We start from the raw sequence: 57,671 nt of genomic DNA, 5'->3' as shown, positions 1-57,671 counted from the left end.
GCACCGGTGAACGCGTACGGGCGACCGGGTCGGCGGGGCCTCGGGCACCGCTCTCGGTCCCGCCGCGCCGCTGTCGGAGGAGGTCTCCTCGTCGACCGGGCTCCCGCCGTCGTGGTGTGTCTGCTCCAGCGGGAGGTTGAGGACGGCCATGGCCCCACGCAGCGAGCTGACATCGACGGTGCCGTTCCGCTCGGAGGCCGTCTTCCACACCTCCCGGAGGGTCGTCGGCCCGTAGAGGCGCAGGATCAGGGCGAGGACGGAGGACTGGTCGGGCCGTAGGGAGCCGGGTTCGAGGGAGAGCGCGTCCCTGACCGACTCCTCTCCCACCAGGGTGTGGGCGCTGTGTTCGAGGCGCCCCTTCACCTTTCGGGGCAGGGGCGACGATGCCCGTGCGTACGCGCTCGCGCGGTTCACGGTGCCGCGCCACGGCGTCGCGCCGTCTTCACGCGGGTTGTGCTTCGGCATGGCGGAGTTCTCTCGTAACTGACATTTATCGGTTGTCCGTGCCGTGGCCGCCGCGAGGGCGCGGGGACGTCGTGACGGCTGGATCCAGGAACCCGGGGACGTGGCGGGTACCTGGAGCCAGGCGTCTGTCGCTCTTTACGCTGGTGGCCCCTACCCGACGCCGAAGTTCAGCGCCTTCTCCTCGGGAACCGGCATGTCCATGCCCTTCTGCCACTCCTTCTCGCCGAGCCGTTCCCGCAGATGCCCGACCGTCTGCTCCACGGTCCGTCGGACGGAGGCGAGGTCGACGCCGAGCAGCCGGTGCTGGTGCTTCACCACCCTGCCGTCAACCAGGACGCTGTGGACGTCGGCCCGTTGGGACTGGAGCACGACGTGTCCGTGGGGGTTGAGAAGGGGGAAGGAGACCGGGGAGTTGTCGTTCTTGATGAGGACGAGGTCGGCCTTCTTGCCCGTCTCGATGGTGCCGAGGTCGTGCGAGCGGCCGAGGGCGTCCGCGCCGCCCCGGGTGGCCCAGGCCAGGACGTCGTGGGCCCGCAGGCTGGTGTGGGTGAGGGCCTCGCCCGCCCCGTGCGCCTTGGCGTGTTCGAGGGAGCGGTCCGAGGCGAGGGTGGCGCGCATCGCGGAGAAGAGATCGGCGCTCCACCAGACGCTCGTGTCCATGGACAGGGACACCGGGATGGAGTGGGCGCGGGCCGCGTGGGTGGGCGGGTACCCCTGTCCGGCGTGCTGCTCGCTCTCCGCCGATACGGAGATGGAGCCGCCGGTGTCGGCGATGCGCCGGTAGGAGTCCTCGGTCAGCGAGGCGGCGTGCACATAGATGGTTCCGGGAGTCATGAAACCGTGCTCGTACATGACCCGGATGCTGCTGTCGCGCGGGCCTCCCCACACACCCGCGTGAGTGGTGACGGCGGCGCCCAGGTCGCGGGCCACCTCGAAGGCGGGCCGCTCGGGGAACGCGGGGTCGCCCGTGACATCGATGGCGAGCTGGAGGTCGAGCATGCCGTCACGCGGGACGCGCCGGTCGAGGAAGGAGCGGAGGGCGGACTCGGTCGCCCACTGGGCGGGGGCCCGGTGGAGGTTGCCGTAGGCGAGGACGAAGCGGGCGGGTACGGCCTGGAGCGCGTCCACGGCGGCGTCGGCGTGGTCCACGGTGCGCAGACCGTGCGACCAGTCGACCGTCGTGGTCACTCCCGCGTCCATGGCCTCGGCCGCGGCGAGCAGATTGCCCGCGTAGATGTCCTCCGGTCTGAAGTGTCTGCCGTGGTCGAGGAAGTACCAGACGTAGTACTGCCCCAGCGTCCAGTCGGCTCCGTAGCCGCGCATGGCGGTCTGCCACATGTGGCGGTGGGTGTCGATCATGCCGGGTATCACGATGCCGTCCGAGGCATCGATGACGACCGTGTCGTGGGGGACGCTCAGATGCGGCCCGATCGCGGCGATGCGGTCGCCCTGGACCAGTACGTCGGTACGAGGCAGCACGGTGCGCGGATCGTCCATCGGCAGCACCGTGCCGCCTCGCAGGACAACCGGTCGCCCTGACCGGAAAACGGATTCGTCGAACATGAGGAACTCCTTACGGTCATACGCCCACACCGATGCGCGGGCACGCGCCGCCGCGATGGGTTCTGCAGTGCTGCCGATGCGTCGGCCCACCGGTCGGGGACGACCTCGCGTCCGCAAGCCAAGCGACCTTCTTCTCCTGCGGCCGCCGCCACTGGCGAAGCCAAGCGCCGTAAGCGCGAATGAAGTTGGCGACTCCGGCGTGGCCGGATCCGAAACGCCAGGCACGAACGGGCCCGCCGCCCGGGAACGGGCGGCGGGCCACGGCCGAGGTCCTGTCCGGTCATCATGGCCGCTCGCGGTGTGGCAGGCCGGTCCCCCATCCCGGGAGACCGGCCCTCAGCCGGTCGGCCGCCACACGAAACCGCGGCGGGGCGTGACCTGGTGCCGGCCGCGCCGACCGGACCGGTGCGGCCGGCGGGCGCGGTCGGACGGCGGACGCGGTCGAACGGGCGAAGGACTCCGCTCAGCGGCCCCCGTTGGAGCGTGCGGGGCGCTGACCGCTCTGCGGCGTGTTCCCCGCGCGCTGGAGGGGATACCCGGTTTCACCGGTGCCCCCGGTGTAGGCGCGCGGAGCGGCGGGGGTGCGAGGAGGGGCGGGGTGCCGCCCACTTGCGGCCGCCAGAGGGTTGTACGTTCCCGACGTCCCGGCCACGTTTCGACCCTCATGGCCGCGATCGCCGAAGGCGGTCCGCCGCGCGAGGTCTTCGACCGGAGTGTGGTGCCGCGCGGAGCCCGCGGCGTATTCGTCGGATCCGGGATACGCGGCCCACGCTGCGGAGTTCACGGTTGAGGAGCTGTTCTGTGCGGCCCAACCTCCTGAACCGGGGTACGCGGCCGACCTGTCCCGGTTCGTGACAGAGGAAAAGTGTTGGGTGGAACTCGTCGAGACGGCAGCGCCATTATCGCTGTACGGGGTGTGCGGCAGGGGGGCCGTGGTGTGGGCGGCACGCTGTATGGAGTCGGCGCGAGAATACGTGGAAGAGCTCTGGGGCGCGTCATACGAACGACGGGCATCCCCCATGTCGTGCAGAGGTAGCACCGGCTCCTGCTCCGCGGGCTTTCCGTGGTAGGCGCGGCTGGCATCCCAGAGGGTTCTTCCGCCGGCTATCCAGTCCGATGCGCCGGTGGACCTTTGATGCGACTTCTCCTCTCCCGTTGCTCCGTATGAACTCGTTGCCGCTCCGGCGAACCCCATGGCAGCGGATGCGAGATTCCCCCTGTCGACCGGCAGACCCTTGCGCCAGTTCTGCACCTCTTGTGAAAATTGATATGCGCCGCCCAAGAACTGAGCGCCTGCAGCGGCCTGACCGAGTACCTTACCCGGCTTTCCTTCCACCCAACTTGATATGCCCCCCACTACTGTGGGGAGTGCATCGATGATTGCGACAGTGACGATGTCATGATGCCTGCGCATCCACTTCCCCGCGCTCTTGCTGTACTGCTGGACCGGGCCCTCTTCGGGGACTGCCGCATAGTGCGTATCGGTGTTTACGTCATATACACCCACAGTTCCCGAAGGCAGTTTGGGACTGTCGGCAGGGACGGACGCGGATGACGTCGTGACGTGCACGGAGCTGTCGGAGGGGCTGATTCGTATCGAGCTGTAGGCCGAGTAGTAGGAGGTCTGGCTATCGTCGGAACTGCCTTCGGAACCTTCGCGCTTTGGCATCTTTCTGACCCTTTCCGAAAATCAATGGGGCATGGCGGCTTTCGACCGAGTGACCCGATGGCGCCTGCGGTTATCCGTCTCTACGTCGCTTATTCGGGAGGGGTTCACTTGATGTGCGGGGAAGTTGGGACACTCGGCTGTGCGGGTTGACGGGTCGCTCGGCCTCCCAGATCGCTTCACAAGGCTTCAAGTTCTCGCCGTACCCGCGCCGCTTCGCCCGTGTCGAACCCAGCCGGCGGAGGCGGTGGTGGCCCGCTGCCGCAAGGAGCAAGGACCGACTGGAGCCGCCGGCCCCAGGGCAGATCGCCCGGCTGGCGGGCGAGGCGGTCAGCACCTTCGAGGAAGGGTTCTGCGTGGCTACGGTGGGTCGGCTGTCCGCGGCGCCCCGGTCCTGGCTGGACGACCTGATCGCCGAGGACGCCGGCACGGACGCGGAGAGCGAGGGCGGCGAAGGAGTATCCCTCGGAGCTGCGGGCGGCGGCGGGACCGGTGCGGTACACGCTGCTGTCGATGCTGTGCCATGTGCGCGAGACGGAGATCACCGACTCGCCGGTGGAGTTGTTCATCCAGCTCGTGCAGAAGATCAACACGCGCGCGGAGACGAAGGTCGAGGGCGAGTTCAACAAGGAGCTCAAGCGGGTCCGGGGCAAGGGGGGCATCCTGCTGCGGCTGGCGGAGGCGCCGGTCGCGGAGCCGGGCGGCACGGTCCGCAAGGTGATCTGTCCGGTGGCCGGGGAGTCCATGCTGAAGGCTCTGGCTGCGGAGGCCGCGGCGAACGAAGCCCGCTACCGGGCCCGGTCCGTGCCGGCCTGGGGCAGACGCACACCCCGTGGATCCTCGGCTTCGACGCCGTCGGCGTCGTGGAACTCGTAGGGCCTGACGTCACCACGCTCGCACCCGAGCCACCAGCTCCGTCTCCGCGGGAATCTCGCTCAACCCGGACTCCCGCAACGACACCGACACCCTTCCCGCAAACGCAACAGCGGCCCTCACCACCCACAACCAGGCGATGAAGGCCGCTGTCACGCAAAATCGCTGAGCCTTTTACAGACAGTGTCCGTTATGAAGGCGGCCCCGGATTCCAGGTGCACGAGGCGGAAGCGGTGCTTTACCGCGCCCTGCCTGACTGCTGACCACTCCGAGGAGCGACCGGGCTGCTCACAGCAGGGGATGGCCTCTGACTGGTCTGAGAGGATTGTGCGGAGTTCTGCCCCGGATTCGGCTGCGCACTCGGAGTACTGCCGGCGGCAGCGCTCATCTGGTTGCTGCCCGGACCTTGTCCGCGATTCCTCCTCTGCTGGGTGACCCTTCCTGCCGCCTGAGACAGACTCGCGAGGTTACTCAACTGCGAATTGTTCAAGCTTTCACCCCGAGGGGGCGGGTACAGGGGCGGCAGTTCCTGAGGTGTTGCCGGATACGCTGGGGGCAAAGGCTCGAGGCTCGGAGGCGGCGACTCCGAATAGTGCCTACTTCCGTCATTTGCGAACCTGTTGTAAGGAGGCGGCGACTCGTCGAGCATCTACTTTTCACTTCCTTTGTGAGTAACGCGCCGTCCTCGCGGCGGCATTTGCTTGCTTGTACGTCTGGCCGGTGACGCCGGTTCACGCGCGGCGCCTGCGGCTGGTCAGGTACCGTCCATGTCCACCAAGGGGGGCAGCTTGGGGCGGTAGCAGCCGGGCGAGGGGGCGCGGGGTCTCGTAGAAAGGCCATGACGGGGCCCGGGAAGTTGCCGTACCGGATCCACCAGGGGACGGGACGTCTTCGCCACCCACTGCACCACCAGCCGGTCCTGCGCCGGCATCTCCCCCTGTCCCGGCCGGAGCGTGACGAACGCCCAGTGCCGCAGGGCACGGCGCGGCAGCTGCCCGTTCGGCCGGCAGGCTGCTCAAGCTGAGGTGCGGCGCCGTGGCGTCCGTTCAGATCCATACCCGCTTCCCTCTGATCGGCGGGAGCATGGCTGCCCGGCACATCCACTCCAAGATCCCCCTGCGAGAGGGCACTCGGGCAGCGTCTGGTTGACGAGCACGGATTGTCAGACGTTCGGCCCGGCTTCCGTCACCACTGGTGATACCTGGTCCCGGTGTGGCTAGTTGTGGTCCGTGGCGCGCTATGCGCACTTGCATGCGCCCCGACATCCCGAACTACCGTTCCCGGCCAGCCAGGGCACGGACACCGTGGGGGGACGCATGGCGAGAACCGCGCGACAGATCCTGAACACTCTCAGCCGCTCGACGAGCGTTCACATCCACTCGACGACAGAACTGGCCGCGCACGTGCATTCCGCGGCGGCAGTTATCGACAAGAGGCGTCGGCAGAAGGGCCAGGAAGTCGTTCGCAGGAAGCCTGAGCTGCGGCCGGTCGCGCTGACCGAGCACGGCCGGTCCATTGAGCTGACGCCGTGGCAGGTGCTGCACGCCCTGGCGCGCGGCTACGTGCTGGCCGCCCAGGGAATGGGACGCGGGCTCGCGGAACACTGGCTCAGCCTGAAGTTCTGCGAGGCACTGGACGGCAATCGCGCCGGCGCCATGGCCCTCACCGACAAGGGCCGCTCTTCCGAGAGCTGGTACAAGGGCATGCAGGCCCGGGAGCTGGCCGTCGGCTTCGGGCTCGCCGTGGCGGAACACCTCGTGCAGCAGCGCTACCCCGACCACATCGTGTCGGTTGTGGACACGAACACGGTGCTGCGAGCCGGCTGGCCCCTGAGCGTCTCGCAACGGAACAAGGGCTCACGGCCCCGGCCCGACTACATCATCGAGGCGTGGAAGCCCGGAGAGCTGTCGAAAGTCACGCTCGTGGCCTGCCGGGGAAACCACCAGAAGCCGAGCAAGCGGACCGGCCGAACCCGCAGCACCACCATCCAGCAACTGGTCAAGGGCGCGGAACTGACCGAGGGTATGCAGATCGGCCCGTGGAACACCACGCCGTGCCTGATGCTGTCCACCGAACTCATGGGCCAGGGCGGGGTCGTGGTCAACGTTCTGCAATCCCCCGGCGAAGCGCTGCTCCCCCTCCGCACACCTGGCGCTCCGGGAAACGCCGACGAGGAGATCGAGGACAGACCCGGAATCCCCTACCCCAACGCCATTCGCATACCGGCCCGAGATGGCAGACGGGCGCGGAAGGTCGACGGCTTCCAGGTGGGCGAGGACGACCTCGCCTGGTTCGGCCAGCTCCTGGCCCGTACCGCAGCCGCCGGCCTGACAGCTTTCGCGGGCGGAGGAAGACATGCGGTCCGGTATCTCACCGACCGCCAAGGACGAGCCCACTACGACGTGCCTGCCTTCGCTGCGACATCGAGCATCGACGACGCGGACTTGGAGGTCGCCGACACGAGGTTCGTGGGCACGGACAACGTATTCCGCATGGGGGCCGCGCGCATCGAGGCATTCTCCGGAATGGAATCAGGACTGTACAAGATGATCAAAGACGGCAGCGTCGAAGAGTACCGGCAAGCGGCCTACGAACTCCGCTCCAAACGACGCGACCCCCTTGAAGCCAGGAAATGGAACGACCCGATCTCGTTCCAGGGCGACGGCACCGTCATGGCCCTGAGCATCCTGCCCATCCGCAAACGACGCACGCTCTGAACCAACAGCTCACGAGATCACGGTTCTCCTGCACTCGCCGCTTCGGATCGCGCAACATAGCCCGGGATCGCCGGTTGGCCAAACCGGCGATCCCTCACATCATTGACAGTCCACCGCCACGACCTGCCCGCACGCCGAAAGGCCGTATCCCAAACTCAACCTCACAACTCCACATGACCGCCGCCTGTAATCACGAGCAGGCGGGCAGAATTGCCACGCCCACGTCCAAGACGCGATCGGCTCAGTCCGTGGTGCGCCTCCCAAGGCTTTCGCAGGAGGATCGCAGCCTCCACGCCGAGCACTTCCACGGGCGCCACCGGTGTCATTACCCTGGCATGCGCCTCGCCAGCCTTCACCCGTCCGTCCGCCGCCGTTGGCAACCCCGCCCGGCGTCCGACTCACCTGTTCGCTGTCGAGATTTGTGAGGTGCCGGCCTTCTGGCCAACACCGGTCAACGCGTGGGTCGGCGCGCGGTCGCCACTACCGCACCGCGTCAGCGATGGGCCTCCCACCCGGCCCGCCGGAACCCCAGCACGGACACATGCCCTCAGGGCGTCCGGACGAAAAGCGGCGGGACACGCCCGTCAGCCACCGTTCGCCCTGTAACCACGCGGGAGCACCCCCGCCGGCACCGGCACACAACCGGCTCGCTTGGCCTGTCCGCGCACTCCTGACAACCTCCCTGTTCGATTGAGGGGCGCGCCATAGACCCCTACGCTTGTCCGAGGAAGCCGCGATCTACGTCATGGCGCGTGGATCGGCCACGACAGGGAATGATCCGGGCAAGGTGGGCGAATTGGCCATTTCATTCTCGCGGGACATGCGCGGGGCGGCGGGCCTGACAAGCTGTCAGGTAAGCCGTTGACCTGCGAAAACACACGGGAATCGGACGCCTCCGGAGCCGTGTGCGCAGGTTTGAATCCTGCCGGGGGCACTCCGGAAAAAGCTCCTGACCTGTAGAAAAACAGGTCGGGAGTTTTTGCGTACCTGCCAAACGCACACGGTCTCTTGACCGTTGCCGTTGTTCGAGCAATCCAGCGCTTCCGGCGTTGGATCTCGCCCCTCTCCTTGGCACGTTCGTCCAGCGGGATGTCTGTGCCGGCCGGGATCTGGCCATTGAGGAACAGCCAGTCTTCCGACACTGGCCGGGGCGCGCTGCAGAAAGCGGAGAAGCGTGCCGCCACCCGTCCGTCGTCGATGTCGGCACCGCGGCCGGCTGCGTGGGCCACTCGGCTCAGCCCGCTTGGTTCACCTCACCTCGCGCGAGAGCACGCGCTGCCTACCACAATTGAGTTCGTCGGCGAGGTCGCTGCGGAAACCGCGAACTCACCGGGGTCGGTACGCTCCCGCGGCGCCCTGCGGTAGCCAACCGACGCTGTCACCTGGGCCTCCACCAGCATCTCGGGCATGGCCGCGGATACCGAGGTGGGTCGGTGGCAGCAGTGGGAGCTGGCGGCGCCATCGCAGCAGGCGACGAGGCGCAGTGTCCACAGCAAGCGCCTGAAGAAGAAACATCCATGAGGTGGACCCGACGGTGGCCATGTGGACGGAGATGGCCGTTGAGCACGTGACAGGCCTCCTTGCTCGGGATGGCAACCTGCTGGAGATGGAAAAGGTGCAACCAACTTCCCCAGAGCGGAGTGTTTGGGCGGTCGTAGGGGATGGATTCGGAAATTGAACCCTGCGCTGATCACCGTGACGCTGAGAGTTGCTGAGCTGGAGAACACTGCTGCGACTATAAGTCGGTGCCCGCCGGGGGGGATTTATCAAACAGCAGAACGGCGAGAAGACTGCGGAGCGTATGACCGAACTTCTCAACCCGGCAGCAGCCGGGTTAAACAAGGCTCAGCCCCTCCGCGAGGGGCGTTAAACTTGCCCGGGGCATATCATTCAGCAGCCCGGACAGCGTCAATGACGACAGAAGTCGGACGGTCTGAGGCTGTCGCACCGCGAAGCCTCCCTATGCCCTCGACGTGAGGTGTGACGTCTGCGAGGTGAGCCGCCAGCACTACCCTCTACGCTCCTCTCCATGGCCTATAGCGAAACAACACCTGCCGTGGCCCGAGCGCGTGCGCGATGGGGGACCGCCGTAGCGGTGGTCCTCGTCCTGTCACCGTTCGGCGCACGGCTGTTGACGCTGGCGGGTCTGCTTCCCGTGGGCGCGTCGGTGATCTGTGCCGTTGTCGGCGGACTCGCTGGTTTCCTCTTGCTTCCGGAGCTGTGTCAGGAAACCCGATTGGTCCGTTCTTCGATGTCTCGTGTCACCGCCCGGACGCTGACCGGAGAGCGTTCAGTGGATCTCACGCGTATAAGGGATGTTCGGCTGCTCACCACCTTCAGCTATGGCGGAGCCTCTCACGCTGTTGTGGTACGTGACCGGGATGGCGTGCGTGTCGGTCTTACCGCGGTCAGGAGCCAACGTGCGCTTGTGCGTGCGCTGACGCGTGTTCGTGACGCGAAGGGAGGGCCGAGTGTCAGTCCGGCGGCACGCGCTCACCTAGGTCTTGGAGTGCGCTGGCATCGGAAGCTGCACACCGTCATCATCTTCCTCATGCTGGTGATCTCCGTCTCCCTGTATATCGGGATCGTCCTCAAGCTCGCCGGCTTTTGAGCAGCAGATAGCGACCAGAGCCACCCGTACATGCTGCGGGACCTCAACTACCGCTAAGACGAAGCCGGAAACGTCTCCCGGGTCTCCGACACCACCAACCTCGGCGGGGCATCCGCGGGCGAAACCCGGTGCTTCCTCTGCGACGGACAGCGCCGCCTCACCGAAGCCTGGACCCCAAACTTCCCAGAACTGCTCCGACCCCCGCAGTGCCGCGAACCTCTCCGGACCCGCTCCCTACTGGACCAGCTACAGCTACAACCAGGCCGGCCAGCGCGCCACCGGGACCAAGCACGCCACCGGCGGCGACACCAACACCACCTACTGCTATACCGACGAGGCTCCCCACGCTCTGAGCGGCACCAGCGGCACCGCCAACCGCGGTAGTCCCGAGCGCACGTACGGCGTCGATGAGACCGGCAACACCACCAGACGACGCCGGTGGCGAACTCCTCATCCGCTCCACCGAGAACGGCGAACGTGTCCTCTACGCCGGCACCACCGAACTCCACCTCCGGCCCAACGGCACCACCTGGACCCAGCGGCAGTACGGCAGTGACGGTCTCACCGTCGTCCGCTCCAACCAGACCGGCAGCAACGAGCTCACCTACCTCGCCGGTGACCACCACGGCACCCAGACCCTGGCCGACGACGCCACCGACCAGACATATGTGAAGCGGTACTTCACTTCCTTCGGGGACCAGCGCGGCGAGACCACCGGCGGGGCCTGGCCGACCGGCAAGGGGTTCCTCGGCAAGACCACCGACACCACCACCGGTCTCACCGGCGGCGCTCCGTGCCCCCGCATCCACAACCCCCGGTGCGGCGAGTACTACGTCCACGGCCGAGGCGGCAGAGTCTCCCGGGGAGAGGCACAACGCCTGCAGAACCAGGCGTACCACCGTGCACAGGCTCAGAAAGCGATCCAAGCGGCGGAAGCCGCCGAGCGAGTCGCCAAGGAACGCTCCCGAGCGGACGCACAACGCACCCAGGCCGAGAAGGGATTCTGGGAGACCGCCAGGGACTGGACCACCGATACCTTCGGCACCCGGGACGGCCGACAGAACCGAGTTCTACCGGCTGTCGGGTTCGGTGCGTGCCTCGTCGTCTCCGCCGGCATGTGCGTGGTGGCTGGAGTCACTGCGGCGACTGTCGCGTACGGCGGTGACAGGCTCAGGACCGGCGAGTTCGATGGTGCGGGATATGCAAAGACGCTTGCCTGGACTGCCGGTGGGGGCCTTGTCGCCGGTGGCGCGGCACGCGCCATGGGGGCTGTCGGCTGGCGTGGTGCATTCTGGGGCAACGCGATAGCGAGAGCTAAGGTCAGAGTCCCTACTCACCGCACGAAACTGGGGTACGGCACTGGCCCAGGCGGAGGTCGTAAGGGGTTCGCGACACAACCTGGGTAGTAGTCGATCCAAGCAGGACTCTGCTCAATATGGGAGTTAACTCCCAGCTGTCGTGGGGTTTTTGCGGTGCTGGCGCTGCCAGTGCCCTGACGGGAAGGGGATGCTACTACTTTGATCAGCGCACGAAGGAAGGCGACGCAGGACGTATGTGTGGTTCTGCGTCGCCGGTCCTGGCCCGTATTGAGCTGGAGTGCGGTCCTTGTCTTCTGGGGTATTTACTTCCTCGGCTTGGCGAGGAATGCGACGCGCGGCGGATACCATGATCTGTGGCTGGTTCTGTCGGTAATGTGTGCCGCGACTTTCCTTGTCCGGAGAGTTGGCAGCTGTCGTGTGATGCTGTCGCAGAAGTATATGCTGATACATAACCCGCTGTTCATTCACAGCATCCCCTACTCCAAGGTGCGGGCCGTGCAGATCGGTTCCGCGGGTGGCGTGGAAATTGAATTGTGGACCGAAGGGCAAATTCACCCCTTCGCATATACCGGGTCACTTCTCGATCTCTTCTTCAAGACGAACGAGTGGGCTGTGGCAGAGATCCAGAAAAAAGTGAGCGCTGCTCCTGAAGAGCATGACGGGGAGCTGAGGAGAACGGTTCGAAGGTGCTGGTCGTCGGACATCCCACTCCTTCTGGCGATCCCGGCCGCAGCAATGGCATTTCTATTCTCTTAGCTGTGTTGTCCCTTCCTTGTGCGGTCGTCGCGGGGATCCTCGGGGCGTAGGGGGGATCTCAGGGGTAGAGGCCGGCCCGGAAGGTGAACGAGACGAGTTGCGCTCGATCACGTGCGCCGACCTTTGTCATGGCCCGCACGGCGTGTGTCTTCACGGTGAACGGTGAGACGTGCAGCTGGGCCGCGATCTCGTCGTTGCCGAGACCGCTTGCGACGAGAGCGATCACGTCCCGTTCCCGGGGGGTCAGAGCGTCGAAGCGTCGCAGTAGTTCCTTGTCGATCACCGGGGGCGGGCTGTCGGTCATGTGACCGATGAGCGCGGCCGTCGCGGCGGCGGACAGCGCACCGCCACCGCCGACGACCTCGGTGATTCCGGCGACGAGTTCAGCGGGGCTCACGGTCTTGCTCAGGAAACCGTTGGCGCCCGCGCGGAGGGCGGCGAGAACGATGTCGTCCTGGTCGAACGTGGTCAGCACGATCACCCGCAGCTTTTCGGGTGGGTGCTCCTTGCGGATCCGGCGGGTGGCTTCGACACCGTCGATGCCGGGCATCCGGATGTCCATCAGGACCAGATCGACGGGGTGGGCTCGGAGGAAGGGGACGGCCTGGAGTCCATCGGAGAGATCCCCCACGACAACGAGACCCGGGTCGAGCAGAAGCATCGCCCGGATGCCGGCCCTTATGTCGTCCTGGTCGTCGACGATCAGAATTCGCGTCATCGGACGACGGCTCCCAGGGGGCTGAACTCCGCATGGACCCGGAATCGCCCGCCGTCACTGTCGATCGTCAGCCGCCCGCTGGAGGACTCGACGCGTTCGCGCATTCCCACCAGTCCTAGTCCGCTGCCCGAGTCGGAGCCGCGCGTTGAATGACCGACGCCATTCTCCACGGTGACGCAGATCCTGCCGTCGCGCTCGCGTATATCCACCGTCGCTGTTCCCTCTCCGTGCCGGTAGGCATTCGTGAGTGCTTCTTGAACGACCCGGTAGACCGTCACGCCGACGCTGGGCTCCACGAAAACGGCGGGGATGTCGATGGAGGGGCGGACATCGAGGCCGATGCTCTCGAAAGAGGCGATAAGTCCTTCCAGGCCGCTCAGCGCCGGGATCGGCCGGAGCGCCTCGTCGTCGGAGATGTCGTCCTCGCGACGGAGGAGAGTAAGGATCCGTTGCGTCTCGACAACGACGGTGCGGGCGCTGGACCTGGCTGATACGAGGGCCTGCCGGGACGATTCGGAGTCTTCGGGAAGCCCGATCTCCGCGACACCGAGATGCAGGCTCAGCATCGCGACCTGGTGGCCGATGACATCGTGGAGGTCCCGGGCGATACGGAGCCGTTCCTCGGTCACTCGTCGGGTGGCTTCGATCTCACGGGTCGCGATGGCGCTTTCGGCCCGTTCCTCCAGAATCCACCAGTGGTCCCGATGGATGCGAAGCGCGCCCCCGGTCGCACCTCCGGCTATGGCCGAGAAGAGGGCGGCGGCGCCCACGACCGCTCCACCACGGAATCCCCCCAGCGTCATGTACGCGCCCAGGAAAAACGCCGCCACGATGACGGTTCCGATCAGCGGCTGCTTTCCCCTGAAGGTGATCGAGAACAGCACGAGCACCGCCATCATCCACACCGACAGGGGATCCTGGCCCACCGCTGTGACGGCGAAGGACGCCGCGCTCGTCACGACCAGTCCAGCCCACGGCCTCCACCATGAGAGGGCGACACCGCCACCGGCGAGCAGTACGGAGAGGACCGTCGGCCAATCCGATCCCCTCAGAATCACTGCCACGATCTGGCCGGTGAACACCAGCGCGGCCACCGCGTAAGCGACGCGGTGGAGCAGCTCGGGGCGGCGGATCCACAGGGGAGTCGCGGGCCCGCTCTGATCGTTCTGTGCCTTGACCATGACCTGATTCTCGTTCGCGCGTGCTGAGGCCGTGTACTTCGGACGATGTACACGTCGAACCTACTTCCACCGGGGAGCGGGAGAACTACTTCGTTCGAAGTACACGGCCCTGCCCGAGGACCCCGAGACTCCTCGGCGAGGCAACCGCCTCACACCATCACGCAGGGACACCCCATGACTCGGACCACCGCACCTTCGACGACTACGACGACCACGACGGCCCCTTCCCGGCGCCGATCCTTCCGGCGCACCGCCGTCATCGCGCTGTCGGCACTGACCCTCGCCGCGATCCCGATCGCCGCACACGCCGTGAATACCGGCCCAGCGGCGACAACCACAGGCACCCACGCGGCGGGCGCCACGACCCACGACCGCCCGAAGCCGACGGTCGTACTGGTGCACGGCGCGTTCGCGGACGCTTCCGGCTGGGACGGTGTCGTCACCCGGCTGACCCGCGACGGCTACCCTGTCCGCGCTCTGCCCAACCCGCTGCGGGGGCTGGCCTCCGACAGCGCTTACATCCACAGCTTCCTCGACACCATCCCGGGCCCCGTCGTGCTGGTCGGGCACTCGTACGGCGGTGCGGTCATCACCAACGCCGCGGCCGGCGAGAAGCAGGTGAAGGCTCTGGTGTACGTGGCCGCCTTCGCTCCGGACTCCGGCGAGGACCTCGCTGCCCTGAATGCCCGACCGGTCGCCCATCCGGCGCCGCCGCTGCCCGCGCAGCCGGTCCCGTACACCCTTCCGGGCGGCAGCTCCGGTCTGGACCTCTACCTCGACCCCGCGAAGTTCCGGGCGGCGTTCGCAGCGGACGTCCCGGCGAAGACCGCCGTTCGGATGGCCGCCGGGCAGCGGCCGATCGATGCCACCGCACTCGCCGGTGTCACCCCGGAAGCGGCCTGGCGCACGGTCCCGTCCTGGTATCTGGTGGCCAAGCAGGACCGCGCCATCTCTCCCGACCTCGAACGCTTCATGGCGGCCCGCGCCCGTGCGCACGTGACCGAGATCAACTCTTCGCACGCGGCGATGGTCAGCCATCCGGACGCCGTGACCAAGCTGATCGAGGCCGCCGCCCGCGCCACCGACTGACCTCACCCGGCCGCGACCCACCCGGCCGCGACCCTCCCGGCCGCGACCCACCCAGCCACCCACCCCACCCAGCCACGACTGCGCCCGGCCGGGCGCTCAGGCGCCCGGCCGCACCTCACGCGAGACACCAGCTCGGCCGCCGAGTCCCCGACGCGACGATTCGGGGCGACGATCACCAAGGGGAGACCCCATGACCCGGACCGCCATCACTTCGACCACGACCACGACCACGATCACGACGACGCCCTCCGGGCTCCGATCGCTCTACCTGCTCCGAGTCGTCTTCTCCCTGATCTGGGTGGCACTCGTCCTCACGACCTCCGCCTCACTCGTGTCGAGGGACGAACCCACGGTGATCGCGGCCGTGCTGCTCGTCGTCTACCCCCTCTGGGACGCCATCGCCACGCTCCTCGAACGTCGCATGGCAGGCACAGAAACAGACACAGGCACAGACTCAGACACCGGCACCGGCTCCACGAGCCGCGTCACCGCCGTCAACATCGCTCTCGGCCTCGCCACCACCATCGGGATGATCATCGCCGTCTTCTCCACCATCGGCACGGTCCTTCTCGTCTTCGGCGTCTGGGCCCTTCTGTCCGGGGCGATCCAGCTCGTCGTGGCGATCCGGCGCCGGCGCACCGTCGGCGCCCAGTGGCCCATGATCATCAGCGGCGGACAGTCCGTCCTCGCCGGCGCCGCCATCGCCGGCATGTCCGCCTCGGCGACGAGCGGCTTGTCCACCGTCGCCGGATACTCGGCCTTCGGCGCCTTCTGGTTCCTCGTGTCCGTCATCGCCCTGGGCAAGCGCGGCCGAAGCGGCCACTGACGACGCGGGCGCCTTCCACGCCGATGGCCCGACGGTCCGACGGCCCGATGGCCTGATGTCCTGAGGCCGAGCGCGCCTGTCACCAGCGCGCCTGTCACCAGGGAGGAAAACAGCGCCGGACAGCGTGACCGCGTCAGAGTCTGACGCGTGCGGCGATGGGCAGATGGTCGCTTCCTGTGGCGGGCAGTGACCAGACATGGGTGACGGACGCCGCTCGGGTCAGGATCTGGTCGATCCGCGCCAGGGGGAAAGACGCGGGCCAGCTGAGCGCGAATCCCGAAGCGGGCGGGTTCAGCCGTGAAGTGACCGGGGCCAGGCCGCGGTCGTCCACCGTGCTGTTGAGGTCCCCGAGCAGAATCACCTTCTCCAGTGGCTCGGCGGCCAGCGCCGCGCCGAGAAGAGCGGCGCTCTCGTCCCGCCATGCCGAACTGAATCCCGTGGTCAGGCCGAGGCGGACCGAGGGCAGGTGGGCGACATAGACGGCGATATCGCCCTGAGGCGTTCTGGCGGTCGCCCTCAGTCCCCGGTCCCAGCCGCTCCCGATCCCCTCCGGCTTGATGTCCACGCGCCGTATGCCGACGAGCGGATACCTCGACCACAGACCGACCGTTCCCATGGCCGTGTGGTGGGGATACTCCGGCGTCAGGACCGCTCCGAACGCCGGCCTGGCGGAGGGCGTCAATTCCTCCAGGGCGATGAGATCCGCCCGTGCCTCAAGCAGCTTCCTCGCGGTGCCCGACGGATCGGGATTCACATCGCTCACATTGTGCTGGAGCGCGGTGACGTCGTATTCCGGGTCGGACGGGGAGAGAAGCAGACCGCCGAAGAGGCCGAACCACGCCACCACGGGCAGCAACAGCACAGGCAGTACGGCGACGGCTGAACGGCGCACCAGCGCCAGCCCCATCAGTACGGGGACGGCCAGGCCGAGCCAGGGCAGAAAGGTCTCCAGGAGACTGCCCAGACGGCCGACCGTATTGGGTACGGCGGAATGGAAGATCAGCAGGCAAGCTGTCAGCAGGGAGGGGAGAACGAAAACGGGTCTCCAGATTCCGCCGCCGGGCGGGACCCCGCCGCCGGGTGACGGCCGACGAGACCTCGCCGCTCGCGCCCCCGGTGCCGTACGGTCCGCCCGCCGTCTCGTCCACTCCCGCACCCGCACCCGCACCCGCATCTGCACCCGCACCCCATCGATCCCGTTCGGCATCACTCGCGTCGCGGCCATCGGCACGATGGCGCACCTTGCGACGACGCGGAGGGCACAGATCCGGTTCCCGGCCCGCGCCGCCCCTTCCAGGTCGGGGGCGACGGTCCGGCGGCGGGTCCCCCGGGCCTTCAGCGGAAGTCGTTCAGCCAGTCGCCCGGGATCAGGTCGCGGATCTTGTCGAGGTCCGCTTCGGTACGGCCGCGGGCGAAAAGGCCCATTCCGTGGTCACACAGCAGTACGTCGGGCCCCAGGAACCACCGGGTGCCCGGGGTCTCGTCGGGCGGATAGACCGGGAACGGCAGCCGGGCGCAGTTCCGCTCCAGTACGTCCGTGCCGTGGTCGTCGAGGTCGGTCAGGAAGTCGCAGAGCTCGCCGTCGGCCTGCACGGACTCCGCGAGAACGATCTCGACGAAGGCCAGGGAGAGCCGCTCCAGCCAGCCCTCCCACTTCTCGGCATCCTTGTCGGCCAGGTCCGCCCTGATGAGCACGGCGGGGTCCTCGGCCGTCAATTCGCCGAGAAGGATCCCCCAGGAAGCGGCGCCCTGGTTCTCATGGCGGAAGACGAGTGCTTCCCCGGCGTCGTCCACATACAGCTCGGCCGGGCTGAGCAGGACATCGTGGTTGCTGGTGAGATCCGGGCGGCGGCCCAGCAGCAGATACGCCTCGCGGAGCGCGAGGGGCAGCCGGAGGCCGAGCCTCCCCTCGGCGGCCGTGAGATCCGACTCGGCCCAGCCGTCGTCCTCACCGAGCGGCCGCAGCCAGTCCGCGACGAATCCCCGGATGAACTCCCAGGCACCCGCGCGGCTTTCCACACCTGTGGCGAGTGACCGGACCATGTCGAACTCATGTGTCATGCCGCGACGATATCGGCCCGGCCCGGCGGGTGACGTACCCACCTCCGCTACCAGGTGGTGAGGTCCACCAGGCGGGAGCAGTGGGGGTCGTCGCCGGCCGCCGTCATACGTTCCTCCTCGGTGATCAAGGACGGCAGAGCCGCGAGCAGGGCGGTGATGGCGCCGGACGGGCGGACGTCGGCGGCGATCACGCCGGGGATGTCCTCGGTGTCGAGGTAGAGGCGCAGCAGGTCCTGCTGGAGGAAGAGGAAACCGCGCAGGCGCGGGTCCGGCTGCTCCTCGGTGAAGGGGCAGGCGACGCCGCGCAGGATGGTCAGGGCGTTGTCGTCAGAGGTGGCGGCGGTCTTGTCCACGGCCGCCGGATTCACGCGGACGAGGGTCATGCCCATCACGGTGCTGACGCTGTCGCCGGAATAGAGGCGGGTGCCGGTGTGCAGGGCGCGCAGCATGCCGGTGATGTCGCCCGCGGTGACGGGATCGTCGTCCGGGCGCAGGGGGAACTCGTACGCGGTCAGCCGGTCCGGGGTGTGGTCGGGGCCGGGGCCGGTGACGACCCGGACGGCCTCGGCGGGCGGCGGTACGGGAAGGACGCCCTGGATGTACAGGGTGCCGGTGAACGGCGCGTGGATGTGGTGGAGCAGCAGCCGGGTGATGTCCGCCTGCTGCTCCGCGGTCTCTTCATCCATGGATGTCACTCGTTGATCCAGTTGGGGCACTTGTTCGTGCCCTTGCAGTAGGCGGTGATGACGCCGATCTTCTGTCCGGCACCGGCGTCGTACCGTCCGTCGGATGTCCTGCGCGCGTACTGGGCGATGACGATGATCTTCACCTGGCGGCCGGAGCTGAGAGCGTAACCCCAGTATTCGAGCCGGGCGCCGTTCTTCTTGTCGACCTTGCCGGCGAGAGCCGCGTTGACGATCGCGCACTTTCTGATGTTGTGCTTGCCCGAGAAATGATTCCACCCGAGTTCATGATTGCCCACGCGGGTGGGGATGACCCTGCCCTCCGGGTCGGTCTGCTTGCACTTGCCGTTCTTGTTCCAGTACGGGGCCGCGTACGCGGGCGTGGCGGGGCCGGTGAGGAGAGCGGCCGCGGTGACGGTCGCCGCGGTGAGAGCCGTGATCATCTTCATGACCCCACAATGGCACCTGGCGCGACGGTGCGTAACGGTCTGTCACACCAAGTGATGAACGGGGAGGGTTCCGGCCCGCTGCCCCCGTCTCATGCGCGGCACGGGTCTCATGCGCGGCACGGAACGGGGCAGCGGGCCGGACCGTCCGTCACTCCTGGATGTGGATGGCGAGTGCGGGGCAGACGGCCGCGGCGTGGCGGGTGTCGGAGGCCTGTTCGGCCGGGGGGTTGGGGTTGAGGAGGACGGCGATGCCGTCCTCGTCGCGTTGGTCGAATACGTCCCCGGCGGCGACGACGCACTGTCCGGAGGCGACGCACTTGTCCTGGTCGAGGGTGACTTTCATGGGGTCTCCTTGGTGGTGCTGTTCCGCGTCGGGCTGTCGGTCTGTCGGTCTGTGGGGCATTCGGGGTGGTGCGGTGCCGGGGTGGTGCGGCGGGTCACCAGGTGACGGGGAGTTCGTAGACGCCGTAGACGGATCCGTCGTGTTTGAAGGGGATCTGGTCGAGGGTGGTGGCCAGTTGGAGGGTGGGGATGCGGCGGTAGAGGGTGCTGTAGACGATCTGGAGTTCGAGGCGGGCCAGGGGCTGGCCGAGACACTGGTGTACGCCGAAGCCGAAGGCGATGTGGTGGCGGGAGTCGCGTTCGATGTCGAGGCGGTCGGGTTCCGGGAAGGCGTCGGGGTCGCGGTTGGCGATGTCGTTGGCGATGATCAGGCCGTCGCCGGCGCGGATGCGCTCGCCGGCGATCTCGATGTCCTCAAGTGCCACCCGGCGTCGGCCGTTGTGGACGATGTTGAGGTAGCGCAGCAGCTCCTCGACCGCCGAGGTGACGAGCGCGGGGTCGTCGGTGTCGCGCAGGAGGGCGAGCTGGTCGGGGTGTTCGAGGAGGGCGAGTGTGCCGAGCGCGATCATGTTCGCGGTGGTCTCGTGTCCGGCGATCAGCAGCAGCACGCCCATCTGGGCCGCTTCCTGCCGGGTCAGCTGCCCCGCCCGCACCCGCTCGGCCAGACCGGACAGCAGATCGTCGGCGGGAGCGGCGAGCTTCTCGCCCATGAGTTCGTCGAGATAGGCGTTGAGCGCGCGCATGGCGGCGAGGCGTTGCTCGGGTTCGGCGTCGCGTTTGATGACGATCTTGCTGTTGTCCTGGAAGAAGTCGTGGTCGGTGTAGGGGACTCCGAGCAGTTCGCAGATCACCAGGGAGGGCACGGGCAGGGCGAACGCGTCGACCAGGTCGACCGGCTTCGGACCGGCCAGCATGCCGTCGATCAGCTCGTCGACGATCTTCTGGATGGCCGGCCCCATCGCCCGTACACGCTTGATCGCGAAGGGCGCCGTCACCATACGCCGCAGCCGCGCGTGCTCGGGATCGTCCTTCAGGATGAAGCTGAGGGACGTGCCGTCGGGGGAGACCGGTCCTTGGCTCGGGTAGCCGGGGCGGGTGATGTCGGAGCTGACCCTGGGGTCGGCGAGCAGTGCCCGCTGTTCGGCGTACCGGGTCACCAGCCACGGGGTGCTGCCGTCCCACAGACCGACCTTGGTGAGCGGGGCCTTCTTCTGCTGGGCCATCGCGGTCGGGGGCGGATCGAAGGGGCAGCCCGCCGCCCTGTTCATCGGGAACTCCGGCATCGCGGAGGGGCTTTCGCCGACGGGAAGATCGACCGTGTCGGTCATCGTGTGCTCCAAGGGGGTGTCCGCGACTTTCTCGCGGTCGGTGGGGGTTGGTTGTCATGGGCAACTGTGGGCCGTGTGGTCGCTCGGCCGTATGACAGTCGGCGCCCGTAGGTGTCTGTCAGCTCAGTGCGGGTGTGGACGCGGGTGCGGGTGCGGATGCTGACGGGGATGTGGGGTTGGGGTTGGGGTTGGTGAGTGTGTCGTTGAGGTGTTGGCGGTGCTGGCGGGTTTGTTTGGGCATGTTCCAGCCGAGCAGGCCGGTGGTGCGGCCGTTGTGGGTGTAGCGGGCGACGAAGCGTCCGGTGGTGGGGTCGCCGTCGATGACGGTCATGCGGGCGTGGGCGGGGAGTGTGCCGTGGACCTGGATCTTCGTGCCGAACTGGTCGGTCCAGAAGTAGGGCACCGGGGTGTAGGGCTGTGCGGCGCCGAGGATGTTCGCGGCGACGGCGGCGGCCTGTTCGGCCGCGTTCGTACGGTTCTCCAGCCGGACCAGTGTGCCGAGGCCCTGGTGGTGGAAGCGTGCGACGTCGCCGGCCCCGTACACGCCGTCGGCGGCGCGGCAGTACGCGTCGCAGACCAGTCCGTGCTCCAGTCGCAGGCCGCTGTCCTGAAGCCAGCCGGTCACGGGGTCGGCTCCGACGGCGACCACGACCAGGTCCGCCGGGATCCTCTCGCCGTTCTCCAGCACCACCCCGTCCACCCGGCCGCGGTCGCCGGTGAGCCCGCGCACGGCCTGGCCGGGCCGCAGCCGCACCCCCCGCTCCGTGTGGAGTGCCGACAGCAGCGCGGCGACGTCCTGGCCGAGCTGGGGTGTCATCAGGGCCTGTCCGGGTCCCACGAGCGTGATGTCCAGGCCCATGTCCCGGGCGGTGGCGGCGATCTCGGCGCCGAGGACCCCGTCGCCCACCACCACCGGGGACACCGATGCCAGCAGTCCGGCGCGCAGTGCCGCCGCGTCGTCGAGGGTGCGCAGCACATGGACGCCGGCCAGGCCCGTCTGTCCGGGGAGGGTGCGGGGGGCGGTTCCCGTCGCGACGACCACCGTCCCGGCCCGCAGGGTCCGGCCCGAGGCCGTGCGCACCGCCCGCCCCGGCACGTCCAGGGCGACCGCCGGATCACCCAGCACGAACTCCGCGTCCAGCGCCTCCAGCGCCTCCGCCGTCCGCAGCCGCGCCCGCTCCGGCTCCCAGGCACCCGACAGCACCTGCTTCGACAACGGCGGCCGGTCGTAGGGCGGATGAGACTCCGCACCCACCACCGTCACCACCCCCGCGAAACCGAACCGCCGCAACGCCTCCACCGTCGCCAGACCCGCCGCGGACGCCCCCACCACCAGCACACCACCCGGCACACTCACAGACCCTCACCCAGCCCGATCGCCCCGTCCACCGTTACCTTCATCGTCAGCACTCCTCCGCGCGGTTCGGCAAAGAACATGGGGGTCGCGCCCTCATCAGGGGTGTGAGGGACCTCAGTGGTGCCAGGGGTGTCAGTGGTGTCAGGTGTGTGAGACGGGTGCCAGCCACAGCCCCACCAGCGCGTCGATCAGACCCGTCGCCGCGCCGCGCCAGCTCGGCCTCGGGGTGGCGGCGCCCAGCGCGAGCGCGCGCTCCCGCTCCGCGCACATGTGCACCATCAGCTGACGCGCCATGTCACCGCGCTCGGCCCGTACCTCGCCCGGCAGATGCGGAAGGCACCGGTCGAGTTCCTCGATGACATGGAGCAGCGAGGACGCGCCGAGTGCCTCCTGGATCATGATCTCGCGCAGGGCGGGATCGGTCATCACCTGTGCGCCGAAACGCGCGTACCAGGTAGGGCTGCCCAGAGCGGCCAGATGCTCCGTCACCGGCCGCACCAGACACGCCACCCAGTCCCGCACATCCCTGGAACCGGCGACCTCGTTCACCATCCCCAGCCGCAACCGCTCTATCGGCTCCGAATGCCTCCGCGCGATCGCCCGCACGAGATCCGTCTTCGTACCGAAGTGATACCCCACCGCCGCGTTGTTCCCCTGCCCCGCGGCTTCACTCACTTGACGGTTGGAAACAGCGAACACCCCGTGCTCCGCGAACAGCCGCTCCGCCGTCACAAGGATCAGCTCACGCGTCGCATCGCCCCGCTCCGCCCGTACGGCCTTGCCCGTCACCGCCGTCACCGCCGTCACCGCCTGTGCCCCTCGCCCGAAGGAGGGAGCGGATGGCTGAGCACCTGATCACTCTCGTCGTGACCCATCGCGCATCCTCCTGGAGGTCGGCCTTGAGCACGTGATCAGTTAACTGTCCTTGCTGGAGTAAAGCAAGCGACTGACTTAATTCCGACGTATGCCAACCCGTTCGGATCCGCCCGCACCCACGTGCTCCCACGCGTGCCCGCCCCGACGCTCCGGCGGCTCGGCGATATGTACGGAAAACGGCGCATGCTTCTGGCCAGCAGAGGCCAGCAGAGGCCAGCAGAGGCCAGCAGAGGCCAGCAGGGGCCAGGGGGCCGGCGGCCCGGCGGGACCTTGTGGTCCGCCGGGCCGCCGGACGGCCGCCGGTGTCAGGGCGCGGTCGGGGGGTGGGTGACCGGTTCGGTGATGAAACGGACCGAGGCGTCCAGCGCGCGGACCAGTTTCTGGGCCTCGGCCGGGGTGTCGGCGCCCACGGCTATCAGGGCCACACGGTTCTCGACCGAGCGGTGGGGTTCGATGATGTCGCCGGGGGCGACGGCCAGTTCGGCGTGGAGCAGGGCGGGGTGGGCCAGGACCTCCTCCCAGCCCTCGATCGCCACCAGGCGCCCGGGTGGCGGTGTCGGGAAGCGGATGGCCGAGCCGCGCACCGGCTTGAGCGCCTCCTTGTCGATCGGGCGGCCGAGCACATCGTCGAAGACGAGGCCGAACCATTCGAGACCCGGGATGACATGGGCCAGCATCCGGTGGATCCAGCCGCCGGCGTTGCGCACATGGAACTCGCCCAGGACGACCCCGCGCTCCGTGAGCCACAGCTCCGCGTGGAACTGCCCGTACCGCAGCTCCAGTTCGGCGAAGGCCGCGACCACCTGCTTCTCGATGTCGAGACGGGCCGCCTCCGGCAGCAGCGCCGGGATCACATACTCCGTCTCGAAGAAGTTGGGCGGCGGGAGGAGTTCCTTGGAGGTGATGGCGAGGACATGCGGGACGCCGTCGATGAAGACCCCCTCCGCGCTGTACTCGGGTCCCTCGATGAACTCCTCGACGATGAAGGCGCCTTCGCCGGGCAGGAACGCCAGCGCGTCGTCCAGCTCGGCGCGGCTGTCGATCCTGGTGACGCCTTCACTGCCCATGGCGTCGCGCGGCTTGACCACCCAGGGGCCGGTCGAACCCGCCAGGAACTCCACGGCCGCCGCGGGGTCTTCGCACACCCGGAAGGCCGGCTGGAGGAAGCCCGCCGCGGCGAGCGCCGCACGCGCCTCGTCCTTGGTGCGCACCCGGTGCACCGCGTGCGGGGGATTGCCGGGGCGGCCGAGCGCGTCGGCGACCTCGGCCACGGCCTCCTGGGCCATCTCCCGTACACCGAAGACGATGTCGAACTTGGCTCCGGCCGCGGCCTGTTCGCGCGCCCACGCGGCGCTCTCCCCAGGGCGTTCGAAGTCGACCACCGACACCGCGTCGGCCAGCGCGCCGACCGTGGGGGTGGCGGCGAGCGTCGCCTCCTGGTTGGTCACATGGATACGCAGACCACGTGCGCGTGCCTGTCTCATCGCGGTCTCGACGACATCGACGGCGAGGGTCGCGTTCCCCGCGCCGCCGACGAAGAGCAGGCAGGGGTCGGTCGGGTCGGTCATGCGGGCTCCTTCAAGGTGAGGGACGGCCAAGGCCCTGTCCGGTCGATTCAGGACCTACGAGCGCTCGTCGGCCGGGGTGAGCAGCAGCTTTCCCTCCGTGGCGCGGCTCTCCAGCAGCCGGTGCGCCCCGGCCGCCTCCTGGAGCGGCAGTACGTCATGGAGCAGCGGCCGGATCACCCCCGCGGCCAGATACCCGAACACGGCTTCGCCCGCGGCCCGCAGGGTCTCGGCGTCGTACACGTAGTCCTTCATCGTCGGCCGCGTCAGGAACAGCGAACCGGCCCCGCGCAGCAGCTCGACGTCCAGCGGCGGCACCTGGCCGCCGGAGAGTCCGCAGATGACGAGTGTGCCCCGGCGGCGCAGGGCGCGCAGACTGGAGAGATACGTCGGGGCGCCCACCGAGTCGTAGACGGCATGGGCGCCCCGGCCGTCGGTGAGGGACCGTACCGTCCCGTCGAACTCCTCGTACCCGATGGCGTGTTCGGCCCCCGCGTCGAGTGCGGTCTTCCGCTTCTCCGGGGTCGACGCCACGGCGATCACCCGCGCCCCGCGGTGCGCCGCGAGCTGCACCAGGAAGCGGCCCAGTCCTCCGGCGGCGGCGAGGACCACGACGGTCTCGCCCTCGGCGACCGGATGCGTCTCATGGGTGAGGTAGTGGGCGGCGATCCCCTGGAGTGCGACGGCGGCGGCCTCCTTGAGGTCGACACCGTCCGGCACGGGGATCAGCTTGGCCTCGGGGACCACCGTGAAGTCGGCGTACGCGCCGAGCTGACCCGTGTACGCGACCCGGGCCCCCGCCGTCAGTCCCGTCACGCCCTCGCCGACGGCCTCCACCACACCGGCGCCTTCCTGCCCCGGGGTGAACGGGGCCTGGGCGGCGTAGGTCCCGTCGCGGTAGTAGACATCGATGAAGTTGACGCCGACGGCGGCGTTGCGCACCAGGACCTCACCGGGTCCCGGGGCCGGCCGGCCGATCCGCTCCGGGCGGAGCTCCTCCGGCCCGCCGGGCCGGGTCACACGGATGGCGTGCATGGACGGACTGGACGGGGCGGACGGGCTGGACTCGATGGACGGCATGTTCCGACTCCTGGGGCGTGCGCGCCCTGCCGGGCTCCGGGCAGGACGGGGGTACTGGTCACGGGTGTGCGGGTCACGGGGTACGGGGCGTACCGGTCATGACCGTGCGACGGGGCTCTCGCCGAAGACGTTCAGGAAGTAATTGATGTCGGTGGTCAGTCCCTTCACCATGTCACCGATCTTCGCGTCGTCACCGGCCGCGGCGAGGCCGCGTTCGTTGCGGCGCCGCGTGCGGTCGGAGAACGGGAGGGAACCTGAGGCGAAGTAGCGTATCGCCCCGTCGGGCGCGCGCCGCGGAATGATCTCGGAGAGCGCGTAACGGCTGGCGCTGAACGGGATGTCGAGCCGCCCGGCCGCGAACGCGGCGGCGATCTCCTTGTGCAGGTCGGCGGCGGCCAGGACCGGTTCCACGATCTCGGCCACCTCCGCGAGGATCCACTCCAGCTCCTCGTCGATACGGGCCTCGTCGAGGGCGATGAAGCCGAGCAGCGGGGAGTTGGCGCGCGAGGCCAGCAGCAGTCCGTCGATATTGGCGCGGGTGTCCGGGATCCCGTACGCCTCCAGATAGGTCTTGGTGATCAGCTTGGTGGCACCGCCGAGCCGCGCGACCAGCGCGCCGTACAGGATCAGGTCCTCGGCGTTGCCGCGCTCCCGGGGGAAGACCCCCATGAACTCGTGCAGTACGGGGTGGACTTCGACGGCCTCGGGCAGATAGCGGGCCCCGAGTAAGGGAATCGCCCGTAAGGCCGCCACGTCCTGCTCGAAGTGGCCGCCCTGCGGATAGGCCACCGAGATGCAGCGCACTCCCTGGCGCGCCGCCGCGACCGCCTCCAGCACGCTGATGGCGAGACTGATGGACGGGGGTACGAGCACCGCCGTCAGTGTGCCGAACAGCTCACGGTCGATGACCAGGCCGCGTTCCGCGAGATCCCCGCAGAGCGCGTCGACCTCCTGCCAGGCGTCGAGCGACTCGCTGAGCGGAACCGCCTTGGAGTAGGGGAGGTTGTACGAGATCCCCCCGCCCTCGAACGAGGTGATCCCCGAGGCGATGGCGGTCCGGAACAGGAGCCGGGCGTCGGGGGAGCCGTGCCGTATCTCCAGGGGCGCCGACACGGCCTCGTTGAGCTGCCGGCCCCGCTGCCATCCGTGCGAGACCAGGGGGTATCCGTTCAGGTCCGCGGGATTCCTGATCAGGGCGGCCCTCGCCTGGTCGAACCGTTTGAGCCGGGTGTGCGAGTCGATGGTCAGGCTCAGGACATCGGGTCCCGCGTGCCGCTCCAGGTCCTGGAGCAGGGTCGTCATCTGCGCGTGCGATCCGACCCCGCAGCGCGGTTGCAGCGCGACCCGCCCGTCGGCGCGGGCCGCGCGCAGCACCTCCGCGGCGGTGAGCTTGCCCAGTCCGCCCGCGTACAGGACGGATTCGGCGAGCGAGGGCAGCTCGGGTGGCTCCGACGGCCCGGCGGGGAGGGGATCGTTCATGAGACGGCGGTGGGAGCCATCGCGGAACCGGCGTCTCTGCGCTCCCGCAGCTCGTCCAGGACGGCCGGCAGCCGCTCCGGGTCGGACACGATGGCATCGACTCCCAGGGCGTACAGCCGGTCGACGGCGTCGGCCTCCTTGTGGCTGCCCACGGAGAGATTCCCGCCGAGGACGACGGGGCAGGAGAGCAGCCCCCGGGCGCGGGCCGCGGGCAGATCCTGGAGATCCTCGTAGGCATGGCCGTTGAGACTGCCGATGAGGACGGCCTCGGCCCAGGGGTACTCGCGGTGGGCGTCGGCGAACTCGTCGACCGTGGTGCAGGTGCCGAGGTTGACGACATGGAAGCCCTGGGCGCGCAGGCCGTGGGCGATGAGGTGGTTGGCCACGACATGGCTGTCGCTCGCGGCCACACCGAGTATGACGGTGCGGGTTACGTTCTCGTGGCGCATGGAGGACCCCCGGGGAGACAGTGAGAAGTGTGGAGTGACCCTGTGCGGATGGCGCTGGCGCGTCGGAGCGGCCCGGAACCGGTCCGGTCCCGGACCGCCGTCAATCGTCGAACGCGGCGAAGAGTTCCCGTTTGCTGACTTCACGCAGGCGATCGATACTGAATTCCTCCGGGTCGGCGACGGACAGCGAATCGAAGACGAGATTGATCGCCGCCACCAGACCCCAGGCATGTTTGTAGGCGGGCCAGCCCGGACTTCCGGCGGCGTCGTCCGCCTCGCGCTCGAAGATGTAGTTCGCCCACCGCGGGGTGGACGGATACCGGTGGTGGAAGTCATGGACGACCGTATCGCCGGTGAGCACGAGATAGCGCGACGGAGCGTGTACGAAGAGCATGCGCGCGGTCCAGGCGGTCCAGGCGGCCGTGCGTCGGACGAACGGCAGACCGGGTGACGGCGCCGCCTCACCGATGAATATGGCATTGGTCAGGCTGCCGAAGTATTCCTTGCCGCGCCGCACTTCGAGTCCCGGAGCGGGAAAGGTGTGCTTTACACAGAGCCGCAGGGTATTGCTCAGCTGGAACAGCACGACCAGCGGGAGCAGCCACGCGACGAGCAGGAAGTGCCAGGTTCCGGTCCAGACGGTGACGGCGGTCGCCGTCCCGTACAGGGCGACCGAGGTGACCTTCTCGCTGACGGCGGAGGCGTGCCAGAAGGAACGGGCCCGCGCCACCGCGAAGTTGAGATGGAACCAGGGCGAGAACAGCTTGCCGAGCACGCGGTGCCACATCTGCCGGCGTGTCATCCCGGGGCGCAGACCCAGGCTGACCAGGAACGCCTGCACGGTGGGGTCGCGCAGCGTCATATGGTGCGCGGCGTGGTGGTCGCTGACGTGCTCGCGCCGGTAGCGGGCGAAGTTCTGGATGATGAGCAGGCTTGAGGTGGCACGCCCGATGACCGCGTCCAGCGTCTGTCTCCGGTACATGTTCCGGTGCGCGCACTGGTGATAGATCATCATGCGCAGATTCCGCATACCGTGCAGGGTCACGGCCCAGCCCGGCAGCAGTAGCAGGAGCCAGGCCCCCGATAAGGAGAGGCCGACGCAACTGACGACAAGCCCCGCGGCCATCGAGAAGACGGCGGAGACAAGATGGAAACCGGGCGTCCACCAGGACAGGGCCGACTGCCCCGCCAATGGTTTTCCGGTGAATACGGTGAGCGGGTACTGAGTGAACCGAGGCAGTGCGCGCATGGTTTCGCGAGGATCCGAGTAATCCGGGAAGCTTTCGCTTCGCAAGCCACTCTCCATGGCAGCCATCGCACTCCTAAAGGTCAGGGATCAAAAGGCGTCCGATGTCGTCCGGTTGGTCGCCGGGATATCGGCACACGTAAGGTCTGTGACAGGGTGCAGTGGTGATCCTTGCAGTGCTTGGTGCGGAGGTCAACCTTTTTGAATACGGACGGTCGGCCGGTGCGGGGCATTTATCAAATTCGCATGAATTGATGCCCGACGCTATTTGGGTTCGGGACGGGACTCGGCCGCGGGGGCGGGCGACTCGTCGGCCACCGCTTCCTGGGTCTTCTGTTCGGGCAGTTCGCGCCGGGTGCGGACGGGCGAGAGGAACACGGGCAGGAAGGCGGTCGCCAGGAAGACGCCGCCCACCCACAGCGTGGTGTGAACGGTCGTCAGTTCCCCGATCACCCCGGAGACCGCCGCGCCGACGGCGAGCGCGCCGGTGAGCAGGAAGCGGAAGGTGGCGTTCATCCGGCCGAGGAGTGAGTGCGCGGTCATCCGCTGGCGCAGGCTGACGCCGAGGACGTTGTCCATGCCCACCTTGAACATGGCCAGCAGCCAGCCGGTCCCGGCCAGGACGAGCCAGGGGCCGCGGTCGACGAGCGGCACCAGCAGTCCGGCGGGCGCCAGACACAGTCCGGCGATACCGAGGGTGCGGCCGTATCCGAGCCGGGCGGCGATGGGCCGGGCGCAGCGGGCGCCGAGCAGCAGGCCCGCTCCGCCCACGGCCCAGAACAGGCCCAGCGCGCCTCCGGAGTAGCCGAGTTCCCTGACGAAGACGACGGGCAGCATGGTGTTGACGATCTGGGAGCCGAAGTTGCCGAGGGCCGCGGTGAGCGCGAGGGCCCGCAGTTCGCTGTTGCCGAAGACATGCCGTACGCCCTCGGCGATCTGCGCCCTGAGCCGGGAGGCCTGGCCGGGTCCCGGCGGGGGCGGCGCCGGGGTCCTGCGGATACCGGTGAGCCTGAGGGCGGAGCCGAGGTAGGACACGGCGGTGAAGAGCACGGCCACCGGCGCGGTGAGCAGGGTGACGAGACCGCCGCCCGCGCTGCGGCCGGCGACATTGCCCGCGGCGATGAGCGTGTTGATGTCGGCGTTCGCCTGGACCAGGCCCTCACGTCCGACGAGCTGGGGAAGGACGCTCTGCGCGCCGACGTCGGAGAAGACGGTGGCGCAGCCGTTGAGCAGGACGACCAGATAGAGATGGCCGAGGGTGAGACTGTCGAGCCACCAGGCCACCGGAACGGTCGCGAAGAGCAGGGCCCTGGTCAGATCCGCCACGATCAGTACCCGCCGATGGCGCATCCGGTCCACCCACGCTCCGGCCGGCAGACCGATGAGCAGGAAGGCGACGGTGCTCAGCGCGGCCAGCGCCCCGACCTGGCCGGGACTCGCGTCGAGCGCGGAGACGGCGATGAGGGGCACGGCCACATAGCTGACATTGGTGCCGAGCTGGCTGAGGGCCGCCGCGGTGAACAGCGCGCGGAAGTCGGGGATCCGCCATGGGGAGTTGGGTTGCATGGTCCGTTCATCCGGTGGGTGATCCGAAGCGCCGCCGTTGTGCGGCCACGGCTCCGTCGAGGGGAGGTACGGGGGTGGCGGGGGCGGTGGGTCACCCCCGAGTCGTACCGATCGTGTTGGCCTGATCACATGGGTCGACCGGGCGGTCGATCAGACGGGCCGATCACGCGGAACGGATGTCCGCGCGGGCCGGGAAACGCCTGTCGGCACAGGGGACCGGGACGGCCGGAAATCGTTCGCCGATCGATGGAACGTGGTCCGACATCGCGGCCGGAAATCCGCGCGGACCTGGCCTTCGGCATGGAGCGGGGGCCGCGCGGCCGACGTGACCCCGTGGCTGGAATTCGCTGTCGGAATATCGGCGTCGAAGCCGAGGGGAACGGATGTTCCGCAACTCTCCTGCGATAAGTTTTCACCCGATAAAAACAAGCCAACCCCCGCCTCGTCGAGCACCTTGAAATCAGTCCGAGATGTCCGTTATTGCCTAGGTGCCTGCGCCTTTGCCTTGGCTTGAGAAAGGCCGCAATGGCCAGTTCTTGGCCTCGACTTTAAGGTCGGCGCCAGTGCGGATCAACGATATCCAAGCCGAGAGCGAAGTGACGTACGTCACATGGCATATCTCGGGTGCGATTGCGACGCTCACATGAACGGGCGTCCGAAACTCGTTGACAGCGACTGTGAGTTGCGTGATCGTCTATCCGGAGCCAAGGGCACTTGGCCCGCACCGGCATGCGCCGCTCCGTAAAAGGAACGGAATACTCCGCTCCTGTCAGGGGTGCTGGAAAAAAGGTCGGGCGTATGGAAAACAAGTCCCGTGCACGCGGTATGGCGATCCACTGAGTTTCCCTCGCCGGGGCTCCGTTCGCGCGGAGTCATCACATCCAGAGAAGCCAGGTGAATAGCAACGATGAACGCACGTACGGCGCTTTTGATCGGTGCCGCGGGTGGAATCCTCAAGGAGGTGGCCCGAGGGCTCGCCGAGGAAGGCCACTCGCTCGTACTCTTCGACAGGAACGAGGAAGCGGTACGGCGCCTCGGGGACGAGCTCTCCCGGCGGACCAAGGTGGATGTGGTCGTCGGGGACATCACCGAGATCGACGCGGCGGAGCGGCAGCTCACCGAGATCGTCGAGCGGCACGCGCCGTCGATCCTTGTCAACGGGGTGGGCGGGGACACCCGGGTCATCGGCTACGCGGACCTGACCAGGGACCACTTCGACCAGACGTATCTGGAGAACGTGGTCAGCACGTTCATCGCCGTCAAGGTGTGTGCCCCCCGGATGGCCCATGACGGCTACGGACGCATCGTCAACTTCGCCTCGGCCGGCGGGCGGACGTACAGCCATTTCAACAACGCCGCCTATGTCGGTGCCAAGGCGGCGGTCATCGGCATGACCAAGCAAATGGCGTACGAACTGGCCTCGACCGGTGTCGTGGTCAATGTCGTCGCGCACGGGCCCATCGCGACCGAGCGTGTGGCCGGCGCCTGGGAGCGCCGTGACGAGGAATCCAGGAACGCGGTTCTCTCCAAGCTGCCCATGCGGCGCATGGGGACGGTCGCCGAGGCCGTGGGCAGTGTGCTGCATCTCTGCTCGGAAAGCGCCGGATATTCCACCGGATCCGTGATCGACATCAACGGCGGCCTCTACATGTGACCTCTGTGCGGATACAGGTGACGTCCATGCGGCGCGGATCATCACAAGGAGCTGGGTGTGGCGAAGTTTGTCGTGGAATTCGAGTACAACGTCGACAGGGCGGGGCGTCAGCATCTGCACCCCGCGCATGCCGAGAATCTCTACAGCCTCGCCGACCGCGGCGTACTGCTGCTGGCGGGACCGCTGGTCGACGAGAATGCCGGGCTGCTTGTCTACGAGGTGGGCGACCGCGAGGAACTCCAGAAGATTCTTGACGACGAGCCCTATGTCAAGGGCGGAATCGTCGCCAGGACGCGCATTCAGCAATGGGCACCGGGCAAAGGCAGTTGGATCACGGCGCTGGACCGGTCCGAGCGGGACTCCGGGAGAGAAGGAACCCACTGAAAATGGTTTCGTTGAAGTATGAGTCGCTGCATGCCGGGATCGTCGATCCGGAGATGGATTCCATGCGGATCCTCAGTGAGACCGCGGGCAGGTTTCCCGATGCCCTGTCGTTCTCCTCGGGGGCTCCCTACGACGGAAATCACGATCTGGCCAATCTCTCCTTCTATATCGACCGCTACATCAAGCATCTCCGTGACCGGGGAATGCCGGAAGCGCGTATCACCCGGCTGCTCTTCCAGTACGGGGCGGTGAACGGCTTCATCCAGGACGAGGTCGCCCTGATGCTGAAGCGGGACGAGAACATCGACGTCCCGGCCGAGGCCATCATGATCACCCACGGCTTCCAGGAGGCGGCCCTGGTCGCCCTGCGCGGTCTGTTCGCCTCACCCGACGATGTGCTGCTCGCCGTCTCGCCGGCCTATGTGGGCATCCGGGGAGCCGCCCGGATGCTCGGCATCCCGGTGAAGGGCATCACCGAGGGCCCCGACGGGATGGACCCCGAGGACGTGGCCGCCGCGGCCCGCGCCGTACGGGCCGAGGGCAGGCGCGCCGTCGCCCTGTACGTCGTACCCGACTTCTCCAACCCGTCGGGAACGGTGCTTCCCCTCCGGGCCCGCGAACGGCTGCTCGAAGTGGCCGCCGAGGAGGACCTCATCATCCTGGAGGACAATCCGTACGGCCTGTTCGCGCGGGAGGGCGAGTCCAAGCCCACCCTCAAGTCCCTGGACACCGGACAACGGGTGGCCTATCTCGGCTCGTTCGCCAAGTCGGCCTTCCCGGGCGCGCGGCTGGGCTATCTGGTCGCCGATCAGCCCGTCACCGACGCCACCGGGTCGACCCGCACCCTGGCCCAGGTCCTCTCCAAGGCCAAGGCCATGTTCACCGTCGGATCGTCCACGCTCTCCCAGGCGGTCGTCGGCGGCATCCTCGTCGAGAACGACCACGACCTGCGCTCCGCCACCAGGGAACTCGCGGCCGTCTACATCGAGCGGCTCGACGCCACGCTGGCGGCGCTCGCCGGGCACTTCCCGCCCGAGCGGTCCGGGGAGCACGGCGTGCGCTGGAACACTCCGCGCGGCGGGTTCTTCCTGACCGTCACGGTCCCGTTCACCGCCGATCTGGCCGCCATGGAGCGCTCCGCCCGTGACTACGGGGTGAGCTGGGCCCCGATGAACATGTTCTACATCGACGGCGGCGGCGACCGGGAGATCCGGCTCGGCTTCAGCAATCTCACCCCGGAAGCCATCCGCGAGGGCATCGCGCGGCTCGCGCGCTTCATCAACGAGACCCCCCGCGACTGATCCACCGCCACCTGGCCGAAGACGCCACCCGGCCGAAGACGCCATCCGACCCCTTGCGTCAGAAGGACGAGTATGAGCAGCACCACTGACAAGCCGACCGCCGTAGTGATCGACGGCTACTCCGCCGGGAACTCCTATCCCGCGGCCTTCACCGCGGCGGGCGCGCGCGTGATCCATGTCCAGAGCACCGCCGAACTCATCCCCACGATGCTGGCGCCCAATCTGTCGGAGTACGCGGAGAACATCGTGTGCACCGACCCGGAGGCGCTGGTCGAACTGCTCCGCCCGTACGCCCCCGTCTGTGTCGTACCCGGCCAGGAGTCCGCCGTCCGGCTCGCCGACCGGATCAGCGACGCGCTGGGCGTGGCGAGCAACGGTACGGAACTCTCGCCGGCCCGCCGGGACAAGTACGAGATGATCGAGGCACTGCGCAGGGCCGGGGTGCGCTGCGCCGAGCAGTTCAAGAGCGGCGACCCCGCGGCGGTGGTCAAGTGGGCCGAGGAGCGGGGCGTGTATCCCGTCGTCGTCAAACCGCTCAGCTCGGCCGCGTCGGACGGCGTCTTCGTCTGTGAGAGCGCCGACGACGTCCGTGTCGCCGCCGAGCGGGTCCTGACCACGAAGGACATCTTCGGTCACCCGAACACCGAGGCGCTCGTCCAGTCGTATCTCAAGGGCACCGAGTATGTGGTCGACACCGTCAGCGCGGACGGCCACCACTACACCAACGCCGTCTGGCAGTACAAGAAGAACCTGCTCGCGTCCGGCCACAACATCTACGACATGGACATCCTCCACCCCGAGGACAGCGATCCGGTCCCGGCCCTGATCGCGTACGTCCGTGAGGTACTGGCGGCCCTCAAGGTGGCGTGGGGCCCCAGCCACGCCGAGGTCATGGTCACGGCCGAGGGCCCGGTGCTGGTGGAGATCGCCACGCGGCTCAACGGAAACCTCAACGCCGCCTTCCAGGACGAGTGCCTGGGCAACAACCAGCCCTCGCTGGCCGCGCAGGCCTACACCGACCCCGAGGCGTTCATCGAGCGGTACAGCGGCGGCGTCTACCGCAGGCTGAAGTCCGGGATCATCTACAACTCGCCCACGGAACTCGACGGTGTCGTGGCCTCCGTCGACCAGACGGCCGTCGACGCGATCAACGCGCTCCCGAGCGTCTATCTGACCGGGCTCAAGGTGGCACCCGGCGCCCGGATCCGTCCGACCACCGACCTCCTGTCGAGCTCGATGAAGATCTATCTGCTGTCGTCCAGCGAAGAGGAGATCCAGGCCGACTACGAGAAGATCCGCGCCCTGAAGGATTCGGTGTACCGGCTCGCCCAGTGATCGTCCGGACCCCTCGCGCCCCCTGGCCTCTCACCCGTCCCGGCCTCTCACCCGTCCCGGCCTCTCACCCGTCCCGGCCTCTCACCCGTCCCGGCCTCTCACCCGTCCCGGCCTCTCACCCGTCCCGGCCTCTCACCCGTCCCACTTTCCCTGGAGGAAAGCTGTGCACAGCCGAATAGGCGTCTTCCTTTCGCCCGTCCATGAAACGGGGCAGGACCCGCATCTCGCGATCCAGCGGAATCTGGATCTGGTCGAGCACGCGGACCGGCTCAACTTCGACGAGGCGTGGTTCGGCGAGCACCACACCCTGGGCTGGGGCCTGGTCGGCGCCCCGGAGACCCTGATCGCCGCCGCCTCCCAGCGCACCCGCCAGATCAGGCTCGCGCACGGAGTCGTACCGCTCTCCGGCCACCACCCCTTCCATGTGGCCAGCCGCGCCGTGCATCTCGACCATCTCACCTGCGGCCGTTACATCCTCGGTGTGGGACCGGGTGTGCCCTTCGACGCGACCATGTTCGGTCTCAACGGCGGTGTCCAGCGCAAGCGGCTCGACGAGGCGCTGCCGACCGTACTGGAACTGGTCAACGGGGAGTCCCGGGTCACCCAGAAGACGGACTGGTACGAACTGAACGACGCGAAGCTCCAGTTGCCCCGCTTCGGGCCGCGGCCGATCGAGGTGGCCATGGCGACCTCGGGCACCTCGGTGACCAGTCCGCGGCTCGCGGGCCGGTACGGCCTGAGCATGACCTCGTTCGCGCTGCCCTTCGCGCTGCTGACACCGGGCGCGCCGGAGCACATCGGTCTGGCGCAGCAGTGGAAGCACGCGGAGGAGGCGGCCGAGGAGCACGGCCAGGTCCTCGACCGGAACAACTGGCGGGTCGCGCTGCCGGTCCATGTGGGGGAGACGAGCAAGCAGGCGTTCGACGAGGTCCGCGAGGGCTACGACCGCTGGCTGTTCGAGTACTTCGCCAAGGCGGGCGGCCGGGATGTGCTCAGCCCCGGCACCCTCAGGGAGAAGGCGCTCGAAGCGCGGGTCGAGGCCGGCGGCGCGCTGGTCGGCTCGGTCGACGAGGTGGTCTCGGGCATCCGCCGTATGCAGGAGGCCACCGGCGGGTTCGGCACGCTGCTGGTGTACGTCGCGGACTGGACCTCCTCGGAACGGACCGACCGCAGCCTGGAACTGCTCGCCCGCTATGTCGCTCCGCGGGTCAACGGTGCGGTGGCCCGGCCGCAGGAAGCCGTGGACTGGGCGATCGCGAGCCGCGCCCGGTAGACGTGCCGACGGCCCGGTGTCCGTGCCGGGCCGTTCCCCGTATGTCCGCCAAGACCGTTCCGCCGGACCGAGTGGAAGAACCGAGTGGAAGAACAGATGCTGGATCAGCGTTCGTTTCGTACCGTTCTCGGACGATTCACCACGGGAGTCGTACTGGTCACCGCGCAGACGGATGACGGGCCCGTGGGCATGGCCGTCAACTCCTTCACCTCCGTGTCACTGGAGCCGCCGCTCATCGCCGTGTGCGCCGCGCACACATCGACCACCTGGCCGTCCATCCGGGCGGCCGGGAGTTTCGCCGTCAGCATCCTCGGTGACCGCCACGCGGATCTGTGCCGTCTCTTCAGCTCCCGGGGAGCCGACCGGTTCACCGGCCACGAGTGGGCCCTCACCCGGGCCGGACATCCCATCCCGGCCGACGGGCTCGGCTGGCTGGACTGCCGTATCTCCGTGATCCACCCGGCGGGCGACCACGAACTGGTCATCGCCTCGGCGAGGGAGGGGGAGGTGACGGAAGCGGTGGATCCACTGGTGTTCCACGCCGGCCGCTTCCGGGAGCTGGTGGTCTGAGGCGCCGCGGGCGGCCCCGGGCGTCTCCGTCCGGACCGGTCCGCCCGCCGACGTCCCGGACCCTTCCCCCGCACCACCCCGCAACCCCGTACCTTCCCCGCTTTCCCGAGCTCAATTCCCGTATGCACATCCACCCGCACTACAGGTGAGAGATCAACTGAGGGAGAAGTCGAAGTCGTGGGCAGATCGCACTGGCAAGAGCACTGGAATGCGCGTCGTGTTCCCTTCTTACGGGAGTGTGCGGAGGCCCGCGCGGCTCTGCTGGCCGACCTCAAGGACCCAGGGGCGGCGCAGGAGCGGGTCCTCGCGGACATCATCGGCGTCTGTGCCGGCTCCCTCCACTGGAAGGAGCGGGGGTACGACGTCCTCGCCGCCGACCCCGCGGCCTTCCGCTCGGTCCTGCCCGTGATGCGCTACGGCGACTTCGACGCGGAGATCGACCGGGAGACCCGCACCAAGGGCGGTGTGCTGTCGTGCAGTCCCGTGCTGCGCTGGCTCAAGACGAGCGGTACGACGGGTGTGCCCAAGCGGGTCCCGTACACCCTGCACTGGCTGCTGACCTACCGGATCGCCGCCATGCAGGCGATGTGGGGTACGTATGTCGAGCACCATCCCGAACTGCTCGCGCACCCCTACGCCACCCTCGACACCCAGACGGTCCACGAGAACGTGGACGACTATCTGTACGGGGTGCAGTACCAGGCGATCAGCAACCGGCACCCGCGGATCAACAGCCGGGACTGGAACCCGCCGTGGTCCGCGTCCCCGTGGTTCGGCACGGAGGCGCCCTCGTCGCACTCGGGCCGGATGTACCACCGCATCCGCCATCTCCTGGGCAGAGAGGTCCACTTCATCTCGGCGATCAATCCGAGCACCCTGATCTCGCTGCGCGATCTGATCGCGGAGCACGGCGCGGATCTCGTCCGTGATCTGCGCGCGGGCACCCTGGAGGGCGAGCCCTACGGCGAGCCGGACCACGAGGCGGCCCGGCAGCTCGAAGCGGTGCTGTCCCGGGGCCCGTTCACGCTCAAGGACATCTGGCCGTCGCTGAGCTTCTACAGCTGCTGGCTGTCCTCCTCCGCCGGTCTCTACCAGGCCAGACTGGACGCGGTCCTGCCGGGCGTCGCCAAGATGCCGTTCATGAGCTGCGGCACCGAGGGCGTGACCACCGTCCCCGTCGACGGCTCGCTCGACAGCCAGCCGCTCGCCGTCAACCAGGCGTTCTTCGAGTTCGTACCGGCCGAGGTGCCCCTCGGTGAACTCGTCGACGCGGGGGAGCGACCCGACACCCTGCTGTTCGACGAGGTGGAGGCCGGGCGCGACTACCACCTGATCATGACGCAGGGCAACGGCCTCTACCGCCTCTGGAGCGGGGACATCTACCGGGTCGACCGCATTGTGGACGGCACCCCCTGGATCCACTTCGTCGAACGCGACGGGGTCTTCCACTCCTTCACGGGCGAGAAGATCACCGAGTCCCAGGTCACCCAGGCCATCGAGCAGGCCCTCGCCACCGGCGGCCTCTCCAACGGCCTCTATCTGTGCGGGCCGCAGTGGGGTGAGCCGCCGCACTACGTGGTCGTCGGCGAGGTGCCCGAGCCGCGCGCCGAACTGGACCGCGCCCTCTCCGGCTCCGTCGACCGGGAGCTGAGGACGATCAATATCGAGTACGCGTCCAAGCGCGACAGCGGACGGCTCGGTCCGCTCAGGTTCTTCACCGTCCCGCCCGACCGGATCGCCGCGTACACCGAGTCACGTCGCCAGCGGGGCAACGCGACCCAGTACAAGTACAAGCCGTTCCAGAAGGACACCGACTTCGTCGCCGAGCTCGTCGGCCACTCGGGAGGGTGACGGGATGATCGAGACCAAGAGGCCGCCGCAGAACGTACGGCGCGAGATCATCACGCTGCCGTCCGGCGGAGCCGAACTGGCCCTCCATCTCTGGCGGCCCCGGAAGGAGATCAAGGGCGCGGTCTTCTACTTCCACGGACTCCAGAGCCATGCCGGCTGGCTGTGGGAGGTCGGGCCGCGGTTCGCCGACAACGACATCGCCTTCTACGTCCTCGACCGGCGCGGCAGCGGGATCAGCTCCGGCGAGCGCGACGAACTGCCCGACGCCGCCACGGTCCTCGCCGACTACGGCCACGCCATCGCCCATGTAAGGGAGTCGATCGGTGACGCCGTCCCGCTCTCCCTCTTCGGGCACTGCCTCGGCGGGTCGTTCCTGGCCGCTCTGCTGCACCACCCGGACTTCACCACCCGCTACGACGCCGCCATCTACTGCTCGACCTGGCTGGGCAGGCTCCACGCCACCCTCGGTGAGGAGGAGCGCGCGGCGCTCGCCGCCGACCGGAGCCGGGAGCTGTGGGACGCCGGCCTGAAGTCGTCCGACTTCACCGACGACGCCAAGTACCGGCAGTACATCGACCACGACGATCTCGCGGTACGGCGGCTCGTCCGCAGCTCACGCTCCACCCTGCTGGAGCTGGAACGGCTCTATATGAACCCCCGTCACCGGCCCCCGGAGGTCCCGGCGGCGTTCGTGTCGGGCCTGACCGATCCCATCGTCGATCTCGACGCTACCCACCGGGTGTTCCACGAGATGGTGTCCGGCCGGGGCATGATCATCAAGTTCCCCACCGACAAGCACTATCTCTTCTACACCGATGTCAGCGACAGCCTGATCGACTGGGCCTCGGCCTACACCCTGCTCCAGGGAGTGGACCGCGATGTCTGAGGCGGGGATGTCCGGGACAGGGATGTCCGAGGCACGGCTGTACCGGGTGGCCCTGCCCATGCGGATCGGCTTCGACCATCCGGCCGCCCGGCGCAGTACCAGCGACAGCCTCGTACTCCGTCTGGAGAGCGACGGCGCGAGCGGGATCGGGGAGTGCGCGCCCCGCGCCTATGTCACCGGCGAGACCAGCGACGGTGTCGTCGCGGCACTGCGCCGGATCCCGATGGAGAAGCTCTTCGAGCGGATACGCTCCCTGCCCCCGGCGGAGCTGCTCGGCCGGCTGCACGAGGACGGCTTCGCGGCGACGTTCGGCATCGACGGCGGCAACAACCTGATCTGTCTGCTGGAGACGGCCGTACTCGATCTGATCGGGCACCGGCTCGGCGTCGGCGCCGGGGAACTGCTTCCCGTTCCCGCCCGTCCCGCTCCCGTCCCGCCCGCGTCCCTGCCGGTCTCCCAGGTACTCGATCTGAGTATCGGCGCCGAGGAGTTCCTGGACTCCCGGGGACCGTTCCACTTCGTGAAGATCAAGGCGTCCGACGACATCGAGCGGGACGTCCGTACGGTGACCGCGATCCGGGACCGGCTCGGCGACGGCGTCCCCCTCATGGTCGACGCCAATATGAGCTGGACGGAGGGGAACGCGGCGGCGAACGCCCGCCGGCTGCGCGCCTGCGGGGTGGACCAGGTCGAGGAGCCGCTGCCCCGGCGGTCCTGGGACGGGCTGCGCGCGCTGCGCCGCGCCACCGGTATCGGCGTCATGCTGGACGAGTCGGTGTGCACGCTGGACGACGCCCGTACCGCGATCGCGGCGGAGGCGTGCGACGCGGTCAATGTCCGGGTCGCCAAGAACGGCGGTCTGCTGAACGCCGCCCGGATCGTCGACCACGCGCGCGCCGGCGGGACCGCGTTCCAGATCGGGGTGCAGGTCGCCGAGACCGGTCCGCTGATCAACGCAGGCCGGGCCCTGGCCTTCCGCAGCCCTGACGCCCTGACCGTCGAGGCGGGCCAGTCCGACCGCTTCTTCCCCGAGATGATCGTCTCGCCCCGCCCGGTCGTGGACCGCCGGACCAACACCGTCGCGCCGGCCGGGGGCCACGGTTTCGGGATGCGCCTCAACGGCGCCGCCGAGCCCTGGGCCGTTCTCGTCCACCGCGAGGGGCGCGACCCCGGCTGGTACCCGGCACCCGCCGCCCCGCGCACGCCCGCCCCGGGCCCACCTCTCACCACACGCTAGGGAGACACCACTGTGACGGTCCTCTTCGAATGCGTTCACCAGGGTGAACGGCACTTCGGCTGTGCGGTGCCCGTGGCCGGGGCCCCGCTCCACCTCTATCCGCTCGGCGACGAGGATCTGCGCGCCCGTCTGCTCGCGGCGGGCATCTCCGCGGACCTCGCGGTGGACGGCGACGGCGCCGCGGCGCTGGTGGCCGCGCTGACGGAGGGCAGGGAGCGCAGGACCGTGCCCGCCGCCGAGCGCGACACCGTGACCTTCCGTCCCCCGCTGCTGCCGGAGTCCCTGGGGGACGCGCTGGTCAGCGGCTTCATGCAGACCCACAATGTGAAGGCCGACGAGACGACGCAGTCCCAGCCGAACTGGTTCTTCAAGGGACTCGGGGAGACCCTGAAGGTCCCGGGCGAGCCCCTGGCCGTACCGCCGGACGCCGTCGCCGTCTGCGAGGAGGCGGAGGTCGTCCTCGTGTACGTCACCGACGAGCGGGGCGTCCCGCGCTATGTGGGCTACACCTTCGGCAACGACCTCACCGACATCGGCCGCTTCAAGCGGCACAACGGCCATCTCTCCTACGCCAAGCTCTGTGACTCGGGAGTGGCGCCCTGGCTCTTCCTCGACGCACCGCCCGAGTCGGTCACCGGCCGGGTGCGGGTCGAACGGGACGGAGCCCAGGCCTGGGAGGGCACCTTCACCACGGGGACGAAGGCCCTGTACTACGGTCTGCCGGACATGATGTCCGAACTGTTCTCGTACACCCCGCTGCGCCACCCGGGCCGGGTTCACTATGTCTACATCGGGGCCGACCGCAGCAGTTTCCACGCCGGTTTCCGGATGGCGGACCGGGACCGGGTGGAGATCGGGTTCGACACGCACGAGGTGACGCTGACGAACACGGTCACCTGGGTCTGACCGCCGTACGGGCGTTGCCCCGTGTCCTCGATCGCCGCACGGGCGCCGCGCCGTGTTCCCAAGTGTCCCCAAGCGTCCTGAGGTGTCCGTCCTCAAGCGGCCCCGGACCGGCCAAGGCCGTCCGGGGCCGGTCCGGGCCTGAGAGGCCCCCGCCGCCCCTCCGCCTGCGCGGCCCCTGCACACCTCGTTCCCGTTTCAGATGTCCGGTGTTCATGCACGCGTGCCCGCTGCTCTTCCGCGCTCCGTGATGGTCAGGTCGGCCGGTGATGGGAATCGGCCAATATCTGCCGAACGCCGGAGGGCGTCCGGGAGGGGGGCTGGGCCATGAATCACCCGCGCTTTCTGTTCGTACCGAGAACCGACACCGAGACGGGAACCGTCTCGGTGGTGTGGCGTCTGCTCGGCGCCAACAACCGCGGTCTCGGTCAGGGCTGGGAGAGCCAGCCCGGACTGGTCGCCTGCCGGGCCGCCGTGGCGGCCCTGCGCGAGGGCGTGACCAGGGCCCGGCCGGTCGTCACCGTCTCCGAGACGACCGGGCTCTGGATCTGGCGGCTCGATCTCGACGGACGTTCGGTCGCCCTCGCCGGCCGGTCGTACCAGCGCCAGCGCGAGTGCCACTACAGTCTCGCCAACTTCGTGAAGGCCGTGCCCGAGGCCCATCTCGCGCCGGGCCTGGTGTCTCTTTCGGCCAGGCGTATGCCGCACCCGCCCGGTGACCGGCCGCCGAGGCTCCTCGCGGACTTCCCGAAGCCGCGTGCCGCCGGCGCGGGTGCGCGATGACGTTCACGGCACCCGCACCCGCACCCGCGCCCGCATCCGGTACGACGGACGAGCCACGGGCGATCAAGCGCTCCGCCGGCCTGCCCGACCAGCTCTTCCGCGGGCTGGCCCGGGGCAGCGGCGGTGTGGTGCTCGTCATCATGCTGCTCGTCGGCACCTTCCTCGGCTATCGCGCCTGGGAGGCCCTGCGGGTGGCGAAGGGCTCGTTTCTCACCACCTCGGCCTGGGAGCCCGACTCCCATCACTTCGGCATCGCCGCCGTCCTCACCGGCACCGTGCTGATCGGGCTCGTCGCCATCGTCATCGCGCTGCCGCTCGCCATGGGCACGGCGCTGTACATCTCCGAGTACGCGCCCCGGCGCGTACGGCGGACCATGGTCAGCCTCATCGACCTGATGGCCGCGGTGCCCAGCGTGGTCTACGGGCTCTGGGGCGCGTTCTTCCTCCAGTCCCACATCGTCGGTCTGTCGCGGTGGATCGCCACCTACTTCTCCTGGATCCCGTTCTTCAAGGTCAACGGCGCCGACCCGGGCGACCCGCTGGCGACCACGACCGTCTACACCTCCTCGACGTTCATCGCCGGGATCGTGGTGGCGCTCATGGTCACGCCGATCGCCTGCTCGGTGATGCGCGAGACGTTCTTCCAGGCGCCCGTCGGCGAGCGCGAGGGCGCGTACGCGCTCGGCGCGACCCGGTGGGGAGTGATCAGGACGGTCGTCCTGCCCTTCGGCCGCGGCGGTGTCATCGGCGGCACGATGCTCGGTCTCGGCCGGGCGCTGGGCGAGACGATCGCCGTCTACATGATCATCTCCCCCGCCTTCGTGATCCAGCCGCGGATCCTGGAGAACGGCACCAACTCCGTCTCCTCGCTGATCGCCCTGCGGTACGGCTCCGCCAGCGACTTCGGTATGTCGGCGCTGATGGCGGCCGGGCTCGCCCTCTTCCTCATGACGCTCGTCGTCAACTTCGCCGCCTCCTCCATCGTGGCCCGCAGCCGCTCCGGGGCCGGGACCGAGGCCTGATATGAACCGGACCACCACCCCCGTGCTGCCCTCCGACACCATCACCGGCTCCGCCGCCGGCCCCCTCCCTTCCACCGTCCGTCCGGGCCCGCCCGACGGGACCGGCGGGCCCGAGGTCCGCCGCTCCACCTCCACCGTGCGCGCGGGCGACGTCCGCGCGCTGCTCGGCGCCCTGGCCGGTGCGTTCGGACTGACCGTCGTGCTGTTCACCCGGATCGCCCCGTTCGACGGGCCGCTCGGCTTCGTCGTCGTCGCCTATCTGTTCTTCGTCGGTCTGTACGCCGTGCTGGTGTCCTTCGCCGAGAACGGCATGGCGGTACGGGACCGGGCCGCCGCGGTCGTCATCCACAGCCTGGCCGTGCTGGTCGTCGGCGCGCTCGTCTTCGTCGTCGCCTACACGCTGTGGCGCGGCCGGGCCGCGCTGCCGCATCTCAACTTCTTCACCGACGACATGTCGCGCACCGGGCCCGTCCAGCCGCTCACCAGCGGCGGCATGCTGCACGCCATCGCCGGCACGGTCGAGCACATGGCCATCTCGCTGGCCATCACCGTGCCGCTCGGACTGGCCTGCGCGATCTTCCTCAGCGAAGTCCCCGGCGCCTACGCCCGGTTCGTACGGACCATCGTGGAGGCGATGACCGCGCTGCCGTCGATCGTCTCCGGTCTGTTCATCTACGCCACCGTCATCCTCATCCTCGGACTGGAGAAGTCCGGACTCGCCGCGGCGCTCGCCCTCGGAGTGATGATGCTGCCGATCATCATCCGCGCCTCGGACGTGGTGATCAGGCTGGTACCGGGCTCGCTGCGCGAGGCGTCCCTCGCACTCGGCGCCAGCCAGTGGCGGACCGTGTGGACCGTGGTGCTGCCCACCGCGCGCTCCGGGCTGACCACCGCCGTCATCCTCGGCACGGCGCGCGGTATCGGCGAGACCTCTCCGGTGCTGCTCACCGCCGGATACACCAGCGACATGAACCTCAACCCGCTGCACGGCCCGCAGGTGTCGCTGCCGCTGGCCACCTTCGAACTCGTACGGTCCCCGCAGCCGAGCTTCATCGCCCGCGGCTTCGGTTCCGCGGCGCTGCTGATGGGGCTGGTGCTGCTGCTCTTCGTCATCGCCAGGATCATCGGCGGACGCGGTCCCGGAGAGCTGACCAGGCGTCAGACCCACCGCAGGGTCCTCGCCTCCCGCCGTGACGCCGAGCGGATGGGCGTCCGGGGGAAGGCCGGGCCGGGCGGCGGGACCTATACGGAACGGCCCGACGGGAGTACGTACACGGACCGGCCACCCGGGCCACCCGGGCCGATGGAGCAACTGAGCAACTGAGCCCCCGGCCCGCACCCCGGGCCCCGGTGAGGCCGCCCCCGCCCCACCGACCGCCGGGCCGGCCACCCCGTACACACCCCGTACCCACCCCGTACACGCGAGCCGCCGGGCCGCCGAGCCACCGAGAACCGCCCCGCCCCACCGACAGGAGTCGTCTCCCGATGTCCGGAACCCTTCCGGCGCCGCTGCCAGGCCCACGCGTACGCGCCGCCCTGGCGGCCCTCGCCCTTGTGACGCTGGTGCTGCTGGCACTCGTCCAGCCCGTACCCGCCGCCGCCGCGACCTATGTCCCGATCTCCGGCGCGGGCTCCACCTGGAGCCAGAACGCGCTGGACCAGTGGCGGGCGAACGTCAAGCAGTACGGCATGACGGTCAACTACAACGGCACCGGCTCCTCCGACGGCCGCAACCAGTTCCGCAACGGCACCGTGGACTACGGCGTCTCCGAGATCCCCTACGGCATCACGGACTCGGGTGTGGTCGACGCGCCGCCTCCGCGCAAGTACGCGTACATGCCCATCGTGGCCGGTGGTACGTCGTTCATGTACAACCTGAAGATCGGCAACCAGCGGGTGACCAATCTGCGGCTGTCGGGCGAGGTCCTCGCCAAGATCTTCACCGGTGGCATCAAGCTGTGGAACGACGCGGCGATCAAGGCCGACAACCCGGCCCTGGCCGCCTCGCTCCCGGCCCGCAGGATCGTCCCGGTGGTCCGCTCCGACGGCTCGGGTACGACGGCCCAGCTCACCACCTGGATGAGCAAGCAGTACCCGGCCATCTGGAACGGCTACTGCGCCAAGGCCGGGCGGAGCACCCCCTGCGGCGCCACCTCCAACTACCCGCTGGTGCCCGGCGGCGGCTTCGTCGCCCAGTCCGGCTCCAACGGTGTCTCCGGCTATGTCGCCCAGGCGGGCAACATCGGCACGATCACCTATGTCGAGTACTCGTACGCCGTCTCGACCACCCTCTTCCCGGTGGTGAAGGTGCTCAACGCGGCCGGCTACTACACCGAGCCGACCGCCAAGAACGTCGCGGTGGCCCTGCTCAACGCGCGGATCGAGAACAACAGTTCGTCCCCGAAGTATCTGACCCAGATCCTCGACGGCGTCTACAACGGCAAGGACCGGCGCAACTACCCGCTGTCCAGCTACAGCTACATGATCGTGCCGACGAAGGTGGAGTCCAAGTTCAGCGAGCAGAAGGGCAAGACGCTCGGGGCGTTCGCGTACTACTTCCTCTGCCAGGGACAGCAGCACGTCGACAACCTCGGCTACTCCCCGCTGCCGGTGAACCTCGTCCAGGCCGGGCTCGAACAGGTACGCAAGATCCCCGGGGTCAACGTCGAGAACATCAACATCAAGAACTGCCACAACCCGACCTTCTCCGCCGACGGCTCCAACACCCTCGCCAAGAGCGCGCCCTTCCCGCAGGCCTGTGACAAGAAGGGCGCCACCCAGTGCGCCACCGGCACCGGCGGCGACAAGCGGCCCACCGTCACCCAGGGCGGCGGCGGTGCGGGCTCGGGCGGCACCTCGGGCGGCAGCGGCGGCGGCACCTCCGGCGCCTCCGGCGGCGGTACGGCGGCCACGGGCGGTACGGGAACCTCCGGCACCTCGGGCGCGGGCGGGTCCGGCGGCGGCGCCACCCCGGGCGCGGACACCGCGGGCGGCGCGGGAGCGGCCGTCGACCCGGACACCGGCCAGCCGATCGCGGCGGGCGCCCAGGCGGGCGGCGCCGGTGACGCGGCGGGCGCCGGCACGGGCGGCGACGCGTTCGCCGTGCCCGTCTCCACCTCGGGAACGATCAGCAGCGGAGTACGGCTCGCGCTGATGGTGCTGGCGGCCCTGCTGCTGGTGGCGGTCACGGTCGGTCCACCGCTGCTGTCCCGCTTTCTGACGGCGAGGAAGCAGACGTCATGAGGATCCCCGGTACCGGCCCCCGCGCACCCCGTGCCAAGGCCGTTCGCGTACTCACCGTCGCCGTCCTCGCGCTCTGCTGCGCCCTCAGCGCCGGCGCCTTCGTCGGCGCGGGCGCCGACCTGGCCGGGGCGGCCGACAATCCCGCCTCGGGCGCCTCACCGGTGTCCGTCACGGGCAAGGGCGACTTCGCGCAGCTCAAGGTCACCGTCGAGCAGACCAGGCATCTGGTCAACCAGGTCGTGAAGGTCTCCTGGACAGGCGCGGCACCGACCGTCTCCGAGACCGCCTACGCCGCCGACTACCTCCAGATGATGCAGTGCTGGGGCGACGACAGTACCGGACCCGACCCGGAGCAGTGCCAGTTCGGCGGCTCCTCGGCGCTCGGCCCCGGATCCGGCAACCAGTCCGCGGGCGCGTACACCAATACGCGGCAGCTCAGCTACGGCTCTCTCTCCGACGAGAACCAGACCATGCCGCCCCCGTCGCCCACCGGTATCTCCTATGTCGCGTTCCACTCGGTGGACGGCCAGATCACCCCGACCGGCAACTCCAACGACTTCTTCGACTCCAACACCAGCAACGAGGTCCCGTACGCCCGTACCAACCCCGACGGCACCGGCGAGGTGTACTTCGAGGCCCAGACGTCCCTGGAGGCACCCGGTCTCGGCTGCGGCGAGGCCGCGTCCGGGGACACCCCCCAGGCCGAGGGCCGGCAGTGCTGGCTGGTGGTCGTACCGCGCGGTGAGACCGAGGTCGACGGCGCCCGGTACACCGCCCAGTCCGGCGGACTCCTCCAGTCCTCGCCGCTCTCCGCGACCAACTGGGCCCAGCGGCTGGTCGTCCCGCTGCACTTCGAGCCGATCGGCAACTTCTGCCCGCTCGGCGCCGACGAACGTCCCACCCTCGGCAACGAGATGATCGCCGAGGCGGTCGGCCGCTGGCAGCCCGCCCTGTGCCAGTCCGGCTCCAAGGCGATCTTCGGCTATGCCCAGGTGACCGACGAGACCGCGCGGCGCAAGCTCGGCTCGGGCACCCCGGGCATGGTCTTCCTGAACGAACCGGGCACCGCCGAGCAGATACCGCCGGACCAGGTCCCGGTGTACGCGCCGGTGGCGCTGTCCGGACTGACCATCGGCTTTCTCGTGGAGAGCCAGTCGTCCTTCTCCGCCCCGGACGAGGTCAAGGCGCGCAACGGCCGCAGACTCACCTCGCTCAGGCTCAACCAGCGGCTGGTGGCCAAGCTGCTGACCGAGTCGTACCAGGACGGCAACTCCCGCTTCGCGCCGAGCACCGGGAAGAACCCGTTCAACCTCGGGCGCGACCCGGAGTTCACCCGGCTCAACCCGGAGTACGCGCATCTCGACTTCGGCGGCAAGCTCGGCGACGTCATCGTGCCCGAGGCGCTCTCGGACTCCGCGCGGCTGCTGTGGGACTGGGTGGACCAGGACCCGGCGGCGCGCGAGTTCCTCGACGGCACGGCCGACAACACGGGCAAGTACGGTGACGCGGCCAACTCCGGGATGACGGTCAATCCGCACTACCGGAAGCTCGATCTGCCGCTGGACCACTATCCCAAGAGCGATCCGTTCTGCCAGCAGTTCGAGGACCACCCGGACACCCCGCTCTGCGTCCAGGACAAGCATCCGTACACCCTGGACATGCACGGCGCCGCCCGCGCCGCGGGCCGCGGCGACTCGCTGGCCCGCACCACCTGGGACATGACCACCACCCCGCCCGCGTACAAGAAGGACCCGCCGCAGCCGGCCGGGCAGCGTGCCATCCTCGCCCTGGCCGACAGCTCGACGGCCCTGCGCTACGGACTGATCCCGGCCCAGCTCCGCAACGGCGCCGGGCAGTATGTCGGGCCGACCACCGCGGGCCTGCTGGCGGGCCAGGCGGCGATGCGGCCGGGAGCGGTCAAGTCGGTCGCCGAGGCCGCGCCCGCCACCAAGGCCAAGGGCGCCTATCCGCTCACCTCGCTCACCTACGCGGCGACCGTGCCGTCCCGGCTGACCGCCGCCGAGGGCAAGGACTACGCCGAGTTCCTCACCTACGCGGCGGACGGCGGCCAGCGGCCCGGTGTCGCGGCGGGCCAGCTGCCCGAGGGATACGCGCCGCTGCCGAAGGCGCTGCGCGCCCAGACCGTCCAGGCCGCCGCCACCATCGCGGCCCAGGCCGGGAAGACCCCGTCGGAGGAGGGCCCGGACTCCACGGGCACCGGGTCGGACCCGGACGGCGGCGGGGGAGCGGCGGGCGGCGGAGACGCCGCTTCCGGTACGGGCGGTGCGCCGGGCGGCGCTCCCGCGGGTGACGGCGCGGGGAGCGCCGAGCCCTCCGGCTCCCCGAAGCCCGCCCCGTCCGGCGGCGTCTCCACGGCGTCGCCGAAACCGGTGGCGGCCGAGGCGAGTTCCTCGCCGACGCCGCCCTGGGCGCTGGGAGCCGTGCGCTATGTCGTGCTGATCGTCCTCATCACCGGGATCGCGGCGGCCATCGGCGGCCCGCTCCTGCCGAGGCTGGCACCGGTCGTCGCGGCCGGATGGCGGTCGCTGCGGCGGGAGGACGACACCACCTGAGACGACCGGCCGGGGGCGGCAGCCACCACCCCCGGCCGGTGGCCGGATGTTCCGGAACGGCCGGAACGCGGCCACCCGCGAGTGATCGCGGTTTCAACACCAGGCGCAAGCCTATCTGAGGGGTACACGAAGGTGAACAAGAAGAAGATCCTGACGGCCGCTGCCGGAGCCCTGCTGCTCGCGGCCACCGTCGGCACCGTCGCTTCCGCCGAGCCCAGCGGTACGCCCACCTACCGGCAGCTCTCCGGCGTGGGTTCCGACACCACGCAGGACGTGATGAACGGCCTCTCCCAGGTCGTCACCGTCAACGGCACCAAGGTGCTCGGTTCGTACAACGCCGTGGGTGGCGCGAACATCACCACGAAGGACCCGGCGGTCAACAACAAGTGCACCATGGCCCGTCCGAACGGTTCCGGCGCGGGCCGCACCGCGCTGCTGAACTCGCTCCAGGTCAACGACGGCTGCCTCGACTTCGCGCGTTCGTCCAGCCTGAGCCTGGGCGCGTCCAGCCCGGGTCTCACCTACGTCCCGTTCGCGGTCGACGGTGTCTCGTACGCCATCACGCCCTCCAGCGTGCTGCCGCGCAAGCTCACCCTGGCCGACCTGAAGGCGATCTACCACTGTGACCCCGCCTTCGTGGGCACCGGCCCGAACTACAGCCTGAACGTCCTGCTGCCGCAGGCCGGCTCCGGCACCCGCAGCTTCTGGGAGGCCCAGGTCGGCATCGTCGACGCGGATGTCGTCGCCGGTGTGTACCCCTGCATCAAGGACAAGAAGAACAACACCCCGATCCAGGAGCACGACGGCCGCGTGCTGGACGACAAGTCCATCGTGCCGTTCTCCATCGCGCAGTACATCGCGCAGGCCTCGCAGACCGTGGCCGACGTGCGTGGCCGCGCGCTGCTCGGCTCCATCGACGGCAAGAGCGCCACGACGCTCAACAGCGACTTCTCCGTCAAGCGCGATGTCTACAACGTGATCCCCACCAGCAAGATCGGCACCGCTCCCTGGAGCACGGTCTTCGTCGGCAAGGACTCCCTGATCTGCAAGCAGCCCGGTGTGATCAACACCTACGGGTTCGCGACCAGCCCGGACTGTGGCGACACCTCCAAGCAGACCAACTGACCCCGACGCGGTTTTCCTGATTCCGGAGAAGGAGCTTTCCACCGTGTTTTCCCAGAGATCCGTGTCGCCGCGCAGAACCGTGCGGACGCTCGCCGCGACGGCCGTGGGCGCCGTCGCGCTGTGCGCGGCCGGGCTGGTCATGGCGCCGTCCGCGCAGGCCGCCGAGATCGGCACCATCGACATCAACCCGAAGACCGGTAGCGACGAGTCGGGCATCGACTTCGCCACCTCCGGTGCCTGCCCCGACACCGCCTCGTACGTCATCGTGTCGGTCAAGGGCTCGGGCTTCCCGGCCGAGGGCCAGAACGTGGTCGGCAACGCGCCGATCGAGACGTACAACACCACGGCCGCCGGCGGCATGCTCATCCCGCTGTCCTCGACGATGCGCGACTACGCCAACATCGCCGGTTTCAGCACGCTCCAGGGCGAGTACGCGTTCACCGTCACCTGCCGCACCGCGTTCAACGGGACCAGCCTGGGTGACTTCAACGGGTCGATCTGGTTCACCTCGAACACGGCGTACCAGGCCAACGACCCGGACGTGAAGCTCGACACCACCACCGCTCTCGCGGTCTCGCCGTCCGGCACCACCGAGCAGGGCGACGAGGTCACGCTGACCGCCACCGTCGCCCCGGCGGGCGCGGCCGGTACGGTCCAGTTCCGCGACGGCTCCACCGCGCTGGGCAGCCCGGTGGCCGTCACCGGCGGTGCCGCCACGCTGACCACGGCCAACCTGGCGGCGGGCAGCCACTCGCTCACCGCCGAGTTCACGCCCTCCAGCGGCTCGTACAACGCCTCCGCCTCCACGGCCGTCACCCACCAGGTGAACGCCGCGGCGGCCAAGGCCACCACGACCGCGCTGGCCGTGTCCCCGGCGGACACCGCCGAGCAGTTCAGCCCGGTCTCGCTGACCGCGACCGTCACGCCCGCGGGCGCGGCGGGTTCGGTGAAGTTCACCGACACCGTGGGCGGTACGGCCACCACGCTCGGCACCGTCCCGGTGACGGGCGGCCAGGCCGCGCTCACCACGAGCAGCCTGGCTCCCGGCGACCACTCGTTCACGGCGACCTTCGTGCCGCAGAACAGCGCCGCGTACCTCGCCTCCGACTCGGGCAACGTCCCGTTCAAGGTCGGTGCCTTCGCGGGTGTCTCCACCTCCGAGGACATCACCACCACCGTCGAGTCCGGCGCGCTGGTCATCAGCGTCGAGGACCCGCATGTCACCCTGCCCTCGCCGCAGCTCGACGCCGACGGCGAACTGCTGACCACGGCGGGCGCGCTCAACCCGGTCACCCTGACCGACACCCGCGCCGGTAACCCGGGGTGGACCGTCAGCGGCCAGGTGAGCGACTTCTCCGACGGTGCCACGCACACCATCAACGGCCAGAACCTCGGCTGGAAGCCCAGTGTCATCGACCATGTCTCCGGCCAGACCGTCACGGCCGGCGCGCAGGTCGGTGCCGCCGAGGGCGCCGAGTCCGCCGACAACGGCACGGCCGGACTGAAGTCCTCGCACACCCTCGCCAACGGCAAGGGCCTCGGCACCTCGCACCTCGGTGCCGATCTGAACCTCAATGTCCCGACCTCCACGGTGGCCGGCACCTACACCGCCACGCTCACCCTGACCGCCATCTGACCGCGGTCGGACCACTGTCCGACCGCTGCCTGACCGCTGTCCGACCGTGCACCTCGCGGTCGCCGAGGCGGGCGGGACGGGTGCCCCCACCCGTCCCGCCCGTCCTCACCGTCCCGCCCGATGCCCGCCCGACGGCATCTCCTACCTCGTACCCGAAGCCCCACGTCGCCGATGTCTCCACGTCACCGAAGCCCCACGTCACCGAAGTCTTCCCACCGCTGAAGAAACGGCCCCGATCGGACGCCCCGACATGACCACCACCCTCCAGGCCCGTGGCCCCCAGGCCCGCACCCTCGTCATCGCGCTGCTCGCGTGCCTGCTCGCCTGCCTGCTAGCCCTCACCGCGGCCCCCGGCGCCCACGCGTCCGCCCCGGCCAAGGACGACAAGGGCCGTACCACCTTCGGCGTGCAGCCCTCGGGCCCCAAGAAGCCGGACCGGCGCAGCGGTTTCTCGTACAGCGCCACGCCCGGCGCCGCGGTCGGGGACCATCTCGCCGTCCTCAACCACAGCACCCGAGCGCTGAAGCTGAAGGTCTACGCGAGCGACGCGTTCAACACCGCCGACGGAGGATTCGACCTGCTCGCCGCGGGACGCCCGTCGAAGGACGCCGGCACCTGGGTCGCGGTCGAGAAGAGCACGGTGGTCGTCCCCGCCAGGTCCCGCGTCATCGTGCCCTTCACGCTGACCGTCCCGCGCGGTGCGAGTCCGGGTGATCACGCCGCGGGCATCGTCGCCGCGCTCACCTCGTCGGGGTCGGGCGCCGAGGGCGACCGGGTCGCCGTGGAACAGCGCGTCGGCGCGCGGATCCACATCAGGGTGGCCGGGGAACTCAAGCCGCGGCTCACCGTGGAGAACCTCCGGGCGAGCTACCGGGGAACGGCGAATCCGTTCGGCGGCGGCTCGGCCACCGTGACCTACACGGTGCGCAACACCGGGAACGTACGGATCGGGGCGCGGCAGACCGTACGGGTCCGCAACGCGGTCACCGGACCGGTGCGCGCCCCCGGGGTCCATGACATCAAGGAACTGCTGCCGGGCAACGCCGTCACCGTGACCGCCTCCGTGCGTGATCTGTTCCCCGCCCTGCGGTCGACGGCGACGGTGACCGTCGACCCGGTCGCGGTGAGCGGTGACATCAATCCCGCGCTGCCCGGCACCACCCTCTCGGCCGGTTTCTGGACCGTGCCCTGGGCGCTCCTCGCCCTGCTGCTGGTCCTCGCGGCGGGCGTCGCGGTGTGGTTCCTCCAGCGCCGCCGGCGCGGGCGTCCCAGGCCCCCCGCCGCCTCCGAATCCCTCCCTTCCGTGCCTGACTCCGTGCCCGCTTCCGGGTCGGCCTCCGTATCCCACTCCGTGTCCAAGAAAGTGAAGACCTCCATGCTGACCAAGCGTTTCTCCAGGCAGGCCGCTCTCGGCGCCGCCACCCTGCTGACCGCCGCGGGCGGTGCGCTGCTGCTCGGCGCGCCCGCCGCGCAGGCCGCCGACCCGCTGGGCACGCTCAAGGTGGACCCGGCCACCGGCACCGACACCTCGGGCGTGAGCCTGACGACCTCCGCCGCCTGCCCGGCCGAGGCCGACTATGTGATCGTGAAGGTCGCCGGCAAGGGCTTCCCGGCCGAGGGCCAGAACGTCGTCGGCAACTCACCGATCAGCATCTACCAGGTCGTGGGCGACGGGTACGAGGTGCCGCTCAGCGAGACCATGCGGGACTACGCCAACACGGCGGGCTTCAAGACGCTGGAAGGCCGCTACGACTTCACCGTCACCTGCCGCAACGCCTTCGGCGAGACGACGTACGGCGACTTCACGGGCTCCATCTGGTTCACCTCGAACACCGTCTACCGCGACACCGACCCGGCCGGGCCCTCGGACCCGCCCACGAGCACCTCGCCCAGCCCTTCGCAGAGCACCGATCCCAGCACGACGCCGAGCGACCCGTCCGAGCCCTCCGACGACCCGGAGCCGAGCGACTCGGCCGATCCGTCCGACACCGGTCTTCCTCCCGGCACCGACGACCCCGGCACCGATGACCCGGGCACCGTGGACGGCGGCACGACGGACGGCGGTTCCTCGGACGGCGCCTCCGACGGCGGCTCCACGGGCGGTGGCTCCACCGATGTCTCCACCGAGGTCGGCTCCGGCGGCACAGGCGGCGCCCTCGCCAGCACCGGCGCACAGGCCGGACTCCTCGGCCTCGGCTCCGCCGCCCTGATCGCCCTCGGCACCGCCGCCGTGTTCTGGGCCCGCCGCCGCGGACTGCTCACTTTCGCGAACGGCGGCAACAGATGACCCCCCGTAAGACCCTCGCCGCGCTGCTCACCGGCGCCGTCGGTGTCCTCAGCGGGCTCGTGCTGCTCGGCGCCCCCGCCGCGCAGGCCGACACCCTGGGCACCCTCACGCCGTCCCCGGCCACCGGCGCGGATGTCTCGCCGATGTCCCTGACCACCTCGGGCAGCTGCCCCGAGCCGGCGACCCACATCCTGGTCTCGGTGACCGGCGCGGGCTTCCCGGCCGAGGGCCAGAACGTGGTGGGCAACTCGGAGATCGGCATCTATCCGGTCGTGGGCTCGGGGTACGAGGTGCCGCTGACCGAGACCATGCGGGACTACGCCAACACGGCGGGCTTCAAGACGCTGGAAGGCCGCTACGAGTTCACCGTGACCTGCCGCAAGGCCTTCGGCAGCGCGACCTACGGTGACTTCAAGGGCTCCATCTGGTTCACCTCGAACACGGCGTACCAGAGCACCGCCCCCGTGCAGGCGACGACGACATCCCTCACGGTGGCCCCGGCGGGCTCCGTCACCCAGGGCACCTCGGTCAAGCTCACCGCGAAGATCACGCCCTCGACGGCCCCGGGCAGCGTCCGGTTCCTCGACGGAACCACCCCGTACGGCTCGCCCGTCACCGTCTCGAACGGCACGGCGTCCCTCTCCACCACCACCCTCGCGGTCGGCGCGCACTCGCTGAAGGCGCAGTTCACGCCCGCGAATCCGGCGAACCACACCGGCTCGGCGTCCGCCGCGGTCCCGCTCACCGTCAAGGTCCGCGCGCCCTCGGTCACCACCGCGCCGAAGGTCACCGGCACGGCGAAGGTCGGCTCCAAGGTCACCTGCGCCGTGAAGTTCAGCGGTGCCACCGCCGTGCGCCACCAGTGGCTGCGCGACGGCAAGGTGATCACCGGCGCGACCGCGTCGACCCGCACCCTGGACTCCACCGACCGTACGCACAAGGTCTCCTGCCGGCCCAGCGGGATCAACACCGGCGGCACCACCACGGTCACCAGCCCCGCCGTCACCGTCGCCACCGGCCCCGCGCTCAAGGTGAAGACGGCCCCGGCCATCAGCGGCACCGCCAAGGTCGGCAAGAAGCTCACCGCCAAGGCCGGCACCTGGACCCCCGCGGCCCAGTCGTACACCTATGTGTGGAAGCGGGCCGGCAAGGCGATCAGCGGCGCCACCAAGTCCACGTACACGGCGGTCAAGGCCGACAAGGGCCACACGCTCACGGTCACGGTCACCGCCAAGCGCTCCGGGTACGCCAACGGCGCCGCCACCACGAAGTCAGTGAAGGTGACCTGACGGTGACACAGGACACCCTGGAGCGCCCGCCGAGCGCCCCACCGGCCGGCCGGGCGCGCGACCAGCGCCCGGCCGGCCCGGCGCTGCGCGCCACCGGCGCCGCGCTGAGCATCCTCGCCGTACTGCTCCTCGCGTTCGTCGCGAATCTGGGGCCGCTCGGCGATCTGCGCCACGGCAGGGACCAGCAGGTGGCGAACTCCGCCCTGCGCGGGGAGCTGGCCAACGCCACGGCGCCGGTCGGGCCGCGCGCCCAGAACGGCGAGCCGCTGGCCCTCGGCACCTCGGTCGCGCTGCTGGACATCCCGCAGCTCGGACTGCGGACGGTCATCGGGGAGGGCACGACCGCACAGGTGCTCGCCGGCGGGCCCGGCCACCGCAGGGACACCGTGCTGCCCGGCCAGCCGGGCGTCAGCGTCGTGATGGGCCGTCAGGCCGCCTACGGGGGCCCGTTCGCGCATCTCGAACAGCTCAGGGCCGGTGAGACCTTCACCGTCAGCACCGGCCAGGGCAAGCACACCTACCGGGTGCTGGGCGTGCGCAGGGAAGGCGACCCCCAGCCGCCCGTCCTCGAAGCGGGCAAGGGCAGGCTCACGCTGATCACCGGCGACGGGCACGCCTTCCTGCCCGGCGGACTGCTGCGGGTGGACGCGGATCTCGTCTCCGCCGTCCAGCCCGGCGCCGCGCCGCTGTACACGACCGGTTCCCTGCCCGCCGACGAGAAGCCGATGGCCGTCCAGGCGTCCGCCTGGATGCCGCTGGTGCTCTGGGGCCAGGCCCTGCTGCTCGCCGCCGCGGCCCTGACCTGGATACGGGCCCGCTCGGGCCGCCGCGAGGCCTGGGTCGTCGGCGTCCCCGTACTCGGCGCGCTCGGCTTCGTCGTCGCGGACCAGGCCGCGCTGCTGCTGCCCAACCTCCTCTGACCACCCGACCCCCGCAACCCCCGCGACCTCGAAGGACATGACGTGACCGCCTCCACCTCCGACACCATCCCCCTTCCGTCGGCGGGGATCCCCGCCCCGGGCACCGCCGCCGAGCTGGAGGCGCGCCGCGTCTCGGCCTGGTTCGGTGACCACAAGGTGCTGGACCGGGTGTCGCTGACCATGCCGGCCGGAGAGGTCATGGCGCTGATCGGTCCCTCCGGCTGCGGCAAGTCCACCTTCCTCCGGATCCTCAACCGGATGCACGAGCTGATCCCGTCGGCCTCGCTCGCCGGTGAGGTGCTGCTCGGCGGGCAGGACATCTACGCGCCGGAGCGGCGGCTGACCGACGCCAGGAAGCGGATCGGCATGGTCTTCCAGAAGCCGAACCCCTTCCCGGCGATGTCCGTGTACGAGAACGTCACCGCCGGTCTGAAGCTCACCGGTGTCCGGCTCGGCCGGGACGCCAGGGACGAGCTGGTCGAGTACTGCCTGACGAAGGCGGGGCTGTGGAACGAGGTGCGTGACCGGCTGCGCCAGCCGGGCGGCGCGCTCTCCGGCGGCCAGCAGCAGCGGCTCTGCATCGCCCGCTCACTGGCGGTCAGACCGCGGGTGCTGCTGATGGACGAGCCCTGCTCGGCGCTCGACCCCACCTCCACCCGGCGGGTGGAGGAGACGATCAAGGAACTGGCCGGCGAGGTCACCGTCGTCATCGTCACCCACAACATGCAGCAGGCGGCCCGGGTCTCCGACCGGTGCGCCTTCTTCCTCGCCGAACAGGGCACGCCCGGCGGCATCGTCGAGCACGGCGACACCACCGCGATGTTCCACAGCCCGGCCGACCCCCGCACCGCCGACTACGTCAACGGCCGCTTCGGCTAGGCCCGGCTTCGGCTAGGTCCGTACAGGCCCTCGGGGCCCCTTGAACCGGACGCCCGTCGGGGTGCGTTCGAACGCGCGTCGCACCAGGTGCCCTGCCTGGTGCGACGCGCGTAGTTCGTTGCGAAGGAACGCGGTTTCCCACGTTTGTTCTCGGTGTCTGTTGGTGACCTCGCCGTAACCAAGGGGCAACTTCCTGGCGAATCATCTCGTCAGGTAGTCGGTTGAATCCCACGTGTCACGAACGTCTCACTAGGT

46 protein-coding genes and 1 tRNA gene (1 of these 47 only partly in view) are annotated in these 57,671 nt (G+C 69.3%); 29 read left to right on the top strand and 18 right to left on the bottom strand.

The window, feature by feature from the left end; all coding sequences use genetic code 11:
• Positions 1 to 465 carry the 5' portion of a hypothetical protein gene (locus tag OG214_RS12670; protein ID WP_405984786.1) on the bottom strand. 63 nt of this gene lie to the left of the window's left edge, so 465 of the gene's 528 nt are visible here — the first part of the coding sequence; it begins with the start codon at positions 463 to 465; its stop codon lies off the left edge, out of view.
• 150 nt (positions 466 to 615) lie between these two features.
• Positions 616 to 2,028, bottom strand: a complete 1,413-nt coding sequence (locus tag OG214_RS12665) for an amidohydrolase family protein (protein WP_405984785.1) — start codon at positions 2,026 to 2,028, stop codon at positions 616 to 618.
• A gap of 2,158 nt (positions 2,029 to 4,186) precedes the next feature.
• On the opposite strand from OG214_RS12665, the gene OG214_RS12660 reads away from it, so the two are divergent.
• The 6 genes from OG214_RS12660 (at position 4,187) to OG214_RS12635 (ending at position 11,970) form a co-directional block, all read left to right on the top strand.
• Positions 4,187 to 4,570, top strand: coding sequence for a hypothetical protein (locus OG214_RS12660; protein ID WP_405984784.1), 384 nt, complete (start codon positions 4,187 to 4,189; stop codon positions 4,568 to 4,570).
• A gap of 1,313 nt (positions 4,571 to 5,883) precedes the next feature.
• A complete protein-coding gene (locus OG214_RS12655) occupies positions 5,884 to 7,284 on the top strand; it encodes a hypothetical protein (protein WP_405984783.1) in 1,401 nt (466 codons plus the stop codon).
• An 857-nt stretch (positions 7,285 to 8,141) separates the two neighbouring features.
• Positions 8,142 to 8,218, top strand: a tRNA-Arg gene (locus OG214_RS12650).
• Between the two features lie 1,095 nt (positions 8,219 to 9,313).
• Positions 9,314 to 9,895, top strand: coding sequence for a hypothetical protein (locus OG214_RS12645; protein ID WP_405984782.1), 582 nt, complete (start codon positions 9,314 to 9,316; stop codon positions 9,893 to 9,895).
• A 407-nt stretch (positions 9,896 to 10,302) separates the two neighbouring features.
• Positions 10,303 to 11,301: a hypothetical protein gene (locus OG214_RS12640; RefSeq protein WP_405984781.1), complete on the top strand. Its 999-nt coding sequence runs from the start codon at positions 10,303 to 10,305 to the stop codon at positions 11,299 to 11,301.
• A gap of 150 nt (positions 11,302 to 11,451) precedes the next feature.
• Positions 11,452 to 11,970 carry a hypothetical protein gene (locus OG214_RS12635; protein WP_405984780.1) on the top strand — a complete coding sequence of 173 codons (519 nt, stop codon included), beginning with the start codon at positions 11,452 to 11,454 and terminating at the stop codon, positions 11,968 to 11,970.
• Between the two features lie 58 nt (positions 11,971 to 12,028).
• Here the strand turns inward: OG214_RS12635 and OG214_RS12630 are convergent, their stop codons facing one another.
• Together OG214_RS12630 and OG214_RS12625 are read right to left on the bottom strand one after the other, a co-directional pair.
• Positions 12,029 to 12,688 carry a response regulator gene (locus OG214_RS12630; RefSeq protein ID WP_405984779.1) on the bottom strand — a complete coding sequence of 220 codons (660 nt, stop codon included), beginning with the start codon at positions 12,686 to 12,688 and terminating at the stop codon, positions 12,029 to 12,031.
• Positions 12,685 to 13,782, bottom strand: a complete 1,098-nt coding sequence (locus OG214_RS12625; RefSeq protein WP_405984778.1) for a sensor histidine kinase — start codon at positions 13,780 to 13,782, stop codon at positions 12,685 to 12,687. Before OG214_RS12625 ends, OG214_RS12630 begins: the two co-directional genes overlap by 4 nt.
• Positions 13,783 to 14,043: 261 nt before the next feature.
• Between OG214_RS12625 and OG214_RS12620 the strand changes: the two genes are divergently transcribed.
• On the top strand, positions 14,044 to 14,958 hold the full coding sequence (locus OG214_RS12620; protein WP_405984777.1) for an alpha/beta fold hydrolase: 915 nt from the start codon (positions 14,044 to 14,046) through the stop codon (positions 14,956 to 14,958).
• A 190-nt stretch (positions 14,959 to 15,148) separates the two neighbouring features.
• On the top strand, positions 15,149 to 15,784 hold the full coding sequence (locus tag OG214_RS12615; protein ID WP_405984776.1) for a DUF308 domain-containing protein: 636 nt from the start codon (positions 15,149 to 15,151) through the stop codon (positions 15,782 to 15,784).
• A 133-nt stretch (positions 15,785 to 15,917) separates the two neighbouring features.
• On the opposite strand, the gene OG214_RS12610 is transcribed toward OG214_RS12615, so the two are convergent.
• From OG214_RS12610 to OG214_RS12545, 14 genes are all read right to left on the bottom strand, one after another.
• Positions 15,918 to 16,958, bottom strand: coding sequence for an endonuclease/exonuclease/phosphatase family protein (locus OG214_RS12610; RefSeq protein WP_405987488.1), 1,041 nt, complete (start codon positions 16,956 to 16,958; stop codon positions 15,918 to 15,920).
• Positions 16,959 to 17,119: 161 nt separating this feature from the next.
• Entirely contained in the window at positions 17,120 to 17,845 is a 726-nt protein-coding gene (locus OG214_RS12605; protein WP_405984775.1) for an SMI1/KNR4 family protein, read from the bottom strand.
• Between the two features lie 47 nt (positions 17,846 to 17,892).
• Positions 17,893 to 18,531, bottom strand: coding sequence for a hypothetical protein (locus OG214_RS12600; RefSeq protein WP_405984774.1), 639 nt, complete (start codon positions 18,529 to 18,531; stop codon positions 17,893 to 17,895).
• A 5-nt stretch (positions 18,532 to 18,536) separates the two neighbouring features.
• Positions 18,537 to 18,977: a hypothetical protein gene (locus OG214_RS12595; protein ID WP_405984773.1), complete on the bottom strand. Its 441-nt coding sequence runs from the start codon at positions 18,975 to 18,977 to the stop codon at positions 18,537 to 18,539.
• 148 nt (positions 18,978 to 19,125) lie between these two features.
• Positions 19,126 to 19,320, bottom strand: a complete 195-nt coding sequence (locus tag OG214_RS12590; RefSeq protein WP_363082638.1) for a ferredoxin — start codon at positions 19,318 to 19,320, stop codon at positions 19,126 to 19,128.
• 94 nt (positions 19,321 to 19,414) lie between these two features.
• Complete coding sequence (locus tag OG214_RS12585; RefSeq protein WP_405984772.1) at positions 19,415 to 20,647, bottom strand: cytochrome P450; 1,233 nt, start codon at positions 20,645 to 20,647, stop codon at positions 19,415 to 19,417.
• 118 nt (positions 20,648 to 20,765) lie between these two features.
• Positions 20,766 to 22,004, bottom strand: a complete 1,239-nt coding sequence (locus tag OG214_RS12580) for an NAD(P)/FAD-dependent oxidoreductase (RefSeq protein ID WP_405984771.1) — start codon at positions 22,002 to 22,004, stop codon at positions 20,766 to 20,768.
• A gap of 141 nt (positions 22,005 to 22,145) precedes the next feature.
• The gene (locus OG214_RS12575) at positions 22,146 to 22,802 is read right to left on the bottom strand and encodes a TetR/AcrR family transcriptional regulator (RefSeq protein ID WP_405987487.1); all 657 of its coding nucleotides are present in this window, start codon (positions 22,800 to 22,802) and stop codon (positions 22,146 to 22,148) included.
• Between the two features lie 383 nt (positions 22,803 to 23,185).
• On the bottom strand, positions 23,186 to 24,448 hold the full coding sequence (locus OG214_RS12570) for an ATP-grasp domain-containing protein (RefSeq protein WP_405984770.1): 1,263 nt from the start codon (positions 24,446 to 24,448) through the stop codon (positions 23,186 to 23,188).
• Positions 24,449 to 24,502: 54 nt separating this feature from the next.
• Positions 24,503 to 25,525, bottom strand: a complete 1,023-nt coding sequence (locus OG214_RS12565) for a quinone oxidoreductase family protein (RefSeq protein ID WP_405984769.1) — start codon at positions 25,523 to 25,525, stop codon at positions 24,503 to 24,505.
• A 96-nt stretch (positions 25,526 to 25,621) separates the two neighbouring features.
• On the bottom strand, positions 25,622 to 27,004 hold the full coding sequence (locus tag OG214_RS12560) for a methylaspartate mutase (protein WP_382857976.1): 1,383 nt from the start codon (positions 27,002 to 27,004) through the stop codon (positions 25,622 to 25,624).
• Positions 27,001 to 27,453 (bottom strand): cobalamin-dependent protein, encoded by a 453-nt coding sequence (locus OG214_RS12555; RefSeq protein ID WP_363081175.1) that lies wholly within the window; start codon positions 27,451 to 27,453, stop codon positions 27,001 to 27,003. Before OG214_RS12555 ends, OG214_RS12560 begins: the two co-directional genes overlap by 4 nt.
• Before the next feature lie 100 nt (positions 27,454 to 27,553).
• Positions 27,554 to 28,702 (bottom strand): fatty acid desaturase, encoded by a 1,149-nt coding sequence (locus OG214_RS12550; RefSeq protein WP_363081174.1) that lies wholly within the window; start codon positions 28,700 to 28,702, stop codon positions 27,554 to 27,556.
• A gap of 261 nt (positions 28,703 to 28,963) precedes the next feature.
• Positions 28,964 to 30,265, bottom strand: a complete 1,302-nt coding sequence (locus tag OG214_RS12545) for an MFS transporter (protein WP_405984768.1) — start codon at positions 30,263 to 30,265, stop codon at positions 28,964 to 28,966.
• A 907-nt stretch (positions 30,266 to 31,172) separates the two neighbouring features.
• Here OG214_RS12545 and OG214_RS12540 point away from each other — a divergent pair.
• The 21 genes from OG214_RS12540 (at position 31,173) to OG214_RS12440 (ending at position 57,416) form a co-directional block, all read left to right on the top strand.
• On the top strand, positions 31,173 to 31,919 hold the full coding sequence (locus tag OG214_RS12540; RefSeq protein ID WP_363081172.1) for an SDR family NAD(P)-dependent oxidoreductase: 747 nt from the start codon (positions 31,173 to 31,175) through the stop codon (positions 31,917 to 31,919).
• A gap of 57 nt (positions 31,920 to 31,976) precedes the next feature.
• Positions 31,977 to 32,303, top strand: coding sequence for a YciI family protein (locus OG214_RS12535; protein ID WP_363081171.1), 327 nt, complete (start codon positions 31,977 to 31,979; stop codon positions 32,301 to 32,303).
• Between the two features lie 2 nt (positions 32,304 to 32,305).
• Positions 32,306 to 33,604, top strand: coding sequence for a PLP-dependent aminotransferase family protein (locus OG214_RS12530; protein ID WP_363081170.1), 1,299 nt, complete (start codon positions 32,306 to 32,308; stop codon positions 33,602 to 33,604).
• A gap of 72 nt (positions 33,605 to 33,676) precedes the next feature.
• Positions 33,677 to 34,939, top strand: a complete 1,263-nt coding sequence (locus OG214_RS12525) for an ATP-grasp domain-containing protein (protein ID WP_363081169.1) — start codon at positions 33,677 to 33,679, stop codon at positions 34,937 to 34,939.
• A 163-nt stretch (positions 34,940 to 35,102) separates the two neighbouring features.
• Positions 35,103 to 36,212, top strand: coding sequence for an LLM class flavin-dependent oxidoreductase (locus OG214_RS12520; protein WP_405984767.1), 1,110 nt, complete (start codon positions 35,103 to 35,105; stop codon positions 36,210 to 36,212).
• A 96-nt stretch (positions 36,213 to 36,308) separates the two neighbouring features.
• The gene (locus tag OG214_RS12515) at positions 36,309 to 36,782 is read left to right on the top strand and encodes a flavin reductase family protein (protein WP_363081167.1); all 474 of its coding nucleotides are present in this window, start codon (positions 36,309 to 36,311) and stop codon (positions 36,780 to 36,782) included.
• A 177-nt stretch (positions 36,783 to 36,959) separates the two neighbouring features.
• Positions 36,960 to 38,633 carry a GH3 auxin-responsive promoter family protein gene (locus OG214_RS12510; protein ID WP_363081166.1) on the top strand — a complete coding sequence of 558 codons (1,674 nt, stop codon included), beginning with the start codon at positions 36,960 to 36,962 and terminating at the stop codon, positions 38,631 to 38,633.
• A gap of 4 nt (positions 38,634 to 38,637) precedes the next feature.
• A complete protein-coding gene (locus tag OG214_RS12505) occupies positions 38,638 to 39,519 on the top strand; it encodes an alpha/beta hydrolase (RefSeq protein WP_405984766.1) in 882 nt (293 codons plus the stop codon).
• Positions 39,512 to 40,756: an enolase C-terminal domain-like protein gene (locus OG214_RS12500; RefSeq protein WP_405984765.1), complete on the top strand. Its 1,245-nt coding sequence runs from the start codon at positions 39,512 to 39,514 to the stop codon at positions 40,754 to 40,756. The genes OG214_RS12505 and OG214_RS12500 overlap by 8 nt, the downstream gene beginning before the upstream one ends.
• Before the next feature lie 12 nt (positions 40,757 to 40,768).
• Positions 40,769 to 41,662, top strand: coding sequence for an FAH family protein (locus OG214_RS12495; RefSeq protein WP_405984764.1), 894 nt, complete (start codon positions 40,769 to 40,771; stop codon positions 41,660 to 41,662).
• A gap of 324 nt (positions 41,663 to 41,986) precedes the next feature.
• Positions 41,987 to 42,442 carry a hypothetical protein gene (locus tag OG214_RS12490; RefSeq protein ID WP_382858010.1) on the top strand — a complete coding sequence of 152 codons (456 nt, stop codon included), beginning with the start codon at positions 41,987 to 41,989 and terminating at the stop codon, positions 42,440 to 42,442.
• Complete coding sequence (pstC, locus tag OG214_RS12485) at positions 42,439 to 43,464, top strand: phosphate ABC transporter permease subunit PstC (protein ID WP_363081161.1); 1,026 nt, start codon at positions 42,439 to 42,441, stop codon at positions 43,462 to 43,464. The genes OG214_RS12490 and pstC overlap by 4 nt, the downstream gene beginning before the upstream one ends.
• A gap of 1 nt (position 43,465) precedes the next feature.
• Positions 43,466 to 44,788 carry a phosphate ABC transporter permease PstA gene (pstA, locus tag OG214_RS12480; RefSeq protein ID WP_405984763.1) on the top strand — a complete coding sequence of 441 codons (1,323 nt, stop codon included), beginning with the start codon at positions 43,466 to 43,468 and terminating at the stop codon, positions 44,786 to 44,788.
• Positions 44,789 to 44,949: 161 nt separating this feature from the next.
• A complete protein-coding gene (locus OG214_RS12475; protein ID WP_363081159.1) occupies positions 44,950 to 46,707 on the top strand; it encodes a phosphate ABC transporter substrate-binding protein PstS in 1,758 nt (585 codons plus the stop codon).
• Positions 46,704 to 49,280 (top strand): hypothetical protein, encoded by a 2,577-nt coding sequence (locus tag OG214_RS12470; protein WP_405984762.1) that lies wholly within the window; start codon positions 46,704 to 46,706, stop codon positions 49,278 to 49,280. Before OG214_RS12475 ends, OG214_RS12470 begins: the two co-directional genes overlap by 4 nt.
• A 132-nt stretch (positions 49,281 to 49,412) precedes the next feature.
• Positions 49,413 to 50,405: a hypothetical protein gene (locus OG214_RS12465; RefSeq protein ID WP_363081157.1), complete on the top strand. Its 993-nt coding sequence runs from the start codon at positions 49,413 to 49,415 to the stop codon at positions 50,403 to 50,405.
• A gap of 43 nt (positions 50,406 to 50,448) precedes the next feature.
• Positions 50,449 to 52,041, top strand: coding sequence for an Ig-like domain repeat protein (locus OG214_RS12460; RefSeq protein WP_405984761.1), 1,593 nt, complete (start codon positions 50,449 to 50,451; stop codon positions 52,039 to 52,041).
• Positions 52,042 to 52,291: 250 nt separating this feature from the next.
• Complete coding sequence (locus OG214_RS12455) at positions 52,292 to 54,328, top strand: hypothetical protein (RefSeq protein ID WP_405984760.1); 2,037 nt, start codon at positions 52,292 to 52,294, stop codon at positions 54,326 to 54,328.
• On the top strand, positions 54,325 to 55,617 hold the full coding sequence (locus tag OG214_RS12450) for an Ig-like domain-containing protein (protein WP_405984759.1): 1,293 nt from the start codon (positions 54,325 to 54,327) through the stop codon (positions 55,615 to 55,617). Before OG214_RS12455 ends, OG214_RS12450 begins: the two co-directional genes overlap by 4 nt.
• A 2-nt stretch (positions 55,618 to 55,619) precedes the next feature.
• Positions 55,620 to 56,537 (top strand): sortase, encoded by a 918-nt coding sequence (locus tag OG214_RS12445; RefSeq protein WP_405984758.1) that lies wholly within the window; start codon positions 55,620 to 55,622, stop codon positions 56,535 to 56,537.
• A gap of 87 nt (positions 56,538 to 56,624) precedes the next feature.
• On the top strand, positions 56,625 to 57,416 hold the full coding sequence (locus OG214_RS12440; protein ID WP_405987486.1) for a phosphate ABC transporter ATP-binding protein: 792 nt from the start codon (positions 56,625 to 56,627) through the stop codon (positions 57,414 to 57,416).
• The last annotated feature ends 255 nt before the right edge of the window (positions 57,417 to 57,671 follow it).

Source organism: Streptomyces sp. NBC_00872 (assembly GCF_045161915.1).
In the GTDB taxonomy this organism is placed as follows: domain Bacteria; phylum Actinomycetota; class Actinomycetes; order Streptomycetales; family Streptomycetaceae; genus Streptomyces.
This window is presented reverse-complemented; position numbering and strand designations above follow the sequence as displayed.

Excerpts from the sequence above, each read along its gene's own strand:
- OG214_RS12590 (WP_363082638.1), bottom strand. The coding sequence starts at position 19,320 with ATGAAAGTCACCCTCGACCAGGACAAGTGCGTCGCCTCCGGACAGTGC.
- OG214_RS12530 (WP_363081170.1), top strand. The coding sequence starts at position 32,306 with ATGGTTTCGTTGAAGTATGAGTCGCTGCATGCCGGGATCGTCGATCCG.
- OG214_RS12585 (WP_405984772.1), bottom strand. The coding sequence starts at position 20,647 with ATGACCGACACGGTCGATCTTCCCGTCGGCGAAAGCCCCTCCGCGATG.
- OG214_RS12515 (WP_363081167.1), top strand. The coding sequence starts at position 36,309 with ATGCTGGATCAGCGTTCGTTTCGTACCGTTCTCGGACGATTCACCACG.
- OG214_RS12560 (WP_382857976.1), bottom strand. The coding sequence starts at position 27,004 with ATGAACGATCCCCTCCCCGCCGGGCCGTCGGAGCCACCCGAGCTGCCC.
- OG214_RS12610 (WP_405987488.1), bottom strand. The coding sequence starts at position 16,958 with ATGCGGGTGCGGGTGCGGGTGCGGGAGTGGACGAGACGGCGGGCGGAC.
- OG214_RS12605 (WP_405984775.1), bottom strand. The coding sequence starts at position 17,845 with ATGACACATGAGTTCGACATGGTCCGGTCACTCGCCACAGGTGTGGAA.
- OG214_RS12565 (WP_405984769.1), bottom strand. The coding sequence starts at position 25,525 with ATGCCGTCCATCGAGTCCAGCCCGTCCGCCCCGTCCAGTCCGTCCATG.
- OG214_RS12640 (WP_405984781.1), top strand. The coding sequence starts at position 10,303 with ATGAGACCGGCAACACCACCAGACGACGCCGGTGGCGAACTCCTCATC.
- OG214_RS12475 (WP_363081159.1), top strand. The coding sequence starts at position 44,950 with ATGTCCGGAACCCTTCCGGCGCCGCTGCCAGGCCCACGCGTACGCGCC.
- OG214_RS12455 (WP_405984760.1), top strand. The coding sequence starts at position 52,292 with ATGACCACCACCCTCCAGGCCCGTGGCCCCCAGGCCCGCACCCTCGTC.
- OG214_RS12545 (WP_405984768.1), bottom strand. The coding sequence starts at position 30,265 with ATGCAACCCAACTCCCCATGGCGGATCCCCGACTTCCGCGCGCTGTTC.
- OG214_RS12615 (WP_405984776.1), top strand. The coding sequence starts at position 15,149 with ATGACCCGGACCGCCATCACTTCGACCACGACCACGACCACGATCACG.
- OG214_RS12630 (WP_405984779.1), bottom strand. The coding sequence starts at position 12,688 with ATGACGCGAATTCTGATCGTCGACGACCAGGACGACATAAGGGCCGGC.
- pstA (WP_405984763.1), top strand. The coding sequence starts at position 43,466 with ATGAACCGGACCACCACCCCCGTGCTGCCCTCCGACACCATCACCGGC.
- pstC (WP_363081161.1), top strand. The coding sequence starts at position 42,439 with ATGACGTTCACGGCACCCGCACCCGCACCCGCGCCCGCATCCGGTACG.
- OG214_RS12500 (WP_405984765.1), top strand. The coding sequence starts at position 39,512 with ATGTCTGAGGCGGGGATGTCCGGGACAGGGATGTCCGAGGCACGGCTG.
- OG214_RS12525 (WP_363081169.1), top strand. The coding sequence starts at position 33,677 with ATGAGCAGCACCACTGACAAGCCGACCGCCGTAGTGATCGACGGCTAC.
- OG214_RS12540 (WP_363081172.1), top strand. The coding sequence starts at position 31,173 with ATGAACGCACGTACGGCGCTTTTGATCGGTGCCGCGGGTGGAATCCTC.
- OG214_RS12555 (WP_363081175.1), bottom strand. The coding sequence starts at position 27,453 with ATGCGCCACGAGAACGTAACCCGCACCGTCATACTCGGTGTGGCCGCG.
- OG214_RS12505 (WP_405984766.1), top strand. The coding sequence starts at position 38,638 with ATGATCGAGACCAAGAGGCCGCCGCAGAACGTACGGCGCGAGATCATC.
- OG214_RS12595 (WP_405984773.1), bottom strand. The coding sequence starts at position 18,977 with ATGAAGATGATCACGGCTCTCACCGCGGCGACCGTCACCGCGGCCGCT.
- OG214_RS12665 (WP_405984785.1), bottom strand. The coding sequence starts at position 2,028 with ATGTTCGACGAATCCGTTTTCCGGTCAGGGCGACCGGTTGTCCTGCGA.
- OG214_RS12550 (WP_363081174.1), bottom strand. The coding sequence starts at position 28,702 with ATGCGCGCACTGCCTCGGTTCACTCAGTACCCGCTCACCGTATTCACC.
- OG214_RS12655 (WP_405984783.1), top strand. The coding sequence starts at position 5,884 with ATGGCGAGAACCGCGCGACAGATCCTGAACACTCTCAGCCGCTCGACG.
- OG214_RS12570 (WP_405984770.1), bottom strand. The coding sequence starts at position 24,448 with ATGACCGACCCGACCGACCCCTGCCTGCTCTTCGTCGGCGGCGCGGGG.
- OG214_RS12620 (WP_405984777.1), top strand. The coding sequence starts at position 14,044 with ATGACTCGGACCACCGCACCTTCGACGACTACGACGACCACGACGGCC.
- OG214_RS12450 (WP_405984759.1), top strand. The coding sequence starts at position 54,325 with ATGACCCCCCGTAAGACCCTCGCCGCGCTGCTCACCGGCGCCGTCGGT.
- OG214_RS12470 (WP_405984762.1), top strand. The coding sequence starts at position 46,704 with ATGAGGATCCCCGGTACCGGCCCCCGCGCACCCCGTGCCAAGGCCGTT.
- OG214_RS12600 (WP_405984774.1), bottom strand. The coding sequence starts at position 18,531 with ATGGATGAAGAGACCGCGGAGCAGCAGGCGGACATCACCCGGCTGCTG.
- OG214_RS12490 (WP_382858010.1), top strand. The coding sequence starts at position 41,987 with ATGAATCACCCGCGCTTTCTGTTCGTACCGAGAACCGACACCGAGACG.
- OG214_RS12645 (WP_405984782.1), top strand. The coding sequence starts at position 9,314 with ATGGCCTATAGCGAAACAACACCTGCCGTGGCCCGAGCGCGTGCGCGA.